At 66.7% G+C, this 57,671-nt stretch carries 49 protein-coding genes and 1 tRNA gene (1 of these 50 running past the window's edge); 17 read left to right on the forward strand and 33 right to left on the reverse strand.

The features are described 5' to 3' along the window. The 3 genes from NCO8_RS09525 to NCO8_RS09535 all read right to left on the reverse strand — a co-directional run. Nucleotides 1-178: the start of a DUF6196 family protein gene (locus tag NCO8_RS09525; protein ID WP_067638224.1), read on the reverse strand. Its footprint begins 257 nt before the window's first position; the window shows 178 of its 435 coding nt (coding positions 1-178); the start codon lies at nt 176-178; its stop codon lies off the left edge, out of view. Between the two features lie 131 nt (nt 179-309). Further along, nucleotides 310-753: a nitroreductase family deazaflavin-dependent oxidoreductase gene (locus tag NCO8_RS09530; protein WP_067638226.1), complete on the reverse strand. Its 444-nt coding sequence runs from the start codon at nt 751-753 to the stop codon at nt 310-312. Nucleotides 754-762: 9 nt separating this feature from the next. Beyond that, the gene (locus NCO8_RS09535; protein WP_067638228.1) at nt 763-1,527 is read right to left on the reverse strand and encodes an SDR family oxidoreductase; all 765 of its coding nucleotides are present in this window, start codon (nt 1,525-1,527) and stop codon (nt 763-765) included. A 101-nt stretch (nt 1,528-1,628) separates the two neighbouring features. On the opposite strand from NCO8_RS09535, the gene NCO8_RS09540 reads away from it, so the two are divergent. Beyond that, nucleotides 1,629-4,820 (forward strand): AfsR/SARP family transcriptional regulator, encoded by a 3,192-nt coding sequence (locus tag NCO8_RS09540; RefSeq protein ID WP_067639912.1) that lies wholly within the window; start codon nt 1,629-1,631, stop codon nt 4,818-4,820. A gap of 349 nt (nt 4,821-5,169) precedes the next feature. Here the strand turns inward: NCO8_RS09540 and NCO8_RS09545 are convergent, their stop codons facing one another. Next, on the reverse strand, nt 5,170-7,638 hold the full coding sequence (locus tag NCO8_RS09545; protein ID WP_210739944.1) for an Orn/Lys/Arg family decarboxylase: 2,469 nt from the start codon (nt 7,636-7,638) through the stop codon (nt 5,170-5,172). 523 nt (nt 7,639-8,161) lie between these two features. After that, nucleotides 8,162-8,533, reverse strand: a complete 372-nt coding sequence (locus NCO8_RS09550; protein ID WP_157104853.1) for a hypothetical protein — start codon at nt 8,531-8,533, stop codon at nt 8,162-8,164. Between the two features lie 1,074 nt (nt 8,534-9,607). Here NCO8_RS09550 and NCO8_RS09555 point away from each other — a divergent pair. After that, entirely contained in the window at nt 9,608-10,738 is a 1,131-nt protein-coding gene (locus NCO8_RS09555) for a hypothetical protein (protein WP_067638232.1), read from the forward strand. Between the two features lie 21 nt (nt 10,739-10,759). On the opposite strand, the gene NCO8_RS09560 is transcribed toward NCO8_RS09555, so the two are convergent. Further along, nucleotides 10,760-10,939, reverse strand: coding sequence for a hypothetical protein (locus NCO8_RS09560; RefSeq protein ID WP_067638234.1), 180 nt, complete (start codon nt 10,937-10,939; stop codon nt 10,760-10,762). A gap of 705 nt (nt 10,940-11,644) precedes the next feature. Here NCO8_RS09560 and NCO8_RS09565 point away from each other — a divergent pair. Continuing rightward, nucleotides 11,645-12,148 carry a DUF6301 family protein gene (locus NCO8_RS09565; protein ID WP_067638236.1) on the forward strand — a complete coding sequence of 168 codons (504 nt, stop codon included), beginning with the start codon at nt 11,645-11,647 and terminating at the stop codon, nt 12,146-12,148. Between the two features lie 1,177 nt (nt 12,149-13,325). On the opposite strand, the gene NCO8_RS31215 is transcribed toward NCO8_RS09565, so the two are convergent. From NCO8_RS31215 to NCO8_RS09590, 6 genes are all read right to left on the reverse strand, one after another. Next, entirely contained in the window at nt 13,326-13,883 is a 558-nt protein-coding gene (locus NCO8_RS31215; RefSeq protein ID WP_157104854.1) for a hypothetical protein, read from the reverse strand. Beyond that, nucleotides 13,838-14,242 carry a phospholipase D-like domain-containing protein gene (locus tag NCO8_RS09575; RefSeq protein WP_067638240.1) on the reverse strand — a complete coding sequence of 135 codons (405 nt, stop codon included), beginning with the start codon at nt 14,240-14,242 and terminating at the stop codon, nt 13,838-13,840. The genes NCO8_RS31215 and NCO8_RS09575 overlap by 46 nt, the downstream gene beginning before the upstream one ends. Nucleotides 14,243-14,464: 222 nt before the next feature. Next, nucleotides 14,465-14,815 carry a hypothetical protein gene (locus NCO8_RS32150; RefSeq protein WP_210739945.1) on the reverse strand — a complete coding sequence of 117 codons (351 nt, stop codon included), beginning with the start codon at nt 14,813-14,815 and terminating at the stop codon, nt 14,465-14,467. Next, a complete protein-coding gene (locus tag NCO8_RS32155) occupies nt 14,797-15,318 on the reverse strand; it encodes a hypothetical protein (protein ID WP_210739946.1) in 522 nt (173 codons plus the stop codon). Before NCO8_RS32155 ends, NCO8_RS32150 begins: the two co-directional genes overlap by 19 nt. After that, on the reverse strand, nt 15,315-15,893 hold the full coding sequence (locus NCO8_RS09585) for a PDDEXK-like endonuclease domain-containing protein (protein WP_167353266.1): 579 nt from the start codon (nt 15,891-15,893) through the stop codon (nt 15,315-15,317). Before NCO8_RS09585 ends, NCO8_RS32155 begins: the two co-directional genes overlap by 4 nt. Before the next feature lie 233 nt (nt 15,894-16,126). Next, nucleotides 16,127-17,953 (reverse strand): lipase family protein, encoded by a 1,827-nt coding sequence (locus NCO8_RS09590; RefSeq protein WP_245655295.1) that lies wholly within the window; start codon nt 17,951-17,953, stop codon nt 16,127-16,129. Between the two features lie 611 nt (nt 17,954-18,564). Here NCO8_RS09590 and NCO8_RS09595 point away from each other — a divergent pair. Further along, nucleotides 18,565-18,759, forward strand: a complete 195-nt coding sequence (locus tag NCO8_RS09595) for a hypothetical protein (protein WP_067638244.1) — start codon at nt 18,565-18,567, stop codon at nt 18,757-18,759. Between the two features lie 47 nt (nt 18,760-18,806). Next, nucleotides 18,807-19,187 (forward strand): antibiotic biosynthesis monooxygenase family protein, encoded by a 381-nt coding sequence (locus tag NCO8_RS09600; protein ID WP_157104855.1) that lies wholly within the window; start codon nt 18,807-18,809, stop codon nt 19,185-19,187. 514 nt (nt 19,188-19,701) lie between these two features. On the opposite strand, the gene NCO8_RS31220 is transcribed toward NCO8_RS09600, so the two are convergent. The 3 genes from NCO8_RS31220 to NCO8_RS09610 form a co-directional block, all read right to left on the reverse strand. Continuing rightward, entirely contained in the window at nt 19,702-19,878 is a 177-nt protein-coding gene (locus NCO8_RS31220; RefSeq protein WP_157104856.1) for a hypothetical protein, read from the reverse strand. Between the two features lie 246 nt (nt 19,879-20,124). Further along, a tRNA-Leu gene (locus tag NCO8_RS09605) sits at nt 20,125-20,209 on the reverse strand. A gap of 197 nt (nt 20,210-20,406) precedes the next feature. Next, nucleotides 20,407-22,050 carry an FAD-binding protein gene (locus NCO8_RS09610; RefSeq protein WP_174550313.1) on the reverse strand — a complete coding sequence of 548 codons (1,644 nt, stop codon included), beginning with the start codon at nt 22,048-22,050 and terminating at the stop codon, nt 20,407-20,409. Nucleotides 22,051-22,208: 158 nt separating this feature from the next. Between NCO8_RS09610 and NCO8_RS09615 the strand changes: the two genes are divergently transcribed. Then, on the forward strand, nt 22,209-22,502 hold the full coding sequence (locus NCO8_RS09615) for a hypothetical protein (protein ID WP_157104857.1): 294 nt from the start codon (nt 22,209-22,211) through the stop codon (nt 22,500-22,502). 392 nt (nt 22,503-22,894) lie between these two features. Here NCO8_RS09615 and NCO8_RS09620 read toward each other — a convergent pair whose 3' ends face one another. The 3 genes from NCO8_RS09620 to NCO8_RS09630 all read right to left on the reverse strand — a co-directional run bounded on the left by NCO8_RS09620 (nt 22,895) and on the right by NCO8_RS09630 (nt 25,015). Beyond that, the gene (locus NCO8_RS09620; RefSeq protein ID WP_067638250.1) at nt 22,895-23,563 is read right to left on the reverse strand and encodes a hypothetical protein; all 669 of its coding nucleotides are present in this window, start codon (nt 23,561-23,563) and stop codon (nt 22,895-22,897) included. Then, the gene (locus NCO8_RS09625; RefSeq protein ID WP_157104858.1) at nt 23,560-24,216 is read right to left on the reverse strand and encodes a sigma-70 RNA polymerase sigma factor region 4 domain-containing protein; all 657 of its coding nucleotides are present in this window, start codon (nt 24,214-24,216) and stop codon (nt 23,560-23,562) included. The genes NCO8_RS09620 and NCO8_RS09625 overlap by 4 nt, the downstream gene beginning before the upstream one ends. Nucleotides 24,217-24,493: 277 nt before the next feature. Next, nucleotides 24,494-25,015 carry an MTB12 C-terminal domain-containing protein gene (locus NCO8_RS09630; protein ID WP_067638253.1) on the reverse strand — a complete coding sequence of 174 codons (522 nt, stop codon included), beginning with the start codon at nt 25,013-25,015 and terminating at the stop codon, nt 24,494-24,496. 62 nt (nt 25,016-25,077) lie between these two features. On the opposite strand from NCO8_RS09630, the gene NCO8_RS09635 reads away from it, so the two are divergent. Further along, nucleotides 25,078-28,425, forward strand: coding sequence for a WD40 repeat domain-containing protein (locus tag NCO8_RS09635; protein ID WP_067638255.1), 3,348 nt, complete (start codon nt 25,078-25,080; stop codon nt 28,423-28,425). Nucleotides 28,426-28,553: 128 nt separating this feature from the next. On the opposite strand, the gene NCO8_RS09640 is transcribed toward NCO8_RS09635, so the two are convergent. Further along, nucleotides 28,554-29,480 carry a LysR family transcriptional regulator gene (locus NCO8_RS09640; RefSeq protein ID WP_245655296.1) on the reverse strand — a complete coding sequence of 309 codons (927 nt, stop codon included), beginning with the start codon at nt 29,478-29,480 and terminating at the stop codon, nt 28,554-28,556. Between the two features lie 116 nt (nt 29,481-29,596). On the opposite strand from NCO8_RS09640, the gene NCO8_RS09645 reads away from it, so the two are divergent. Continuing rightward, nucleotides 29,597-30,970, forward strand: coding sequence for an MFS transporter (locus tag NCO8_RS09645; RefSeq protein ID WP_067638259.1), 1,374 nt, complete (start codon nt 29,597-29,599; stop codon nt 30,968-30,970). Then, nucleotides 30,967-31,713, forward strand: coding sequence for a 3-hydroxybutyrate dehydrogenase (locus tag NCO8_RS09650; RefSeq protein WP_067638261.1), 747 nt, complete (start codon nt 30,967-30,969; stop codon nt 31,711-31,713). Before NCO8_RS09645 ends, NCO8_RS09650 begins: the two co-directional genes overlap by 4 nt. 17 nt (nt 31,714-31,730) lie before the next feature. Here NCO8_RS09650 and NCO8_RS09655 read toward each other — a convergent pair whose 3' ends face one another. The 5 genes from NCO8_RS09655 to cysD are packed head-to-tail and all read right to left on the reverse strand — an operon-like array spanning nt 31,731 to nt 37,623. Next, complete coding sequence (locus tag NCO8_RS09655; protein WP_067638263.1) at nt 31,731-32,864, reverse strand: sulfotransferase family protein; 1,134 nt, start codon at nt 32,862-32,864, stop codon at nt 31,731-31,733. 16 nt (nt 32,865-32,880) lie between these two features. Continuing rightward, a complete protein-coding gene (locus NCO8_RS09660) occupies nt 32,881-33,651 on the reverse strand; it encodes an SDR family oxidoreductase (RefSeq protein ID WP_067638265.1) in 771 nt (256 codons plus the stop codon). Further along, nucleotides 33,648-34,862 (reverse strand): hypothetical protein, encoded by a 1,215-nt coding sequence (locus NCO8_RS09665; protein ID WP_067638267.1) that lies wholly within the window; start codon nt 34,860-34,862, stop codon nt 33,648-33,650. Before NCO8_RS09665 ends, NCO8_RS09660 begins: the two co-directional genes overlap by 4 nt. Continuing rightward, on the reverse strand, nt 34,859-36,718 hold the full coding sequence (gene cysC, locus NCO8_RS09670; RefSeq protein WP_067638268.1) for an adenylyl-sulfate kinase: 1,860 nt from the start codon (nt 36,716-36,718) through the stop codon (nt 34,859-34,861). Before cysC ends, NCO8_RS09665 begins: the two co-directional genes overlap by 4 nt. Further along, the gene (cysD, locus tag NCO8_RS09675) at nt 36,718-37,623 is read right to left on the reverse strand and encodes a sulfate adenylyltransferase subunit CysD (RefSeq protein ID WP_174550314.1); all 906 of its coding nucleotides are present in this window, start codon (nt 37,621-37,623) and stop codon (nt 36,718-36,720) included. Before cysD ends, cysC begins: the two co-directional genes overlap by 1 nt. Before the next feature lie 69 nt (nt 37,624-37,692). Between cysD and NCO8_RS09680 the strand changes: the two genes are divergently transcribed. The 3 genes from NCO8_RS09680 (at nt 37,693) to NCO8_RS09690 (ending at nt 41,173) form a co-directional block, all read left to right on the forward strand. Continuing rightward, the gene (locus tag NCO8_RS09680) at nt 37,693-38,616 is read left to right on the forward strand and encodes an IclR family transcriptional regulator (RefSeq protein ID WP_210739947.1); all 924 of its coding nucleotides are present in this window, start codon (nt 37,693-37,695) and stop codon (nt 38,614-38,616) included. A 761-nt stretch (nt 38,617-39,377) separates the two neighbouring features. Further along, nucleotides 39,378-40,136 carry a DUF8017 domain-containing protein gene (locus tag NCO8_RS09685; RefSeq protein ID WP_067638270.1) on the forward strand — a complete coding sequence of 253 codons (759 nt, stop codon included), beginning with the start codon at nt 39,378-39,380 and terminating at the stop codon, nt 40,134-40,136. Nucleotides 40,137-40,285: 149 nt separating this feature from the next. Beyond that, on the forward strand, nt 40,286-41,173 hold the full coding sequence (locus NCO8_RS09690; RefSeq protein WP_067638272.1) for a DUF5995 family protein: 888 nt from the start codon (nt 40,286-40,288) through the stop codon (nt 41,171-41,173). Between the two features lie 59 nt (nt 41,174-41,232). Here NCO8_RS09690 and NCO8_RS09695 read toward each other — a convergent pair whose 3' ends face one another. Then, entirely contained in the window at nt 41,233-42,957 is a 1,725-nt protein-coding gene (locus NCO8_RS09695; RefSeq protein WP_067638274.1) for a GMC oxidoreductase, read from the reverse strand. Between the two features lie 101 nt (nt 42,958-43,058). Between NCO8_RS09695 and NCO8_RS09700 the strand changes: the two genes are divergently transcribed. From NCO8_RS09700 to NCO8_RS09710, 3 genes are all read left to right on the forward strand, one after another. Continuing rightward, on the forward strand, nt 43,059-43,766 hold the full coding sequence (locus NCO8_RS09700) for a MerR family transcriptional regulator (protein WP_067638276.1): 708 nt from the start codon (nt 43,059-43,061) through the stop codon (nt 43,764-43,766). A 148-nt stretch (nt 43,767-43,914) separates the two neighbouring features. Then, nucleotides 43,915-44,505, forward strand: a complete 591-nt coding sequence (locus NCO8_RS09705) for a hypothetical protein (RefSeq protein WP_067638278.1) — start codon at nt 43,915-43,917, stop codon at nt 44,503-44,505. Between the two features lie 128 nt (nt 44,506-44,633). Continuing rightward, nucleotides 44,634-45,632, forward strand: coding sequence for an AurF N-oxygenase family protein (locus NCO8_RS09710; RefSeq protein ID WP_067638280.1), 999 nt, complete (start codon nt 44,634-44,636; stop codon nt 45,630-45,632). Nucleotides 45,633-45,638: 6 nt separating this feature from the next. Here the strand turns inward: NCO8_RS09710 and NCO8_RS09715 are convergent, their stop codons facing one another. Both NCO8_RS09715 and NCO8_RS09720 read right to left on the reverse strand, forming a co-directional pair. After that, nucleotides 45,639-46,364, reverse strand: coding sequence for a TetR/AcrR family transcriptional regulator (locus tag NCO8_RS09715; RefSeq protein ID WP_067638282.1), 726 nt, complete (start codon nt 46,362-46,364; stop codon nt 45,639-45,641). A gap of 37 nt (nt 46,365-46,401) precedes the next feature. Further along, the gene (locus NCO8_RS09720; protein WP_067638285.1) at nt 46,402-47,721 is read right to left on the reverse strand and encodes a family 1 glycosylhydrolase; all 1,320 of its coding nucleotides are present in this window, start codon (nt 47,719-47,721) and stop codon (nt 46,402-46,404) included. Between the two features lie 280 nt (nt 47,722-48,001). Between NCO8_RS09720 and NCO8_RS09725 the strand changes: the two genes are divergently transcribed. Beyond that, entirely contained in the window at nt 48,002-48,484 is a 483-nt protein-coding gene (locus NCO8_RS09725; protein ID WP_067638286.1) for a nitroreductase family deazaflavin-dependent oxidoreductase, read from the forward strand. Nucleotides 48,485-48,530: 46 nt separating this feature from the next. On the opposite strand, the gene NCO8_RS09730 is transcribed toward NCO8_RS09725, so the two are convergent. The 6 genes from NCO8_RS09730 to NCO8_RS09755 are packed head-to-tail and all read right to left on the reverse strand — an operon-like array spanning nt 48,531 to nt 56,136. After that, nucleotides 48,531-49,973 (reverse strand): NCS1 family nucleobase:cation symporter-1, encoded by a 1,443-nt coding sequence (locus tag NCO8_RS09730; protein ID WP_067638289.1) that lies wholly within the window; start codon nt 49,971-49,973, stop codon nt 48,531-48,533. Between the two features lie 24 nt (nt 49,974-49,997). Further along, a complete protein-coding gene (locus tag NCO8_RS09735; RefSeq protein ID WP_067638291.1) occupies nt 49,998-51,491 on the reverse strand; it encodes a CoA-acylating methylmalonate-semialdehyde dehydrogenase in 1,494 nt (497 codons plus the stop codon). A gap of 16 nt (nt 51,492-51,507) precedes the next feature. After that, nucleotides 51,508-52,824, reverse strand: a complete 1,317-nt coding sequence (locus tag NCO8_RS09740) for an aspartate aminotransferase family protein (protein ID WP_067638293.1) — start codon at nt 52,822-52,824, stop codon at nt 51,508-51,510. Next, nucleotides 52,821-53,846: a TIGR03842 family LLM class F420-dependent oxidoreductase gene (locus NCO8_RS09745; RefSeq protein WP_067638295.1), complete on the reverse strand. Its 1,026-nt coding sequence runs from the start codon at nt 53,844-53,846 to the stop codon at nt 52,821-52,823. The genes NCO8_RS09740 and NCO8_RS09745 overlap by 4 nt, the downstream gene beginning before the upstream one ends. A gap of 9 nt (nt 53,847-53,855) precedes the next feature. Further along, nucleotides 53,856-55,277 (reverse strand): dihydropyrimidinase, encoded by a 1,422-nt coding sequence (hydA, locus tag NCO8_RS09750; RefSeq protein WP_067638297.1) that lies wholly within the window; start codon nt 55,275-55,277, stop codon nt 53,856-53,858. Between the two features lie 16 nt (nt 55,278-55,293). Continuing rightward, nucleotides 55,294-56,136, reverse strand: a complete 843-nt coding sequence (locus NCO8_RS09755; protein WP_174550327.1) for a nitrilase-related carbon-nitrogen hydrolase — start codon at nt 56,134-56,136, stop codon at nt 55,294-55,296. 121 nt (nt 56,137-56,257) lie between these two features. Here NCO8_RS09755 and NCO8_RS09760 point away from each other — a divergent pair, with 121 nt between their 5' ends. Then, nucleotides 56,258-57,619 (forward strand): aminotransferase-like domain-containing protein, encoded by a 1,362-nt coding sequence (locus NCO8_RS09760; RefSeq protein ID WP_157104859.1) that lies wholly within the window; start codon nt 56,258-56,260, stop codon nt 57,617-57,619. Nucleotides 57,620-57,671 lie beyond the last annotated feature (52 nt).

Genomic DNA, 57,671 nt, shown 5'->3' on the forward strand with positions numbered 1-57,671 from the left:
TCCAAACTTGCTGGTCTCGGACGATGGCGAGCGTCTCGCTGGTGAGTACGGGTGGCTGGTCGACCGGAGATTCTTCGAAACACCAGACGCCATTGTGCACGACGAGATCCGCCTGGGCGATCACCCGGCGTAGCCGCTGGTCTGTCTGTTCCGCAGTCTCTCTACTCACACTGACCATCAGTGAAACTCCTTTTATATGAGCCCGGTGATCTTAACCGGGGATGAGCGATCGCATGTTTCGTAGGAATCGTAGACAGCTGAGCTACCGGAGCGGAGCGAACGTCTGTCGTGCCGGCAAGCGTTCGCCGGCTACTGCGATCCACGTTCCAGGACCACCACGGGAATGACCCGGCGGCTACGCGCCTCATAGGAGCGATAGACCGGAGCGAGTGCGGTCATCAGCTTCCAGAGTCGTTCTCGTTCAGCGCCTTCCGCAGTGCGAGCGCGGGCGGTGAACCGCTCGGCGAGGATCTGTACCTCGACGTCCGGGTTCGCTACCAAGTTCAGGTACCACTGGGGGTGGGTGTGGGTGATGCTCGAACCCGAGGCGACCAGAATGTAGCGGTCGCCGTCTTCCCCGTAGAACAGGCCCGTCCGGTGGAGTTTGCCTGATTTTCGGCCGCGGTGGGTGAGGACGAGGTTGGTGACACCGCCTTCTCGATATCCGCTGGCGCCGTTGGTTGCCAGGTAACGCTGGACATGTTCCGCGACCGACGGATCGGGGCTGTCATGCACCGCAGGGTTCGATGTCATATTTCCTCCTCAGGTTAGGACGGGGAGGCCTTGGGCGAAGCCTCCGTCGACAGCCAATTCGACGTTGGTGGTGAAGGTTGCGTCGACCGCCAGGAACAATGCTGCTGTTGCGACCTCCTCGACTGTGCCGGTGCGCTTGAGCGGGGTGGACTCGTGACCTTGCCGGACGAACTCTTCTCGTTCCGCGGCACTCAGGCCCGCTACGCCCATCGTCGGGGTCTCGATGTAGCCGGGTGCCACCGAGTTCACCCGGATCTTGCGCGGTAGCAGCTCGGCCGCGAGCACATGAGCGAAGGCGCGGGTGGCCTCCTTGGATGCGGAGTAGGCACTCAACCCGGGGAAGACGACATCGTTGCCGACCGTGGTGAAGACGATCGAGCTGCCGTCGGTCAGCAGCGGCGCCAGGGCTTGGACGGTGAAGAAGGCGCCTTTGGTGTTGATGGCGAAATGCCGGTCCCAGGCGTCCTCGGTCACTTGGGCGAGTTCGGCGAACTCGGCGATCCCGTGGTTGACGAAGAGGTGGTCGATCCGGCCCAGCCGCTGCTGGACGATCTCGCCCAGCGCGGTGATGTCGGCCATGCTGGCGGCATCGGACCGCACCACATGCACGGCTCGTCCCGCCAGTTCGGTCCGGGCGTCTTCGAGTGTCTTTTCGTTGCGGCCGGTGAGCACGACCTCGGCGCCACCGTCGAGCAGAGCTTTGGCGATTGCCAAGCCCATGCCGTGCGTACCGCCGGTGACGACGGCTTTCTTGCCCGCAAGCTTGTTGCTCATGAACTTCTCCTGTTCGTCTCGGTATGACAGGTTCGACTATGCGCGGCAGCGCTTTCGATACACTCGCAGTCCGCATTCGGTCGGTCAGTACACTCACAGCGGTGCGCTTCGGAGTTCTGGGTCCCCTGACTGTGTGGGGGGCCGGCGGCGAAGTGGTCCCGGTGCCGGAGAAGAAGGTGCGAGCCCTGCTCGCCGGTCTGCTGACGGCCCCGGGGCGGGTGGTCTCGGCCGACCGGCTGATCGAGGGAATCTGGGGCGAGAGCATGCCGGCTCGCCCGGGCAGTGCGTTGCAGACCCTCGCATCCCGGCTGCGCCGGGTGGTGGGCACGGATCTGGTTGCTCACCGTGCGATGGGATACACGTTGCTCGTAGCCGCCGACGCGGTGGACGCCGGGCAGTTCGCATCGCTGGCCGAGCAAGCGCGCCGGGCTGGTGAGCCGGGTCGACGGGCTCAGTTGTTCGCTCAGGCACTGGAGTTGTGGCGTGGGCCCGCGTTCGCGGATTTCGCGGACGACACGCTCGTCCAGCCTTCGGTTACGCGGCTGGAAGAGCAGCGGATGCTAGTGCTCGAAGAGCATGCCGAGGCCCGGCTGCAACTGGGCGACTACGGTCGGCTGGCCACCGAGTTGCAGGAACTGACCGAACTGCACCCCTTCCGCGAACGGTTACGCGCTATACAGATGCGTGCTTTGTATGGCGCTGGACGCGTGGACGAAGCCTTGACCGTCTATCAGGATGTGCGCCGTCATCTCGACGACGAGCTCGGACTCGAACCCGGACAGGAGCTCGTCGAATTACATCAGGAGATGCTGCGCCGGACCCTGCCGATCGAGCCGCCGGCATCCGACCGGCGGGCGCAGGACTCGCCCCGGCGTCGTACCAACCTGCCGGCGCCCATCACCGATCTCATAGGACGGACCGAGTCCGTGCGGCAAGTGCGGGCACTGCTGAGCCGAGAACGCCTGGTCACACTGACCGGGCCGGGTGGGGTCGGTAAAACTCGGCTGGCGTTGGCTGCCGCACGCGAATCGGACGATGTCTTCGACGACGGCGCGTGGCTGGTGGAATTCGGCGCACACCGGGTATCGGACACGGTGCACAAGGCCGTAGACGAATTAGCCGATGCGGTCGCGGCCGTACTGGAGATCCGGGACGACGCACGGCCGCCGACATCGACGCGTTCACCGGTGCGGCAATTGATCGACGCGTTGCACAGCCGAGAGCTGTTGCTGGTATTCGATAATTGCGAACACCTCGTCGATGCCGCGGCCAGGCTGGCGCGGCTGCTGCTGCACGGAGCGCCTCGGCTACACATACTGGCCACCAGCCGGGAACCGCTCGACATCGCAGGCGAGCAGTTATGGCAGGTACCGCCGCTGGAATTGCCCGAACCGGGAGCAACACCGGCAGAAATCATGAACTCCAGCGCAGTTCGCCTGTTCGCGGCGCGGGCCGCCGCCGCGGCACCGGGGTTCACCATGACCGAAGACGACGCACACGTGGTGGCTGCGATCTGTCGCCGAATGGACGGACTACCGCTGGCACTCGAGCTGGCATCGACGCGTATCCGCGCCTTGGGCCTCGCTCAGCTCGCCGATCGCCTCGACGACCGATTCGGGCTGCTTACCAGCCATCGTCGCGGCGCTCCTCCCCGCCAGCAAACACTGCGCGCCATGATCGACTGGAGCTGGGAACTGCTGACCGCTGCCGAACAAGCGGTATTGAGCCGCCTCGGTGTGCACGCCGACGGATGCAGCTTGGAAGCCGCCGAAATACTCTGCGCGGGAGGAGGCGTCGAGTCCGGGCAGGTGCTCGACCTACTCGCGCGCTTGGTCGACCGTTCCCTGGTGGTCGTCAGCGAGGAAGCTGAGGGCACTCGCTACCGGCTGCTGGAATCGATTGCCGCTTACTGTGTCGAACAGTTACAGACCCATGAGGCCGAATACACGCAGCTTCGCCGCGCCCACGCCCAGTACTACCTCGCACTTGCCGAAAGAGCCGACGACGAGTTGCGCGGCCCGCAACAATGTCGCTGGTTACGCATTCTCGACCTCGAATCCGCCAACATGCGCAACGCGTTGAACACCGCCCTCGCCGTCGGCGACACCGCCTTGGCTCGGAGGCTGGCCAAGGCGCTTACCTGGTATTGGTTCCTGCGCGGTCGGCTCATGGAGGCGAGACGCTCGATCACCGCAGCGTTGGAACTCATGTACTCGACTGCCACAGAACACCCCTGGGTCCAACAGCTCGAGGCATGGCGAGCCGCGTTGACGCTACTCTGCGGTGATCGGGCTGATGCCTCGTGGGACAGCCACACGCCACTGCGGCTCTACCGAGCCATCCCGGACCGCCGGGACCGCTCAGGGCCGGGTTGGTTCCTCGGTTACGCCACAACAATGTTCGGCAACATAGATGTCGGAGTGGAACTCATCGACCGGGCACTAGAGGACTGCCGGGAGTTGGGCCAGCGCTGGGAATTCGCCGCAGCGCTCACGGTCCGCGCGGTCCAGCGGCAAGTTCGTGGTGAGCTGGACGAGGCCCGGCGAGACGGCGAGCAGAGTTGTGACCTGTTCGCAGAGGTCGGCGATCGGTGGGGGCAATTGCAAGCTACCGGGACGCTCGGCAGGCTGGCGGAGATCCGGGGCGACTACCGGGAGGGCGAGACCCAGCACCGAGAGGGACTGCGCATCGCGGAGCAGCTGGGCCTCTGGAACGACGCGGCGACGCGATGGGCCGAACTGGGCCGTATAGCACTTCTCAGACAGGAATATCCCCTGGCGGACAACCTTCACCAACGGGCTCTACAACTAGCCCAAGCGCACGGGCACCGGCCCACTCAGGAATCGGCCGAAGTGGGCCTCGCACTCAGCGCGCGACGCCAGGGACGGCTCGACACCGCCGAGCATTACCTGCGCCCATGGCTGGAGTGGAATCGTAACTTCGACGCGGCGAACGGTATTGCGCTGATACTCGCAGAGCTCGGTTTCGTCGCCGAGCAACGAGGTGACGTCCGGTCAGCGCTGGCACTGCACCAAGATGGCCTCGTTGCCGCCCGTAAAACCGGCGACCCTCGTGCGCTGGCCCTCGCCTATGAGGGACTGGCCGGTGCACAGCAACTCGCGGGTAAGTCCGAACTCGCGGCCCGCCTCCTCGGCACCGCCGCCAGAGTCCGCGAATCCGTAGGCGCCCCGTTGCCCCGGGCCGAACGCGGTGACGTGGACCGCATTGCGACGGCGGTTCGTTCGACACTGGGCAGGAACCGCTTCGAGGCGGAGTACGCGCGGGATGTGTAGTGGTGGTGCCGTGTCAGGCGGATATGAGGCGTGCAGGGCTGTCGGAGCGTGACATCAGCATTCACCGGCTTTCCACCGAGCTTGGCAGTCCAGGGCTGCTACCACGCCACCATGATCTCGACCGTGGCCTGAGCCGGGCCGGTTGAGCAGTCCGGTCGAAGCAAGCCCCACGCCGCATCGAGACACCTGGTGATCCCGTCACTCATCCTTGGCAGATCCGGCCTGTAACCATCCAACCGGAGTCCACACCGCGGGGCGTACTGCTATGCGAGGACGACGACACACCCTGGTGCTCCGATCCTGGCCGGGACCTGGTCCTCACACCACTCTCGAGTAGCCGCTGGGTGGGCTATCCGGATCGCCCGGCGGATGGTCCGGTTGCAACCAAACCCAGCAATGTCTGCGCTCGCCCGACAGCATCTGCCGGGCCCGGTGTCGGCAGTCGCATTCGGGCTGGTCGAGCGGCGGCCGGTAGTGGATCGCTGTGCGCTCCGCGCGTGAGTGGATCCTCAGTGCGCCGCTCATCGTAGGCACGTGATCCAGTAGTCGCCATGGAATCCCTGGTGACACCGTGGGTTTCGCTGGGGAATCCGGGGAAGTTGCGGTCGAAGTCCTCCAGTGCGCGCAGGTAGCGCAGGATGGGCGCGTCCTTCTCGCCGGGGTTCTCGCCGGGCATCAGTACCGGGATGCCGGGCGGGGTGGTCACCACCTGGGTGGCCACGGTGCGATTGGCGAGCTCGGCCAGGCGGACGGGCTCGGTGCCGGCGCGCAGCAGTCGCTGGTAGGTCTGCGCGGGGGTGAACTCGGGGCGGGGCGGGTGCGTGAAGGCGTCTTCGAGCAGCGGCATCAACTCGCTGTCGCGCAGCTGCCGATGCATCTGGTCGCACAGGTCGCGCAGGGTGAGGCCGGCGTAGCGCGCGGGGAATTCCCGGGCCAGCGCGGGCAGGACCTCGCCGAGTGCGGCGCCGGAGTCGTAGAGGGATTTGAAGTCGAGCAGTCCATCGATGAGCGTGCCCCACTTGCCTTTGGTGATGCCCATGGAGAAAAGGACCAGGCAGGTGTAGGCGTCGGTCTTCTCGACCACGATGCGCCGGGTCTCGAGATAGGCGGTCAGGATTTTGGCCGGAATGCCGGTATCGCTCTGCACGCCAACGGCATTGGTGCCGGGACAGGTGATGCTGACCTTGATCGGATCGAGCAGGCAGTAGCCCGACTCGAGGCCGGCGAAGCCGTGCCACTCGGCGCCGGGTTCCAGGCTCCAGCAGGCGGGCTCGGTGCGCAGCAGATCCAGTGGGGCGTCCGCGAACGCGTAGCTCTGCCCGGTGCCGGGATCGGTGACCTGCTCCGGCTGCCAGGTGCCGAAGAACCATCCAGGCCGGTCGCCCGCCGACTCGATGCGCCGGCTGATGCGGGCCACCGCCTGACGGAATCGGATGGCCTCGGTGATCGCCTCGTCGGCGAGCCAGGTGCCGCCGGGGCCGTCCATCATGGCCGCCGCCACATCCAGACCGGCGATCATCGGGTACAGCGGCGAGGTGGTGGCGTGCATCATGAAGGTCTCGTTGAATTGCCGGTGATCGACCGGCGAGCGCGGCGAATTCTTCACGTGCACCATCGCGCTCTGCGACAGCGCCGCGAGCAGTTTGTGGGTGGACTGGGTGGTCAGCACGGTCGGGCGGAGCTCGTCGGGAACCGACTCCGCGTCCACCGCCATGCCGTAGCGGCGCGCGTAGAGCGGATGGAAGCGCGCGTAGGCGAACCAGGCCTCGTCCAGGTGTATCCGGGGCACGCTGGCGCCGAGCAACTCGGCCAGGCGCACCGCGTCGTAGCAGAGCCCGTCGTAGGTGGAGTTGGTGACCACCGCGTAGACCGGCGCCGGGTCGGCCGCGTCGACGGACAGCGGATTGCGTTGCAGCAGTTCGGTTATCGCGTCGCGGGTGAGGGCGTGCGGTGGGATCGGGCCCATCAAGCCGTAACCGTTGCGCGTGGGCACTAGATAGGCGGGACGGCCGCCGGTCAGTGTCAGCCCGTGGTAGATCGCCTTGTGGCAGTTGCGGTCGACCAGCACGAGCTCGTCGGTGGCGACGCTGGCGTGGATCGCGATACGGTCGGACGTGGAATCCCCATGCAGGACGAAGTAGGTCAGGTCGGCGCCGAAGATCCGGGCCGCGTTGCGCTCGGCGTCACCGATCGGGCCGGTGTGCTCGAACAGCGAACCCAGCTCGCCGACCGAGATCGACAGATCGGTGCGGAAAAGTCGCTCGCCGTAGTAGTCGAACAGGACCCGCCCGACCGACGACTTCAGGAAGGCCACACCGCCCGCGTGGGCCGGTGTGTGCCAAGAGTATTCGTGGGTGTCGTCGAAGCGGCGCAACTCCCGGAAGAACGGGGGCAGCAACTCGTCCTGGTAGCGGCGCGCGGCGACACCGATGCGACCGGCGATGAAACTCGCGGTGTCCTCCAGCAGCCACACGTAGCCGCACACCACCTCCGAGACCCACAGCGGCAGATCGTCCACCGAGGCCGCGGTGCTCACCAGGAAGACGGGCAGGTTCGCGAATCGTGCCTGCACCGCACGCAACACCACCTCGGCCGGGCGTTCGAGCACGCCGTCGGCGTCGCACATGTCCCAGCTCACCAGTGCCGCCGTCAACTCGGCACGCGTCTGGACCAGGGCGAGCGCGTCCTCGTCGGTACCGGCGCGGACCACCTCGTGTCCGGACTCGGCCAAGTGCGCGCAGATTAGTTCGAGTTGCTCGTCCAGGACCGAACCGGGCAGCACCTCGTTGACCGCGAGCAGAATCGTTGATCCGGACACAGCGGGACTCCTCCGGTAACAGGGACCCGTCCGGCGCGCGACGGGCGGCCCGGGCATCGAATTCGCCTCGGCCCGTACGGTGTTCGATGCCATGGCCGAGTTGGATGTGTAGTTCTGCCGTCCGCGTCGGACGCCGCGGATGCCGGAGGTGCTCCAGCATGGCAGGCCCGGGCCGCTTGTCTGCAGGTTTGTGCCGTGTAAGCGGTGCCGAACTAGGCGGCGAAGGCGCGGCGGCCGCCGTGGCCAGTTCGCCACGCGAGTCTGACCGCCGCACGCACCAAAATGCCGATGTGCGGTCACTTGGTGCCGTCATCGTGGCCGGTTGGAACGAGATCAGTAGGTCGCTTGGGTAGGGCGGTGTCGGTGCGCAGCATGGCGTTGTCGCGCAATCGGATCGGGTCGATCCGGGCCGCCGAGGCTCGGCTTGGGCATCCGACTGGCCCGCGATCCGGGACAGATCGACCGCTCCCTCATTGCTTGCCCTCGCTCATGTTGCATGCCCGCATGTTTCGGTAACGGAGCCTCAGAGGACGATGATTTCCCCCTCGCATCGCACGCCCTCGTTCTCGGTGACCACATCGAACTCGTATTCACCCGCGGCTGCCATGAACTTCACCGAGAATGTCACCGGCGCGATGGTGACCGGTAGCTCCCGCATCCAGAGGAACTTGGGAATCCGAACCCGGGTATCGAGTTCGAATTGGTTGCGCACAGTGATGTCCAGCCGTACCGGCACATCACTCGAGATGACTATCAGGCTCGTGTCACACCGGCCGAAGTCGTAAGCGAGCGAGACGATTTCAGCCGGCTCGCCGTCGAACGGGTCCGCTGCAGCGGGAGGTACGGCCACGAGAAGCGCCAGGGAGAGCATCGATACTGCCAGGAGCGAACGCATGATCAGACCCTACCGTCACGAGAACCATTGTGGCCCTGGATATCTGCGTTCTCGTCCCGACGGAACATGGTGCGGGCGCGCAGCACGTCGGCATCAGGAGTTAGCAGTGCCACGGATATCTGCAACGTCCGGGGGAAGGGAAGGAGGCCGCTGAGGATCCGTCTGGTATTGATTCTGGAAAGTCACCGATCGCATGGTGTGAATGCGACGGTGCGCAGAAAAATGCACACCATGGCTCAGCACCGCGACTGCCCACGATTCAGGGCGCGCGCAGTGCCCTCCCACGCGGCCTCAGTGCCGATGGGCGGGTCTAGGCAGTACGTAACCGCGGTGCTTGCTGCCCGCCTGTCGGTGCGATTCGAGGTTCGACCAGTGGTGAGCCGCCGCTCATGACCTGGTCCCACCAGGACTGCTTCGAGTTTGTGGTTGCCCGGCTATGGATCGAGCTGCCCGCGCGGTGGGCAGCTGAGTGAGACGAATCACACTGGCTCGATGCCGGAAGGTAACCGACGTCGGTCCTCTCGCAACGCCACGTATCCGACGGTCCCCGTAGGTCGAGAAGAAACCTGACCTGGACCGAACAGTGGGACGAGCGGCGATGTTCGCCTACTCACAGCGGCAGCTGCTGCAGATTGCCTACAAAATGCGGATGCTCCAGGTGCGAGGTCGCACCTGGAGCATCGAGTAGATATGTGCAAACACATAGTTGCGTTTAGCACTGGTGTCCGGAGGGGTATTCGACCAGTACGCACAGCAGTTGATTCGGCGGACATCGTTGGTGCTGGTCTGACGGCACGATGGCCTGGAAGCTCTCCCAATCCAGTGGTTCTCTCTGCCTACGGGGGTGACTGGCGGAGGATTTGAATCTGCCCGGCGTGCGTTCCAATTGCCCAGACCACGCCCATTAGTCCCGAATTATGCTCGGTGCCAGGCAGGTTCGCGACACGGCGCTTCTCAACGAGTCTCAACATTGCAGTGAGGTCCTCTTCTTCAGGCACGGACAGTGCCACCGCCCTGGAGCGGCCGTCCGCTCGCGGTTGGACTCGGCCGTCACGATAGGCTCACGCGGACAAGATGTTGGCGTTCCTGGAGGTGTGGTGCGCGGGGGGGAAGTTCGCCAAGGCAGTCTGTTTGGCCGCTGTGGCGGCGATGGTGGCAGGGTGTGGGCAATTGGTCGAAGGCTCGCCGATCCCGGTGAGCACAGATCCAGCCGCGACGGTGCCGCCGCAGTCGGCCATCTTTCCCGGCGACCTCGCCGAGGCCAGCGTGGCACCGGGCACCGCGGACTTGATGGGGCGTGTCCGGTCCTCGCACGCGTGCTTGCTGCATGATCGGGAGTTTGCGCGGCGCTACGGGACCCCTGCCGACGGCTGGTTGATCGAGCGATTCAGCAAATGCGGGGTGATGGTCAACTCCGATGTCGAGCCCGGCGCCGGCTACATCTTCGAGTTGTCGCTTGCCGATGCATATCTCAGCATCGATCGCGACCAGGACACCGCCGAGGAGGTCGGTGGCCATGAGGTGTTCCGGTCACGAACCAGCTACGGTACCCACGACTGCACCTACTACCTTCCGATCGGCAAGACAGGGTTCGCGCACGGCCTGCGCGGTCGGCGTGTCCATTCCCCCGGTCAGCCCAGCGAATGGCCTGCCCGCTGTGAATCCACCAAGGAGTACCTGGGTGCTCTGGCGGATACATTGATCGAGATGCCGCCGCGCGACATCGGCGCATCACCTGGTTCGCGGTCCCTGGTGCAGAAGAATCCGTGCGCGGCCGATGCGTCGATTCGGGATCTGTTTCCCGGCTGGAACGGTGGACAGACCGGGTGGGTCAGCGCATACTCGTGCACGATCGACTTGAGCAAGCCGGGAGACCCCTACAAGATCACCGTCACAGCGACGTTCATGCGTAACAACGAGCAAGCCGCGGTACTACCGGAAGACGGGGTCGTCACCCACGACGGTCTGAGTGGGGTCGAATACCCTTCGACGGGGAATGCCGCACTGCCGTCACCCAACAAATGTGGCTACGCGCTGACCTATGTTCCGGCCGCGGTACCGGGGGCGGCCACGGCGCACGTGGTGAGTGTGTCGGTGGACGCCAACCCGCAAAACCCGCTGGCTGCCAGCTGGCCTGCGGCGCCGTTCGACATGTGCGAGCGTGCTCGGGCGGTCAGCAGTGCGGTCCTGGCCGGTATTGGCTGACAGCCGACCATCCGAAGGTTGCTATCGTGTCGCCTGCCGGAAGTCGCGGCGCTTCTTATCGCTCCGGTGGATTTGCGAAGCACACGCGCCCGAGCGGAATTGGTAGAGCTTAGTGACCATATTTGCGGCGACCGAGGAGGGGAAGTCACTCTCGGCCTGGAGGCGGCGGATCTCGGTCTCGGTACGACGGTTGCTGGTCATGGTCGGCTCCGTGTGCGGGTCGTCCCACGCTCGATCCCGCCGGGTTGCGTTGATGACCTAGCGTTTTCGCTGCTGCTACGCGATTCGGGTGGGGACCTTGTCTTCGCTGCCGTGGCGGGTGTGGGCCGTCGCGGCTCGGAGCGGGCATGCGTAACCGTGCCGGTAGGGAGTCTATTGGGGTAGTGCCGGGCACAGCAGGAGTCAAGGTCGGCTAGTGTGCTCGGGTGCGATAGCGCTCGCCTGATTCCGAGCCGATCCGAGGCCCGCGTGCTACCGGCTTGATCGGACAAGGTCCGCCCACGAAGGTGCGGATCGCGCTGAAAGACCCTGTCGACCTGTCGACCAGTCGTATTTACCTGGTAGGGGCCGCGGGACGCTGCCGGAGAGATGATCATGACTTTCAACGCGCGACGTAGGCAAGGCGCTCGTGCTCGCAAAGCCGCCCTAGCCCTGCCCTACCCGGCTGCCCGCTGCACTGTGCCCAGCGGTAGGGAGGAGTTATCGCTGTGCCCGGGCTGGTGCATCGAGCACCGGTACCACGCTGGCAATGCGGTGGACCCGACCGATCCAGGGTTCGCGGTCCACGACGGGACGTTGATCCCAATGGGCGCGTCTCACCAACTGGCACCGCCTTGCACGGGAGCGGCGGTACGGGAAACTTGCGGTCACCGCTTGCAACCATACAGACCGAAGAAAGGATGCGACATGCAAGTTGATATCGAGCGCGCCACGCGGGCTATTCGCGAAGCTGCAATGTTCGACTGGACTTGGGGTGTAGATGACCTCGATAGCTTCTGCACGCGGGCGGGCTGGGAGTTGGCGGAACTTCGGAAAAAGGGGGCAACTCTGACGACCAATTTGGAGGTCAACCGAACAGACGCAATCGCCTATATTTCGAGTGGGGCATATCCATTTGGCACGGTGACCCAGCTTCAGCTGATCTCGTTTTATCCGGCTGATATCGGAGATTTGGATGCTTCAGAGATCGGCTCACAGGAGATGGGCATCTTTCTGGATCTGCGGGAACGAATCAGTTCCCTGATGGGTCAACCTATCTTCGCACTTACCGGTCCACACCCTGTAGCGCGATGGAACGGCGGCAGGGTTGTCATTCTGCTCAGGGCTTACGTGGGTCAGGTGCATATCGATATTGTTAACCCGGAGAATGCTGTATGGCTCGGCGATCTAGACAGCGACGATAATTTCTAGCGCAGTCCCGATGATCGGATAGTCCCCTGGGGTTGGCTGCCGGCGAAAGTAATGCTCTGACACGTTCGTCGGGAGATGTTTGGGAAACCGCCTTTACATCCGTCAACGTGGTTATGCAGATCGGAACGACTCGCACCGGGAGGAGTGAATCGCCCCGGAGAGTCCGGAGACCTATCGGTGTGACAGCCCAACGGCGTGCTGGGCTGGGTGTTGAGCGTAGGGCGGTTCGACCACTACGCACACCGTCTGATTCAGCGGACGTCGTTGGTGCTGGACTGACGGCGGGATCGTCATGAAGCATTTCTAACTCAGCGGTCTACTGCGCCAACCGCCCGCTCAGGGCAGGGTGGTTGGCGGAGGATTTGAACCTGCGACCACCTGACGCCGGTTCACGTCGACTCGAAGCTACCCGAAAGTGCCCAAAACTACTGGTAGAATAGAATTTTGGCGCGGGCTGCATCCTGGTTGCTTCCCATCGTTTCCCGCTGTTTCCGGCTATTTCTGTGTGATTGATGTGTGTTGGGTCGAGTACTGCGGACGCGGCTTGCTGCGCTTTCGAGAAGTCGTCAAATGCGCCCGTGCTCGGTCGGTGTCGTGACGATGCACCTGCAGGCTGCTCGATGGACGGCTAGGGTGCTGTGACACTGCGGTATGACGGTGGCCGCTGAGGGCGCATGATGAGGCGGTGTGTATGTGGAACCGGATGCTGGTGGGCCTTGTCGGTGATTTCGGCTTCGGAGCGGTCGAAAGTGAATGAAATTTGGCTGGTTGGCCTGCAAACGCGCAGGTCAATTAGTGTGCTCCCCGCGCGAGCGGGGATGAGCCCGCCGCCGGGCGTGGCATGTTCGCACACACCCTGTGCTCCCCGCGCGAGCGGGGCTGAGCCCCCGCAACCCGCGCATCGCTCTCGGGGAACTGTGCTCGCCGCGCGAGCGGAGATGAGCCCGGCGCGCCCAGACAAAAATTTCGCGGACCCGGGTGCGCGCCGCGCGAGCGGTTCAAGGCTTTCGGCGTGATCACTGTTCCACAGGGGGTCACGTGCGCCGCGTAGGTAGTCTGCCTGCCCCAGTCACTAACGCGCGCAACTCCCCACGCTCCACGCTTCCACCGCGCGGCTAGTCAGTCAGCGGTCCGTGGCCTGAGGTAATGCTGGGAATCGATATGGAATGTGCGCTCACTAGAAGAGGTCCAGGATTGCTCGATTGAGCTGTCGGTCGGTTGAGGCCGTATGTTCGTCGAAGCGACCGTTGGGAAGTGCTTTGCGCAGTCTGGAGACTGTTGTGGTTCTGCGGTTCTTGGCTGTTCGGTAAAGGACGTAGGTGTCGCCTCGGCTGACGACGAGCTTGACGACCCGTGCGGGTTGTTCTGTTTGCCGCCGTGGGTTCAGGTCGTCGAGGCTTTCCTCGTGATCGCGAAGATTGATAAGGATTAGCGTGTCACCTGGCTGTAGGTCCACATTGGTGTCGTCTGGGCATCGCCACCACTCGATCAATTCATCTGTTGCGGTTCCGCGCGTCTGCACTAGTGCCGCCTCGATCAGTGGGTCGGAAGGATCTTCATCGGCGTAGGAGTATCCGATCATGAGGCGTTGTTCCGAGAGGACGACCGTCTCGCTTGTTGGCTCGTTTGGTCTCGTCGGCGGTAGCGGTGGTCGGGATCGTTGTTTGGCCTCGTCGAGCCAGTCCTGCGTTACGGGGTCAGCTTCGTCGATCCATTGGAAGATTGCGCTGTGCACGGTCGTGAAGATGTCGGGATCGAGAGTACGGCAGTTCCTTCTTCGAGATCGTTCTGCGCGTGCTGGGAAACGTTCGCTGATCCGATTACGGTGGCGTGGGTCTCGTTGGCGAGTTCGACTGCGATGAGTTTAGCGTGTAGCCAAGGATGGAGATAGATCGCGGCGCCGGCGTCGAACCAGCGCTGTAGCTGGTGTGGATCGACGGTGCCGCGCGCTATGGAGTCGAGTTTCGTGGGTCGTGGGGTGCCGTTGACGACGATGCTGTCGCCGTGGCGGAGCGGCAGAAACTCTGCTGCGTTGTGGCCGACGAACGCGATTGCGGCCGAGGTCCGCTGGGCTTCGGCGAAGACGTCTTTCAAGGCGGTCCAGGTGCCGCGTCCGGCGATCAGCTTGATCGAGGTCGGGGTGGTGACTCGGCGTACGATCGGTCTTCCTCCTTAGCGTTGCGGCACCGTGTCACCGGTGGCGCTAACGGTATGTCCGGACCAGATGGAGTTTCCTGTCTCCATCTGGTCCGTGTGCCTTGACGGCGTCTGGGCCGTCGGCCGAACAGGTGCCTGCGGCGGGATGCGACGCCGGTGTCAGGCTGCTTGCGGGGCGAGTGCGTGTTCGAGGTCGTTGAGCATGGCTTGCAGAGGTGCCCAGCACAGTCCAACGCTGTCGTCGTCGAAGGCTGGGTTGTCGGCGAGTTCTTTGCCGGGGTGGATGTAGTTGCGGAAGTTCCGGACTGTGTGCATGAAGGTTTTGGCATCGAGCTGTATCCAGCCGCAGGCGTGGGCGGTGTCGATGAGGCTCTCCAGATTGGGTTGTGGCTTGTTGACGAACTTGCCGCGTTCATCGACGAATTGGCGATTTCGGCATCGGTCGTCGCGTTCGGTGAGCAGGGTGAGAAGCATGCCTTCGACGAAGCTGCCTATGGCGATGACTGCCATGGTGTAGGCGCCGTTGCGTTGACATATGCGGGCTTCGCCGGCTCGTTTGATGAGTGTTCCGCGGTGGGTTGGTCGCTCATGAGGCGTCGTACGCGTTCGTCGAGATCGTGGGGTTCGGCGTTGTGTGGGCCGGTTCCGTGTGCGCCGAGTTCGGCGATCACAGGTCGACCGCCGGTGTCGATCACAACCAAGCCCTCGGGTTCGAGGACGGTGTTAATCGCGTCGCGAAAGATCTTTGCGGCTACGGCGCCTTCGTCGTGTTCGACGGGGTCGCAAATCCGGCACAGGAGACGTTCGAGGTCCGTGGTCGGGTGTTCGCGTCCGTCGAGTTGTTCGATGAGCCAGGCGATTCGGGGGGTGCCGTCGTATTCGGGTGGGTTGTGCCAGCCGGAGTGCGCGAGAAGTTGTTCCAGGTCACGCCCGGATCTGGTGTAGGGGCCGTCGGGGTCGATGATGATCCGAGCGAGCCTCTCGATCGTTTTGGGGTCCAGTGCGGTCGTCATGGCTTCACCTTCTGTCGTGTGCGCTGTGCGTCTTCGAGTGCTCGCTGCAGGCGGGCGTCGATCCTGCTGCCGCGACGTTTGAATCCGAGGTCGGTGGGTACTTGTTGGGTTCGTTCCTCGGGATCGAGGAGCAGACCGTCCGACATCCGCCACAGGAACATCGCCACTACCTGGTCGTGGGTGTAGTTGTCGATCGTGAAGTCGGGGGTGAGGTTGGGCCGTGGAAGCGTTGGTTCGGTGCTGGTGGTGAACTGCGGAAGGTCCCGCATTGCCGTGACGGGGGGTGGTTCCTTGTCGGCGAGGGTGACGGCGTCTTCCCAGGCGGTGATGATGCGGTGTAGTTCTCGGTCGGGGTCGTTGAACCATGCCGATGCCCAGACCCGGTGGAATCGCCATCCGAGCCGTTCGAGGTGTTCCTGGCGCAGGCGATCTCGATCGCGGGCGCTGGTGGTGCGGTGGTAGCTGTCGCCGTCGGCTTCCACGGCCAGCACCATCCGGCTCGGCTGCTCGGGATGGGCGAGCGCGAAGTCGATGCGGTAACCGGCCACACCCCATTGCGGAACGAGTCCAGCCAAGACCCCTTCGACGTGGCCATTCCGATGCCCCGGATCCGCGCGGCCGCGAGCAGTGAGCCGACGGCTCCGGTGTCCTTCACCACGCTCGATCCATTAACAGCCCGTGCCACCCGTCGGACCCATACTTGTTACGCACGCCGCCACACAAGCGCCACCAGCGGTTTCGTGGGAGACGATGACCGTCAGACGAGATTCGGCGAGAGCTTGAACTCCGGACCTGCCTGAACCTCGGCTCACCCGATGCCGCAGGTCGGCGTCGGGGGAGTGCCGTTCCAGCGGTCGATGGTCCACTCGACGATCTGTGGGGTGAGTGGGGAGTCGGCGGCGACGAGGTTCACGTGGCTGAGGCCGGGGAAGGTGCGGTAGTCGATGGGTTCGCCTGCCGCGCAGCGTGAGTTGACCCAGGCCTGTTGTAGCTCAGGCTTGACGAGGGGGTCGGCGAGGCCTTGGGCGACCAGTACCGGGGCGGGGAAGGGCCCGACGGCAGTTTGGCTTTTCAGCAGGGTGCCGAACTCGCCGTTGAGGAGTTCATCCGGGAAGACCTGGTTGGGTATCTGTGATCCGCGCAGGAGCGCGGGTAGTGCGTCTTTGCCGTTGAAGCACAGGTTTCCGATCTTCTCGACGCCGTTTTTCGAGCCGGGAGTCAGGTGCTCGGTGAGATGGAGTTCGGGGTAGAGGTCGTTCCAGGTGTTCGCGATGTAGGCGGAGACGGTCTTGCCGCCGATCTCGGATTTGTCGGATTTCGCGAGGCCGAACAGGTCGGCGGCGGGGGCGAAGGCGGCGATGCCTTTGACCTGGAATTCGGGGGCGTAGCTCGATGCGATCTGGCCGGTCCACAACGCCGCTTGACCACCTTGTGAATGGCCCCAGATGACCGTCTCGGTCGTTGTCGAGATTTCGTTGAACTGCCGCGCGGCCCGCGAGGCGTCGAGCACGTTGCGCGCCTCGGCCTCGCCGACCAGGTACGGGTGAATGCTCTGGGTGCCGAGTCCGATGTAGTCCGAGGTCACCGCGACCCAGCCGTGCTGGGTCACCATCTCCTCCAGCGCGGTTCCCGCGCCGTCGCCGAACGGTGTGGGCGACAGCGACGGCGCGCATTTCGCCGCGATTCCGGTGGTGCCGTGGGCGACGGTCAACAGGGGTAGCGGGGTGTCCGGCGGGTTCTCGGGGGCGAGGATCGTGCCACTGGATACGGCGGCGCTGCCATCGGGATGTGTTGTCGTATACAGGATTCGCCACCCGCGCGCACCGTCGGGAACGCCGTCCGTGAGTGCCTCGGACCGCAGCAGCCTGCCTGGTTCGGGTGGCACGTTCGCGGGCGCTGTGTAGAAGGGGCCGGGCTCGGGCAGGGGCACACCGGCGAGGATCCGAGCGCTGCCGAAGGCGAGCGCCACCGCGATCACGAGCGCCGAACCGGCAGCGAGCGTGCGGACCCAGCGATGCCGGTTCGAGTCGGGCCGTCGCCGGATAAGTGCGCTGAACAGCAGGTGCAACCCGATGAACACGAACCACGCGGCAACGCCGAACCGGAACAACATGAGGGTGAGAACCGGCCACGAGAAAGTGACCACACCAACGGTGATGCTCGCGATCGCGGTGAGCGCGGCAGTGACGCGCTGGTCGACACCGTCGGCGTCACCCCTGCCCACCGCCTGCCACCCGGTGAGCAACCCGTGCACGATCAGCGCCGCTCCGATAAGAAAGGCGAGACCCGGCGCACCGGCACTCGGCCACACCGCCATCGCCACACCGAGTACGACGAGCACACCACCGAGCACCCGCGAAGAAAGCGCGACACCGCCCGAGGTCGCGTCTCGACCAGCGGCGACGTGCGGGATCAATGCGGTCGCGAGCCCCACTAGAACGAACCCGGCGCCGGTGACGAGGACGACGGTCCGGACTGGCATCGGAGCGAGAAACAGCAGCGCGCCCACCGCGACGGCCGCGATGCCGATCGCGAGGCGCAACGGCAGCGCCGCGGCGATCACTCGGCCACGCAGCGAAGCCGCGCCGTTGTGTGCGCGCCCGGTTACCTCGTTGTGCAACGATTCACCGTTCAAGTCAGCCTCTTTCGCCGCAGCTTCAGCAGGGTCCGCGACACGGTAGTCCGGATCAGCGGGTCGAGCCCATCGAAGACTATCGCCGAGATCACCTGACGACAGGACAACCTGCTCGCCGAGTTGGAATCGCGCCCGGTCACTGGCGGCGACGAGCTGTCGGATGCTTGGGCCGAACGTCTGCGCCGCCGCTACACCGAACTCGAAAAGGAACGCTGGACCAAGGACGCCGAGCTGGAGACGCTGCGTGAACAGTCGCCCGACAGCGACCCGATGAACCGCTCTCCTGGACCACCTGCCCCGACTGACACTTCATCTCACCCGAGCCTAGATGTCCTCCGGGGTGGGTGAGTTACGCGATGCCTATGTCGATGTCGTTACCGACGAACGCAATCCGCGGTGGATGGCCGAGGAACGCCGCGCCTACTTCGATGGGCTGTGCGGGTTGTTCGACCTGGATCTGCCGACCTCACGCCAGAGCGTCGGCCGAGGCCGGAACCAGTATGTGCACGGCCTGCTCCTCAACACTGCGGAGTCGTTGCGGCGCACGGGAACCCCCGTGGGACGGCTACCTCGAGGCGGGAGCGCTGCTGAAAGAGCTGGATCAACTCGGAATGGGTGCAGCGCACCTGGAGTTCGTGTTCGAACTGCGTGCGGCAGTGGACGCCTCGCGGGCCCAGCATCGCGAATTGCTCGACCTGCTCCTGGGCGGTCTACTCGGCGATCGAGCGAACCAGGTGTTCAGCCTCGATGAACTCGAGGCAGCTGGGATCGAGCGCGCTGTCCCGATCCGCTATTTGCCTGACTGAACTTCGTCGTGTCGCCACAGTGGGGCAGGGCGGTGAGGGGACTCGTGATGTCGTGGAGTGCGCTGCCTTTTGTTCATGGCACTGTGCCGCCGTATATCGCCGCGGTCCTCACCACGGCTTTGTCGGACGACCCTGTGGATTTGGCTGGGTACGGGGAGGCGGCGGCACGAATGGCTGACCTCGCTGTGCGGATCGATGGGTATCTGGGGATGGAGTTCGCGCGAGACGAGCACTGTGGAATCACCGTGTCGTACTGGCGCGATCTCGATGCCCCGCGCAACCGGCGGGAGGACATCGAGCACGTGGCAGCTCAACACGTCGGCCGCGAACGGTTTTGCCTGGGATACAGGGCGTGGATATGCCATGTTGAGCGCGAGTACGAATGGGCTCGCCCACCGGAGCTTGTTCCTCCGGTCCACGACGACTGAGATGGTGAATCGGTCCTTTGTGTGTCGGGTGCGCGCAGGATGACATCGTTGCGTGCGACGCGCTGGGTGTGTTCGGGAACATCGGGCGATTCCGTACTCGACAGGCGACCTGAGATCCGTGCGATTTGGCGCGACAGCTCAGACCGTTAACCGTTGCGCCTAGGCTTTTCGATGTTCGCGCCATCATCTCCGGCTTTGGCGCAGCAGGGCGACAACTCGAGCGGCATGAGTCAGGTCAGAAGACCAGGTGGTAGGAATCGCCGACGAGGGTCGCGATCAGCGCCATGGCGAGTGCCAGTCATCGGTCACCGGTCTCTGCCAGGAACTCCTGTGTGATCTCGACTGTGGATCAGCGCTGGTGTCAACCAGCGTGCTGAACGCGAGACCTCCTGACCGCCGCGATCGAAGCTGCGTAGGCGCTCGGGTTGTTCGTTGCGCCGGGGCATGAAGGCAGTAGGAGGTCTCGTCCTCGGTCTATGACATGGGGATTGTCTGCTGTTTTCGCGGGGCTCGGCTATAGCGGCTTGGTTGCGAGGTTGGCGAGCAGATGCAGCAGTGCTCGAGCTGCGCCGGGAGACAGGTCGGGCGGATGTGTCGGGACGATGACTTTGAGCTCGCCAGGTTCGGTGCCGGCGTCTCGGCGGGTGGCGTGTGCCGGTGGAGAGGTCTGGGGCAGGTTCGGTTTCTGCATTGGGTCCACCTTCGGAAGCGGTGTGGCCAGGGTTGCCTGCGATGGACTCGACCGGTGGATGTCGTCCGCGGCAGGGAGGTCCGATGATCCGCTGATGTCGTCGGTTTCTCAAGGATCTCTCAGATTGACCCGTGTTGAACCCCCACGGGTGCCTACCTGCGGTTTTGCGACTTACCGGATTCGGCTGCCCTCAGTGGCACACGGCTATATGTGCAGGTCAGAGAGGTAAATCAATAAAAAGCGTTGTGTCCGGAGGGGGACTTGAACCCCCACGCCCTAATACGGGCACTAGCACCTCAAGCTAGCGCGTCTGCCATTCCGCCACCCGGACTTGCTGGTGTGCCAAAAGATTATCCGACTGATTGTCGTAAACCAAATCGCCTATCTGACCTGCGGTTATGGTGGGGGTTCGGATGATCTTGACGGTGCGGTCAGGCGCCGAATCCTAGAACGCCTCAGGTCTCCCTGTTTCGGAGGCGAACCAGGGAGACCGACCACGGCGCCCAGCGCTCGGGGACGCCCGAAACGTCAGTTCTGGTCGACGCGCTGGACGCTGTGAGTTCCCGCACGGCGACCGGCGAAGACGCAGTCCGCGAGGGAGAGTCCGCTGACGTAGCCGTTGGAGCAGATGCCGACTGCTGCGCGGCCTGCGGCGTAGAGGCCGGGGATGGTGTCGCCGGTTTCGGTGCGGACGGCGCCGGTGTGTTCATCGACGAGGAGGCCGCCGAGGGTGAGCATCGGCATGGGGTAGGTGAGGCGGGCGGCGAAGGAGATGTCGAGTAGGGCGTAGGGGCCGGTGCGGATGGGGCGGCGGATGTCGTCGGGTTTGCCCAGTGGATCGGGGGTGCCCTGCTCGATGGCCTGGTTGTGGGCGTCGACGGTGGCGCGCAGGCCTGCGGGGTCGACGCCCGCGCGGGTGGCGGCTTCTTCGATGGTGCGGCCGGTGGTGCGTCCGAAGCGGAGGAGTCGTTCGGTCTGCATGCGCTGGAACCACACCGACTGGCCGGCGATCTGGGTGCGTGCTTCGGCGGCGAGCTCGGCGTCGACGAGCAGCCAGGCGCGATGGCCGGGGGCGGTGGCGATAGCGGCGCCCAGTGCCGCGCCATAGCGTGATTCGTCGACCATGCGACTGCCTTCGGTGTTCACCGCGATCGCGCCGTAGAAGGCGCTGGGTGGGCCGATGAAACGCCATGCCGACATCGCGTCCATTTTGCCGGTGGCCGCGCCGATCTCCTCGGCCATCGTGATGCCGCTGCCGTCGTCCCCGGCCGACCCCAGCGGCAGACCCTGCGCCCAGGGGTAGTGGGGGCTGTGCCGGGCGACCATCGCCGAGTTGGCGATGAATCCGCCGGTGGTCAGTACGACACCGGAGCGGGCCCGGATCCGCACCGGCACACCGTGTTTGCGCTCGATGCGTGCGATGAGCGCTTGCACGGCCCGGCGCAGGCCCTGGTGGTACACACCCGGTTTCGACGAGATCCGTGCCAGTGCCGCGAAACGGCGTCGCACGGCGGCGGGTGCGCCGTCGAGGGTGACCGCTTCGATGCCGGTCACCCGGCCGTCCTCGACCACGAGCCGGGTCGCCGTGGTTCCGGTTCGGACCCGGACACCGCGTGCGGCGGCCGATCGTGCCAGCGGGCGGAACACGGCCTTGCCCGAGACGCCGGGCCCGTGGGCGCGGTGTCCGCGCTGACGTGGTTTCGCGAGCTCCCGGTAACCACCGGCGTTCTCGCTGCCGGAGTAGTAGAGGTAGTAGTCGTCGGTGGGGTAGGAGGTCTTGTACGGGCACACCGACGCCTCGAACGGCACGCCGTGTTCGGTGAGCCAGTCGATGAGTGCGGGGGACTCCTCGCAGAAGCGGCGTAGCGTCGCGGGACTCACCGCGTCGCCGACCTCGGCCTGCAAGTAGGCGAACATGTTGTCGGCGTCGTCGTCGATTCCGGCGGCGTGCTGCACCCAGGTGCCCGCCCCGGCGTAGATGATTCCGCCGGACAGCTCTGTCGCGCCGCCGCCGAGGTACCGGTCGATCGCGAGGACATCCGCGCCGCGTTCGCGAGCGGCGAGTGCGGTCGTAACCCCTGCGCCGCCGTATCCGACAACGACGACATCGGCTTCATCGTCCCAGGTCAGCACCTGTACCACCTTTCGTGCGGCGGGTTGTCCGGGCCGCATCCGGAAACTATAACGTGTTCTAGAAATGGTCGGACGTCGTTCCGCCGGTGAGGGGTCTTCGCTGGGCGGTGGACGTCATCCTGTGGCGCGACACTCCGTGAAACGGCTTGGCTGTCTTACGATCCCGTTGTCGCTATCCATGGCCATCGGAGGACTTCATGCCCGTGACCATTTCCGCGTCGACCCGCGCTGTGTGGAAGATCGGCGCACAGGGACAGGCGCAAATCCTGTTCGTCGACGACTCCGCGTCTAACGCACCGGCCCGTCGATGGCCCGACACCGCCATGCCGGGCGGTCGTCCTGGGCATCTGGCATTCGACCCGAACGACTATCCGACCCTGGCACACGTCCGCACCCTCGTGCCCGAGTACGGCGCGCTGTGGGATGCCGTGGCCGAGGACTTGGCCGCGATGAACGCCGGTGCCGAGTCCGCCGGAAGGACGGGCAACTAGACCGGCGGAACGGGTGCTCCGGCATGCACCTCACATCGATAGCGGTGGCAGGCGAGGAATCGGGGGGATGTGGTGGCGAACGACGCTGATCGACGGCTGGAAATGGCTGCGGCGGCGGTCTTCACTGCTTCACGCCATCCGTTCACGGCGCGATCGGTTCGTCGCGGCTCCGACGACGAACCGCCTGCGTCACCGCGCGATGCGAAGACTGCGAATAGGCATTTTTGCCGAATGCCACCCGGCAGCGAACCGATCGGGGCGCGTATCGCATCACTGATGACGAGACCAGTCGTCGGCACTGCCCCAGACGCGTCTCGTGTCGTGGGTGAGGAGATCGCTGGGGGGTCTCCTCACCCACGACCTATTCGCCACTCCGGGGCCGTTCGCGGCACTCAGCTCAATCCGGCGACGATCGCCGACCGAACCGGGTCTCCGACCGGCAGCCCCTTGGCGACCCGCCGCCACGCGTTGCGTCCCGCCGTCAACGAGCACCGCACCGCGTCGGTGATCGCCGCCGCATGCGTGTCGCCCAGGGCCGTGCCCGGCACGATGGAGATCTCCAGGTGCTCCGCCAAAGTCAGTGCGCGGGTGACGATCTGACCGGTGAGGGACCCGTCGGCATCCGTATACAGGACGACGAGGACTTCGGTTCGTTCCTCGCCCGCATGCACCGCGACGCGGACCACGTCGCCTGCCGCGGTATCGGGACCGAACGATTGCACCGAGATCCGTGTCTGCTCGGCACCGGCGGGAGTACGTGTGAATTCGATGCCGAGCTCCTGGTCGATCTGTTTCTGGACGACCCGGCTCGATGACGCTCCGTCGCGTGAGGAGGCGGCCAGCGGCCGCACCGTCCACCCGGGCACCCGCATCACGATGCGTCGCGCGGACAAGGAATGGGGTTCCGGTGTCGCGTCGGCTGCTGCCAGCAGGCGTTGCGCGATGCGGGCGCCCGCGGCGGCTGCCTCGGCATCGGGTTCGGAGTCGTCGGCGAGCGCGAGCAGCACCTCGAGGTCGACGGGCAGGTTCAGCCGTGTGGGCCGATGATCTCGCGCCGTCACGATGCCTCCTCGGTGTCCTGGTCGCGGGCGTCGAGCTGGGCACGCAGGGCCTCGCGCAGCATCTTCGTTCCCGCCGCGCGCAGCCGTTTGACCTTCTCCTGGCTGAAATTCAGGTCCTCGGCGACCTCTTTGGTCGTCTGTACGTCGGTGTAGGTGCCGTCGGGGGCGAGTACGAAGGTCGCGCGCAGCACGGCGGCGGTCTCGGGGTGCGGGATCGCGTCGAGTGCGTCCCGGAGGACGACGCGGTCGGCCAGCCGGTCCTCACCGCCGACGAGTGTGTGGTCTTCGACGACGAGCGCGGTGGATTCGTAATCGACGCGCAGGCCCGGGTGACGTTTCTCCGCTGTGCGGCGCCGTCTGTTCTGCAGCACCTGCCACTGGAGTTGCTGCAGGACATGGGTTTTCCAGTGCCGGATACGTTCGGTGGGCAAGGTTGCCGTCAACGCGACCATGGTGTCCTGGGCGACGTCCTCGAAGTCCGAACGCATGTCGGGGTCGACCCGCTCGACGACATACCGCGCCTTGGCCACCGCGTAGGTCGACATGGTGACCAGATCGGCGCCGAAGATGTGTTCCACCACCGCGAGGCGCAGCGGTGCGGGGACCGCGCTCCAGGTGGCGCCGAGCCAGGTGTCCAAGGGGTCAGAAGTCAACCCGTGCTCCCACTTCGTCGGCGACACCGTCGAATGCCGCACTGTCCGAGGAGAATTCGCGCGACGCATGCGGTGCTCTGCCGTCGGCACCGATCGTGTGAGCTGGGCCGGGCAGCTCGATGCCGAACCGGCATGGTGTTGCTCCGCCCGCGCACCGGTCGACGGACCGGGAAACGACCGGACGACACGGGTCACAGCTGGAGCCTCCTGCTGATCGGAAACGGGCTCCTACACAGATGCCGTTGCCCGCGCCACCGGTTCGCACGACGAATGTGAGCTAGGACGGGCAGGTGGGTGAGGACACCATCATCGAGAACGCGATCTGGCAATACCAGGCCTTCTCGATCTTCCACTTCCCGTCCTCGGCGACGAACGGCACGATCAACGGGCTGGTAGCGGTGTTCATCCTCCCGGTGCCATCGGCGAGCATGCCCGGCGCGCCGAGCCTGGTTCCGGTGATGGTGACGGTGACCGTCGCGTTGTTCCGGCCCGGTGCTTCGGCGATGCGGTTGGGCAGGCCCGGATCGTCGGCGATGCCCTGCACGTGATCGAGCTTCTCGGAGTTCGGGACCCGTGGGTCGAGCATGCGTGCGAACAGCTGCTCGACGTCGTCGGCCGACAGCAGTGGTGGCGACGGTGTCGATGTGGGAGTGTTGGCACCGGCCACGGGCATGGCCGAACTGTCCCCGGTGGAGCAACCGGTGCCGAGCAGGGCGGTGATCGCCGCACCGGACAGCGCAGCACCGACAAGGAGTGATCTCGACAAGATGGTTCCCCCGGGAAGGTCGTTGATGCGCATCGGTGTCGAGCTTATCCGTCCGCGGTGAACACGACTCGCCCCGCTGTGGTCGAGGGCCGACGATGACCGGGCAGTCGGAGTTCCAGCGCGACGACGCGCTGTTGTCCGAGCTCACCGGAGCGCCGCAGCGGTGGTTGGCGCTGTGCCGGGAAGCGGTCGCCGAGGGTCCCGAGGCGGCTCGTGGGCTGCTCGACCTGCGCCGCGAAACCGGTGTGCTGGCACGGCATTCGCTGGCGCGGTGGAAGCACCTCGAGGCCGGCGACGACCCGCTGGAAGAGGAATCGGAGAACCCCGATCTGGAGGGTGATCGGGTCACCGCCGATGTGTCGGCGGCCCACGCGGTGGCCGCCCTCGCCCAAGCCCTGACCGGCGCGCGCGACATCGCCGAGGCGTGTGCGGTCTTCCTGCGGCACACCGAACGGGCCGGATTGCATTCGGCCGGTACTCAATTGCTCCCCGCCGGACCGATCACCGGTGGCGACGACCCGTTGGCCGAGGTGGTGCTGCACCTGCTCGGCCAGGGTGGCAGGCCCTCGCGCGGCTACGGCATCGTGACCGCGCTGGAACTGGCCGGTCGGCGACCACCGACCGTGCGGACCACCCGGGTCAGTGTGCTGTTCGTCGACATCGGGGGCGCCGGACGAGTCGGCGTGCTGCGCTTGGAACAGGTGCGCGAAGGCCCGAGCGGGTTGCACCCCGACCCGGCCGCCATGTCGTTCCTGCAGGCGGATCGCGAGTTCACCGACAGTCTCGCGCGGGCGTGGGAGGTGAGCCGGCCTGCCGCGACCGGCGCGTGCGTGCTGTGGTCGGTGACCGGGGCGGGTCGCGCGCCCGAGAACGACATCAACGGTGCGTCGATGGCGGCGGCGATGGCCGTCGCGCTCGACGACCTGGCCCCGCGCCACCAGCTGGCCCGGTGGCTGCGGGTGCGCCGGCTCGACCCGGCCTGCGCGGTGACGGCGGGCCTGTCGGACACGGAACTGACCCCGGTCGGCGGATATGCGGGCAAACTGGCTGCGGCGCAGCGTTCTTCGCTTCGGGTGGTGGTCGCCGCCACCGGCTACGAGGAGGCACGGCGGCAGGCGCCGGAGAACTTCCTCGACCGCATCGCGGCGGCCGCGACGGTCACCGAAGCTGTGTCGCGCACGCGCAGCAGACCGAATCTGGCGCTGTGGCTGGTCTCTGTCGCCGGTGTGCTCGCCGTCCTGCTCGCGGTGCTCTCGGTGACCGGTCTGGCCCGGGTCCGGGCCGAGAATGCCGCTGCCAGAGCCGAGTCGAATTCCCGGCTGTTCGCGGGCGTGGCCCGGGGTGGTGCCGACTTCGACCCCGCGCTGTCGCAGCTCGTCGCCCTCGCGGCGGTGCGTACGAGCGCCACGACGGATGCCCGATCGGCCCTGCTGGAGTTCTCGGCTCTCGGCACGCCGATCCGGATCCTGCCCGGGGTCTCCGGTGACGCGGTCTCGGCCGGTATCGACCCGCCACGGCTGGCCACCAGCATCGGTGGCGACATGATCGCGATCGGCAACGGCGACGGCACCGTGCAGCTCGTGCGGGTCGATGATGCCGGGGTGACCCGAATGCCGCCGTTCGCGGCGGTGGCCGGTCCGGTGCGGGCACTGGCCGTCAGCGCCGACCAGCGTTGGCTTGCTGTGGCCGGTGAACGCTCGGCGGTGTTGTGGAGCATCGCGGAGAATCCGCGGCGGACAACCGAATTCGCGTTGGCGGATCATCTGCCCTCGTCGCTGGCCTTCGGTCCGGGCAACGACCTGTTGGCGATCGGCACCCACGGTGGAACGGTGCTGTCCTGGCGGTTCGGTGCCGATCCCGCGCACCCCGTGCCGCAGCCCGCGCTGACTGTTCCCGGTAACCACGCGTTCGTCGCGGCCGACGACCGGGTCCTCGTCGCCGCCGGTTCCCGGATCACCGACACTGAGTGGACGACGACCGTACGGGGCTGGGACCCAACAGCTCTGGATCCGGCCCGTCCCGCTTTCGAGCTGTCGGTCGAGCGACCGAACGGCGCCGAGATCAGGTCAGTCGATGTCGACGGTGACGTGCTCGCGGTGGGGCTCAACCCCGGCGAGATCGCCAGGTGGCGTCTCGGCGCCGACATCACCCGGCCCGAACCGCTGCGCGCGATGTCGCGAGGTGCCAACGAGTACTTCGACGTGGCGCCGACCGGGGACGACCGCACGGCAGTGGTTGTCGGTGGTGATTCCCGTGCTCGCCTCCTCGATCTCGACACCGGCGCGGTGCTCGCCCGATTCCCCGGCGGATCCGTGGCGCGCGCCGAAGTATTCCGTGGCGGGCGTGCGCTGGTGACCTCCGGATTCGACCGTGCCGTGCACGTTTTCGATCTCGCGGGACAGGCCGCCGAACTCGGGCCGCGGACGCTGTTCAGACTTCCCCAAGACTTATCCGCGCCGCCTCCCGACGTGCTGCCCGACGCATTGCTGCCGCGCTTGCGCGCACTGTCGAGAACCCCCGCGGGCGCACGAGATTCCGTGGACGGCGATCCATCGGGCTTCTTCGACACCGTGGTGCTCAGCCCCGACGGGACACGAGCCGCCATCCTGAACGAACGCGCCATCCAGGTCTGGGACATCACCGATCCGACCCCGAAGCCGTTCGGGCGACCGATCGACAACGGCTTGGTCGACACGCGAGGTGTCGTCTTCGGCCCGGACGGCACCCTGGCCGTCGGGCGGGGTCTGACGTCATCGGTGGAACTGTGGGACCTGACCCGGCCCGGCGGCCCCGAGCTCCGGTCCACACTGCGATTCGGGCACGGCTATCCGACCGCACTCACCGTGAGTCCCGACGGATCGAGGCTGGCCGTCGGCAGTCACCGCACCGGGCACATCACGGTCTACGACCTGAGCGCCGGGCCCGACGCCCGACCCGTGGCGGAACTGTCCGGCCTGCCCACGGCTGGTCAGGACATGTCTCTGGCCGTCACGACAGACAACATTCTCGCCGTCGGCACCCGCGCCGGAGCCTTCGTCTACCGCCTCGGCGAACCAGGCGGGCCCCGACCCCTGCCGATCCCCGTCGCCGCACGTGGCCCCGCCGGTTCGGTCGCCTTCGACCACACCGGTACCCGCCTCGCCGTCGACGATCTCGCCGAGGACCGCATCGCAATCTGGGACTACACCGACCCTGACGCGCCGACCGTCTACGCCGCCCTGCACCACGGCGAAAGACACTGGCAGAAGACAATGCTCGCGTTCGCGGCCGGTGGAACCGTCCTCGTCGAATCCGCCACCGACGGCACCCTGCGCCGTTGGCACACCGACGCCACCACCGAAGCCGCGCGCATCTGCGCCACCGGCACCGCACCCATCACCGCGCAAGAGTGGTCGAACACCCTCCCCGGCCGTACTTTCGTAAACCCCTGCCCCACAGGGTGACAACAGGTTTGCGCGTCAGGGCCTTGGCACTGACCGACCGTGGACAACCTGCTGCGGCGCGGCACCGTCCTGCGCTACATCATCCAGAACATGGGCCGTCAGCCGATCGATCGAAGGGATCGCGACCTTCACCCTTCGGGGATGCCGAGGAGGGTGGCTCGGCATTCGCGGACGGTGGTGCGCAGGGCATCGACCACGGCGGCGACCTCGGGGCGGCGCAGGGTCTCGGGCCGGGTGACCAGCCAATAGGTGAGCTGGACCCGCACTTCGTCGGCCAGGACCCGGACGAGGTCGGGGTGGCGATCGGCCATGAAGCAGGGGAGCAGGCCGATACCGGCGGCCGCGCGGGTGGCCTCCACGTGGACGAAAACGTTGGTGGAGGAGACGGATTGGCGCATGGTCGGCGCGAAGCTGGTTGCCACGTCGAGGTCGTCGACCTGCAGGATCGACTCGATGAAATAGACAAGCGGATAACGGGCGAGGTCGTCGATGGTGGTGGGGGCGCCGTGGGCGTCGAGGTAGTCCCGGGCGGCGTAGAGGCCGAGGCAGTAGTCGCCGAGTTCGATGGCCTCGGCGCGGTGTACCTGGGGTCTGCCGACGACCACCTCGAGATCGAGGCCGGTTCGCTGGGTGGATGCGCGGCGGGTGGCGGCGACGATCTCCACCGCGATGCCGGGGTGGCGGCGCTGTACCCGCGCCGCCGACGGTGCGGCCAGGTAGGCGCTGAACCCGTCGGTCGCCGAGAGCCGCACCACTCCTTCGAGCGTGCGTTCCCCGCCGGAGGAACCGAGTGAACGCACGGCGGCTTCGACCGTCTCGGCAGCTACGAGGGCTTCGCGACCGAGATCGGTGAGCTCCCAACCGCCTGCCACTTTCGTGAGAACCCGTCCGCCCACGGCCGCCTCGAGGGCGGCGATGCGCCGGGAAATGGTGGTGTGGTTGATGCCGAGTTCGGCTGCGGCTGTGACGAACCGTCCCGACCGGCCGACGGCGAGCAGTACGAGCAAATCATCGGCACTCGGCCTGCGCCCGGACGACGCGACGGAACGGCTCATATCTGCATATTCGCAGATTGCCGCTGCGAAACTGGGCATTGCGACCGAAATGCTTCTGCACGAATACTCCTCGCATGGAATGTGAGTCAGCTCACAGCGCGTGAAGGAGTAGTGCGATGAGCGTCAGCAGCACGACCCGGCCCACCGGTGACACACCGGAGGAGACACCATCCGGGCTACGGCGGGTGGTGACCGCCTCGATGGCCGGCACCGTCGTCGAGTGGTACGAATTCTTCCTCTACGGCACCGCCGCCACCCTGGTGTTCAGCAAGGTGTTCTTCGCGAAGGGGACCAGCGACCTGGACGCGATCCTCGCCGCGTTCGTCACCTATGCGGTCGGTTTCGCGGCGCGCCCGCTCGGCGGCATCGTCTTCGGCTATTTCGGTGACCGATACGGGCGCAAGAAGCTGCTGCAGACGAGTCTCGTGCTCGTCGGCGCGGCGACGTTCCTGATGGGCTGTCTGCCCACCTTCGCCCAGATCGGTTACTGGGCGCCGGCACTGCTCGTCACACTGCGTTTCGTCCAGGGCTTCGCGGTCGGTGGTGAATGGGGCGGCGCGGTGCTGCTGGTCGCCGAGCACAGCCCCAGCCGCAGCCGCGCCTTCTGGTCGAGCTGGCCGCAGGCGGGAGTGCCCGCGGGCAATCTGCTCGCCACCATCGTGCTGCTGGTGCTAACCTCGACGCTGTCGGACGCGGCGTTCCTGAGCTGGGGTTGGCGGGTCGCGTTCTGGCTGTCGGCGGTGGTGGTGCTCGTCGGCTACTACGTGCGGACGAAGGTGACCGACGCGCCGATCTTCCTGGCCGCCCAGCAGGCGCTCGAGCACACCAAGGCCACCTCGTTCAGCCCGTTCGAGGTGTTGCGCCGTTACCCGCGTGGGGTTTTCACTGCCATGGGGCTGCGCTTCGGCGAGAACATCATGTACTACCTGGTGGTCACCTTCTCCATCACCTACCTCAAGGTGCAGGTACACGCCGATACGACCACGATCCTGTGGTGGTTGCTCGTCGCCCACGCCGTACACATCGCGGTGATCCCGCTCGCCGGATACCTCGGTGACCGGATCGGGCGTCGGCCGGTGTACCTGGCCGGTGCCGTCGCAGGCGGAACGTGGGGGTTCTTCGCGTTCCCGATGATGGACAGCGGGCACAGCGTGGTGATCCTGTCCGCCATCATCGTCGGCCTCGTCTTCCACGGGTTCATGTACGCCGGTCAGCCCGCCATGATGGCCGAGATGTTCCCCACCCGAATGCGGTATTCCGGTGTGTCGCTGGGATATCAGGTGACCTCGATCGTGGCCGGTTCGCTGGCGCCGATCATCGCGGTGCGCCTGCTCGACTCCTATGGTTCGTCGGTGCCGATCGCGGTCTATCTCGCGGTGGCGGCGACGGTCACGGTGATCGCGGTGCTGTGTGCGCGGGAGACGCGCGGGATCGACCTGGAAACGGTCGATCTGGCCGACACCGACGCACCGAAAAGGCTCGCGGCATGAGTGACCTCACCGGTCGCACCGCGCTGGTCACCGGCGCCGCGAGCGGGATCGGCGCCGCGTGCGCGCGGGTCCTCGCCGCCCGCGGCGCCGAGGTGACCGTCGCCGATCTCGACGGTGACGGCGCGAAAGCCGTCGCCCACGAGATCGGCGGCCACGCCTGGTGTGTCGACCTGCGTGACGTCGACGCACTCGTCGAGCTGCGCCTGGACACCGACATCCTCGTCAACAACGCGGGTATCCAAACCGTCAGCCCCATCGAGGAGTTCGAGCCCGAACGGTTCCGGACCATGCAAACGCTGATGGTGGAGGCGCCGTTCCTGTTGATCCGCGCGGCATTGCCGCACATGTACCGCAACGGGTTCGGCCGCATCGTCAACATCTCCTCGGTGCACGGGCTGCGTGCCTCCCGGTTCAAGGTCGCCTACGTCACGGCCAAGCACGGGCTGGAGGGTCTGTCGAAGGTGACGGCGCTCGAGGGCGGCCCGCACGGCGTCACCTGCAACTGCGTGAACCCCGGATATGTGCGAACACCGTTGGTGGACAAGCAGATCGCCGACCAGGCCCTCGTCCACGGCATCCCCGAACAGCAGGTGGTCGAACAGGTGCTGCTCACCGAGAGCGCGATCAAACGCCTGATCGAGCCCGAGGAGGTGGCCCAGCTGGTGGCGTGGTTGGCCTCGGACGCGGCGGGCATGGTGACCGGGTCGTCGTATGTGATGGACGGCGGGTGGAGCGCCCGCTAGACCCGCCGTCCCCGCGATCAGCCGGAGAAGCGCTCGGCGACCATGTCCTCGGTGAGTCCGTAGTCGGCGAGTGAGTAGTGGTGGGTGGGTTTGCGTGCGCCCGTGCGGCTTTCGGCGTCCAGGGCGAGGACGGCCGCATGGGCCTGCGGGGTGAGCTCGGTGCCGATCGACCGGTAGATCGTCTCGACGGTGCCCACGGGGTCGGAGCGCAGGTCGTCGAAGTCGATATCGATGAAGTGGGCCTCGGGGTGGCGGGCGCGCGCGGCGGTGAACTCGCGCAACCCGCGCGACCACAGGTCGAGTTGCGTGCGGCCGATGACCTCCGGGGTGAAGACGGTCGACCAGCCACGGGTGGCGTGCTCGTTGAGGCTGCAGACCGAGGGGATCACGGTCGCGGGGTCGCGATGGGTCTGGATGACGACCGCGTCGGGGTAGACGGCGAGCAGGGCGTCCAGACAGAACAGGTGACTGGGATTCTTGAGCACCCACCGGCGGGCGTCGTTCATCCCGATGAGCTGCAGGTTGCGCTGGTGCCGGGCATAGGCGGGCGTCCAGTCTTGAGTGGTGAGCCATTGCGAATAGCTCGGCAGGTAGGCCAGACACTCGTAGGAGTGCGACATCACGGACTGGCGGAGCAACTGCCAGCATTCCTCGACGTCGGCGGCGCTCATGTAATGCAGGCCCATGAATTCCGGGTTCTGCACTTGATGCTGACGCAGCCCCGCATCGATCTGCTGATAGGCGGGATTGTCCGCCCAACTCTCCTGTGGCGGGCGGGGCTGCGGGAAGTCCGTCAGCCACATCTCCAGCCCCTGGTTGGCGGGGTCGGCCGCCAGCAGGCGGTGCAGTGCGGTGGTGCCGGTGCGCGGCAACCCGGTGACGAAAATCGGTCGGGTGACCGGTGTTTCGGCGAAACCCGGATTCGCGGCCCACGCGGCCTCGCTCAGCGCACGAGCGACCAAGGTGCCGCGCAGGAAGAACCGCGACATCTTGGACCCGAGCTCGGTGAGCCCGGCCTCGTCGCGATAGGAATCGAGCAGCACCCCGAGGGCTTCGGTGTAATCGTCGGAGCCGAAATCGGTGAGGCCGGTGAGTTTGGTTGCCGAGGCGTGCAGGTCGGCTACGGTGCCGACATCGGTGCGCACAGTCATCGAGGGAAACTCCTGATCAGTTATGGTATTCGCCGCAGTTGACGTCGAGGGTCTGGCCGGTGATCGCGTTCGCCCAGTCCGAGGCGAGGAACACCACGGCGCGGGCGATCTCGGCCGGCTCGGGCAGCCGCTTCAGATCGGAACGGGCAGCGGTCTGTTCGTAGACCTGGTCGACGGTGATGCCGTACTTCTCGGCGATCTGGCCGAAGTACCACTTCAACTGGTCGCTCCAGATGTAGCCGGGCAGCACACTGTTCACCCGGATGCCCTTGCCGCCCAGTTCGGTGGCGAGGGTCTGCGACATCGCCAGCAGCGCGGCCTTGGTGAGCTTGTAGCTGCCGTAGCGGGGTTCGCTGTGGCGCACCACCGCCGAATTGATCATCACCACGGCGCCGTTGGACTCCGACAGGGCGGGCGTGAACGCCTGCGTCATCCGCAGACCGCCGAGCACGGTGAGATCGAGGCTGTCGCGGATCTGGTCGTAGTCGGTGCGTTCGAGCGGCTTCATCGAGGGCACCGAGAAGGCGTTGTTCACCAGTGCGTCGACTCGACCGAATTTCTCGACCGTGCGCGACACGAGGTGCTGCACCGCGGTGTCGTCGGTGATATCGGTAGGCACACAGAGCGTTTCGCCGTCGATCTCGGCGGCCACCTCCTGCAGCCGCGATTCGGTGCGAGCTGCGAGGACCACCTTCGCACCCGCCGCCGCGGCTTCGGTGCAGATCGACCGGCCGAGCCCCGGCCCCACACCGGAGACGACGACAACTTTCCCGTCCAGCAGGCTCATCCCAACATCCTCTCGGCGAAAGCCCGCTGCCGGGCGGCGATCCGGTCACGCCACGCGGCGGCGTCGATCCGGTTGTTGTCGTAGTACGGCAGGTGCGCGGCGACATCGGCGACGTCGACGAGTTCCACACCCGGGCCGTCGGCTTCGGTCATCGGCCGATCGGTGCGCTGCCACCGGAACTGCAGAATGCCCCGCGTGCGGCCGGTGGTCTCGATCCAGTTCGTGATGCCGGGATCGCGGTTGCTCACCACCATGCGGATCATGCCGTCCGGATCCACCTGTGCCTGGGCATGATTGAGGCTCGTCTGATGGTTCACGTAATCCAGTGAGATGTACCAGAGGCTGCCCAGCTGGAACCCCTGATACGGCGCGTCGGATTTCGGCACCGTGATCACCAGGGCCTGATCGTCGGCGAGGTCGAAATGTCCCACCGAGGAGTACTGGGTGCTGAGACCGCCCGGGGTGAGCCGCGGTGCGGTGAGGGTGTTCACCGGCAGGTCGAGATAGAACCACTTGGGGAAGTTGAACCAGGTGTGCACCCGGGTGAGCAGCATGTTCCCGGCGGCCCGGTAGCGCTTGCGCAACCGGGCCAGATCCGGTTCGTCCGGTGCGGTGCCGACGGTGTCGACCCGTTCAATGCGGATGGAGCCCTTGCGTTCGGTCCAGTCGCTGTAGACCTCGCGGACCGCGAGCATCGAGGCGCCCTCGCCGAGCGGGAAATAGTCCTCGCCCGCATCGGCTTTCGCCGGACCGAACCGGATCGAGAAGCTGCCGTCCGGGGCGATCGGGATTCGTCGGTCGTCGAAGGCATCGGCACCACCGGGCACGTCGGTGGCTGTGTAGTCACCCTTGAGCACCTGAAAACTCAGGTCGACGGTGCTGCCACGCACCCCGCTCACCACATACTCGGCCGTCGGCTCGATATTCGCGTGGTAGTAGAGGGTGTCCGGGTTGTCCAGGCCCATCTTGGCGTACGGGCCGGTGGAAGACACGAAGTAGGGGTGCGAGGTGCCGTGGGCCCCCGAGAGGCGGAGGCAGGCGGCGATACCGGCGGCCAGGTAGTCGTAGCCTTCGGCGCGGTCGGCGTCGCTGCGCACGAATTCCGCACCGGCGATCAGCGTTTCGGCCTGCGCGACAGCGGCGAGGAACGGGGCGGTGAGCGAATCAGGCGGTGCGCCCGTGTCGGCGGTGGTGGTACTCGGTTGGTTCAACGGACTGTGATCCCTAGCTCTCGGAGGATATGGGCGGCGATCTCGGCGGGGGAGCCGAGGTCGGGGGTGATGACCAAGTCGGGTTGCGCGGGCCGCTCGTAGGGAGAGCCGATGCCGGTGAAACCGGGCAGCTCGCCCGCACGGGCCTTGGCGTAGAGGCCCTTCGGGTCGCGGCGTTCGCATTCGGCCAGCGGGGTGTCGACGAACACCTCGTGGAATGGCAGCTCCCGGTCGGTGTGCACGGTGCGGGCGTGGTCGCGTTGCGCGGCGAACGGGCTGATGACCGACACGACCGCGACCGTTCCGGAGTCGGCGAACAGGGCGGCGACCTCGGCGACCCGGCGCACGTTCTCGTCCCGATCGGCGGGGGAGAAGCCGAGTCCGGAGTTGAGGCCGTGGCGCAGATTGTCGCCGTCGAGCAGGTAGGCGGGGCGCCCGGCTTCGACGAGCAGGCGTTCGAGTTCCACGGCGACGGTCGACTTCCCCGAACCCGACAGGCCGGTCAGCCAGATCGTCGCCCCGAGGTGTGTGCGCTCGGCACGCGTCACCGCCGAGCGATGCCACGTCACCGGACCGGTGCGTGTGCTCGACACCTCGACCGTTTCGCGACCGGTGACCATCCCTGCCGCGACCGTCTCGTCGGTGCGCGGATCGATGAGGATGAAGCTGCCCGTGCGCCGGTTCTCCCGGTACGGATCCGACAGCAGCGGACGACGGGCACGCAACCGGACCCGGGCGATGTCGTTGAGCGACAACGCCTCCACCTCCGACACGCGGTGCAGGGTATTCACGTCGAGCCGGTAGTCGATGGCCACGACCTCGGCCTGCGCGGTCTGCGCGGCCGTGCGGACGAGCAGGCTGTCGCCGGCGCGCAGCCGGGCGGTCTCGGAGAACCAGCACAGCATGGCGTCGAGTTCGGTGCTCTGGTGCGGGGAGTTGCCCGGGCGGGCGAGCAGGTCACCCCGGCCGATGTCGATGTCGTCCTCGAGGGTCAGCGAGATCGCCATCCCGGTGAACGCCTCCTCGACCTTGGTGCCGCCCGGTCCCCAGATCTCCCGCACATGCGAGGCGTGACCGGCGGGCAGGACCACCACCTCGTCGCCCGGTTTGAAGATGCCGCCCGCCACGGTGCCCGCGTAACTGCGTTGCGCCGATCCCTGCTCGGCGCGGATCACGTACTGGATGGGGAGCCGTGCGTCGATGAGGTTGCGGTCCGAGGCGATGTGCACGTCTTCGAGGTGACGCAGCAGCGGCGGACCCGGATACCAGGCCAGATGCGGTGAGCTGTCGACCACGTTGTCGCCGTGCAGGGCCGAGACGGGTACGAAACTGAGGTCTCCGACGGTCAATTTCGCGGCGAACGCGGAGAATTCCTCCCTGATCTCGGTGAAACGTTCCTCCGACCAGTCGACCAGGTCCATCTTGTTCACGCACACCACCAGATGCGGGACGCCGAGCAAGGTGGCGAGGAAGGCATGACGGCGGGTCTGCTCGCTGACGCCGGTGCGGGCGTCGACCAGAATCAGGGCGAGATCGGCGGTGGACGCGCCGGTCACCATATTGCGCGTGTACTGCACATGACCCGGAGTGTCGGCGATGACGAACTTGCGGCGCGGGGTGGTCACGTAGCGGTAGGCGACATCGATGGTGATGCCCTGCTCGCGTTCGGCCCGCAAACCGTCGGTGAGCAGCGCGAGATCGGTGGTGGCACTGCCCCTTTCGGTGCTGAGGCGCTCGATGTTGGCGAGCTGGTCGTCGAACAGGGACTTCGAGTCGTAGAGCAGGCGACCGATGAGGGTGGACTTCCCGTCGTCCACGCTGCCCGCGGTGGCCAGGCGTAACAGGTTGCGGCGCATCAGAAATAGCCCTCTCGCTTGCGGTCTTCCATCCCGGTCTCGGAGATCCGGTCGTCGGCGCGGGTGGCGCCGCGCTCGGTGAGCCGGGTGGCCGCGATCTCCGCGATCACCTGCGTCGGGGTGGTGGCGGTGCTTTCGACACAGCCGGTACACGTGGCATCGCCGACGGTGCGGAAACGCACAGTGGCCTCGAAGGCGCGCTCGCCGGGTGCCTCGGTGACGAAACGGGTCGCGGACAGCAGCATTCCGTCGCGCTCGATCACCCGCCTGCGGTGCGCGTAGTACAGCGAGGGCAGCTCGACGGCCGCCTGGTCGATGTATTCCCACACGTCGAGCTCGGTCCAGTTCGACAGCGGGAACACCCGGATGTGCTCGCCCGGCTGGTGCCTGCCGTTGTAGAGGTTCCACACCTCGGGACGCTGGGCGCGCGGCTCCCATTCGCCGAAACGGTTGCGGAAGCTGAACACCCGTTCCTTGGCGCGTGCCTTCTCCTCGTCGCGGCGTGCGCCACCGAACACGGCGTCGAAACGGTGCTCGCCGATGGCGCGCAGCAGGGTGGTGGTCTGCAAGGGGTTGCGGGTGCCGCCGGGGCGTTCGACCACGCGGCCCGCATCGATGTCGTCCTGGACCTTCGCGACGAGCAGGCGGGCGCCGGTGCGCTCGGCGGTGCGGTCGCGGAACGCGAGCACCTCGTCGAAATTGTGGCCGGTGTCCACGTGCAGCAGCGGGAACGGCAGTGGCGCGGGCCAGAACGCGCGCCGCGCCAGATGCAGCAGCACCGCCGAATCCTTCCCGCCGGAGAACAGCAGCACCGGTCGTTCGAAGGTGGCCGCCACCTCGCGCAGGATGTGCACCGCTTCGGCCTCCAGGGCCGCCAGGTGCGTCAACTCGTATCCCGTCTGCACTGTCCACCTTCCCGGCGGGCTCACGCCCGGGGTTGCGCTGTCGAATAATCGACGCTATCGTTCGGTATTATGACACCGACGATAAGCCGGGCCGAGAGCACCGGTCAAGAGGTGACGTCGGATCCGGCGTCGGCCGAACCGGATTCGAGCGTTGTCTCGGCCCCGACCCAGCGGGTGGTGAAGGTGCTCGAGCTGCTCTCGCGCCACGCCACCGAGCGGCTCACGCTGGCCCGCATCGTGCGCGAAGCCGGGATCTCCCGCGCCACCGCCCACGCCGTGCTCACCCAGCTCACCGCCGACGGGTGGACCGTGCGCGACGGCGACGGCTGCTACGGCATCGGCCTGCGGCTGCTCACCGTCGCCCGTCGCGCCGAAGCCGCGTTCCCACTGCGCCGCACCGCCGCCCCCGTCCTGCGCGCGCTGTCGGACCAGGTGTCGGCACCGGTCTTCCTCGCCGAACGCGACGGGGCGAACATCGTGGTCACCGAACTCGTCGGCGACCCGTCGGCGACCTGGATCCGGCCCGGCCGTCGGCTGCCGCTCGCCCCACCCGTCTGCCGCGAATTCGTCGCCTGGGCACCGGTATCCGAACAACGCGCCTGGCTCGCCAACGCCGACCCCACACACCGTGAGCGCCTCGCACACGTCCTCACCGAGATCCGCGCCCGCGGCTATTCCGTCGAGCGCCTGGTCGACGATTCGACACCGATGCTGGAAGCCCTTGCGGCCCTGCGTGACACACCGATCACCGCCGCCCTGCGCGCCCAGCTCGGTTCGGTGATCACCGAACTCATCACGATCGACTACCTGCCCGGAGAGCTCGGGCCCGACAACGCCGTCCTCACCGTCGCCGCCCCCATCCGCGACTCCACCGGGACCGTCATCGCCTCGGTAGTAACCTGCCCCGACTCCCGCCTCACCGCCGCCCAGGTCACCGCCCTCGGAGCCGCCACCACCGCCGCGGCCGACCAGATCACGTCGTCCACGCTCTAGTCGCCCGATCGGCCCCTCTCCGCACGTCGGGACGGGCATGCGCCTAGACCAAGACCACCACGCTCTCATGGCGGAATTTCGGCCGATTTCGCGCCATAGGAGCGTGGTGATCAGCCGTCCATGAGTGGGATGGCAGGTACCTGCAGAGGCACGCGCGGCTCTCGTCGGCGGGGTTGCGCCGTTACGCTGAGCGGGACGCCTGCTCGAGGGAGATCGGCGAGGCGGGTGTGAGGAAGGACTGGGACGTGGCAGACAACGTCGATCGCTGGTGGGAGTCGGCGGGGGCGCCGGGTGCGTCCGAGGGGGCACCCGCGGATCCGCCGGACGGTGTGGGTGGGCAGCCGGGTGCGTTCGCGCCGCCGCCGGGCGAGTATCCGGCGTCGTCCGGGTCTACTTCTCAGCCCGCGATTCCGCAACCACCGCACGGGGATCCGACGATCCTCGCTCCACAGGGGCCTGGTCCGTTTCAGCAACCGCACGGCTTGGGGGTGTTCCCTCAATCGAGTGTGCCGCAGGGGTCAGGTGCGTTTCCGCAGCCCGGTACGCCGCAGGGGTCGGAGGCCTTCCCGCAGGCATCCGGACAGCAGGGGTCCGGGGCATTCCAGCAGCCTGTGCTCTACCGGGCAATGCCGGGCCCGCAGCCGGGAATGCTGCCGGGGCCGGAGGGCTACCCTGGGGCGCCACAGGGTTATGGGCAGCCGGGTGGATACGGAATTCCCGACTCGCAGCATGGAATTCCGCAGCAGGGGCTCGGGCCGAGCATGTCTCTGCCGTTTCCGCACCACGGGCAGACCTATGGGTATGCGCCGCAGCCGCCGCGCAAGGGTAATGCCGGTCTGCTGATCGGGATCGGGGCCGTGGTGCTGGTGCTGGCCGTGGTGATCGTGACCGCGGTGGTGATCGGAACCCGTGGCGATGACGAGGCGGCGATCGCCGCGCCGACGACCACCACGCAGACCGCGCCGCCCACCGGCACCAGCACCGCACCGGTGACGCCGGGTTGGAAGGGTGTGCTGCTCGCTGACGAGCGCATCGCTTACGACGTGCCGTCGAGTTGGCAGATCGCCTCGGAGTCGGACTCGGTGGTGATCCTCGGTCTGAGCGGAATGTTCGCGGGTACCGGAAAGGCCTCCGAAGGCGAGAACTACTGTCCCGGTTCGGCCTACCGAGGACTCGCGGGGATCGCCCTCAGTACGGAGAACACACTGCCCGAGGCCGCGACCACCGCGGCCAGGATCGCGGCCGAGGGCGGCTACTCCGATTCGACAGGTGGCAAAATCACCGCCCCCACGTCGCTCACCACCAAGAGCGGCTTGACCGGGCAGTTCGTCGAGAGCTCGGGCTCGTGGACACCGGCGCGACCGGGTTGCACCACGACCACGTACTCCGTGTACACCTTCGCCTTCGAGAAGTCGGCGGGTCTGCCGATGGTCATGGCCATCCTGGTCGACCGAGGCACCACCGGCGAACTGTCCGCCGACGACGCCAAGAAGATGATCGCGAGCATCCGCCTGATCTGACGGCCGCGAACACTTGGGCTGCCGCAGCAGGCCCGCTACTGAACGGGCCTGCTGGTCAGCAGTTTCCGTGGCACCTGCACGCCTCGGCGAACTTGTCGATCCGGGTGCGTCGCACAGCGGATCGGGGCGGGAGATGGTGGAATCGCAGGATGCGTATCGGGAGTGGAATAGTCGCGGCTGTCGCGGTCGGGATCATGGCTCTGCCCGGGTTGGTCGCGGGACCGGCCGGCGCGGTAACCGACACCGCGTGCGGCTCGACCCTCTCGCAGGCCGATATCGGCGAGATCGCCCGGCTCTCGGACACTTCCGAGATAGCGGGCGGCGATACCCTGGCCCGGCTGGAGGACGCCGTCGACAGGCATCACCGGATCACCGAGATCCTCGTCGAGCACCGGGATCTGCGTGGGCTGTTCGCGATCGGCCTCGACGGCGTGGAATCCACCGCGGTGATGCCGATGCAACGAGATCCCGCGGCCTTCCTCGACCGCGAATACGCGCACTCCATCAGTATCGAACTGCTGCGCCGCTTCCTCGACAATCTGCACGCCGAATTCTCCGGCGGCGTCGTCGAACCGCAGTGGGCGCACTATTTCGCCCTCGCCAAGGACTGCGGCGCCTCGCGGGCACGCACGGCGATGGCCGGCTACAACGCGCACCTGACCGTCGACCTGACGTATTCGGTGGCCGCCGTCGGGAGTCGTCCCGAGCACGCACCGGACTATTTCAAGATCGTCGCAGGCATCGCCTCGGTCGGTGAGGTGATCGTCGACCGGACCAAAGCCGTCTACGGTGCCGACCTCGGGCCGCTGTGGCGGTTCTATTTCGTGGGGGAGGGCCTCGATCAGCTGTTCGGCGCGGGTGTGGCCACCGAACAGATGCTGATCGCCGCCGACCTCGGTGCGAACGTGGTGATCTTCAGCAACGGACTCGCGCTTCAGGACCCCGCGCTGGCGCCCACGATCCGGGCCGAGGTCGCCGCGCTGTGGCAGGCCGCCGATCTGGCGTTCGAGGCGCTGGCGCGCATCAACGCCCTCTGAACGAACAAAGCCCCGGACCGGCGGTGCGAAACCGCTTGTCCGGGGCCTTGTTTCGGTTGTCAGCCCGCTGTCTTCTCCGGATTGCGGATCTCGACGATCGGCAAGACCAGCGCGGCGGGCGCACCCGCGGGGACCACCGGCTGCTTCGGCGCGACCGGGTCGATCCGGCGGTAGCCCGCTTCCTGTGCGGGGCGGGTGTCGACCTCACCCTTGTTGGGCCAGTAGGCGGCCGCACGCTCGGCCTGCGCGGTGATCGTCAGCGACGGGTTCACCCCGAGATTGGCCGACACCGCCGCACCGTCGACAACGCTGAGCGTCGGGTAGCCGAACACGCGGTGGTAGGCGTCGATCACGCCGTGCTCCGGATCGGCACCGATCGCCGCACCACCCAGGAAGTGCGCCGTCATCGGCACATTGAACACATCGCCCCAGGTACCACCCGCGACGCCGCCGATCTTGTCCGCCACCCGGCGCGTCACCTCGTTGCCCGCCGGGATCCACGTCGGATTCGGTTGCCCGTGGCCCTGTTTGGACGTGAGCTTGCGACCGAACAGCCCGCGCTTGGTGTAGGTGGTGATGGAGTTGTCCAGGTGCTGCATGACCAGCGAGATGATGGTGCGCTCGCTCCAGTTCCGCACGCTCATGAAGCCGAAGAAGGTGAGCGGGTGAGTGATCACCAGCCACAGGAACCGCAGCCACCTCGGCACGCGCCCGCCGCCGTCGACCATCAGGGTCTGCAGCATGCCCATCGAGTTGGAGCCCTTGCCGTAGCGGACCGGTTCGACATGGGTGTCGGGGGTGGGGTGGATCGAGGACGTGATCGCGACACCCTTGGTGAAGTCCTGGCCGGGCGCGAGCGTCTTGGTCGCCGCGCCGACGATGGACTCGGAGTTGGTGCGGGTGAGCAGGCCGAGCCGGTCGGAGATCTTGGGCAGCGCACCCTCGTCGCGCATCGCGTGCAGCAGCTTCTGGGTGCCGAGCGTGCCCGCGGCGAGCACCACCTGCTTGGCGGTGTAGGTCTTGGGGTCCTTGCGCACCCAGGCGCCGGTGCGCTCGGTGGCGACGTCCCACGTGCCGTCGGGCAGCGGACGCAGCGCCGAAACGGTAGTCATCGGAATGACCTGTGCGCCCGCCTTTTCCGCGAGGTAGAGGTAGTTCTTCACCAGCGTGTTCTTGGCGCCGAACTTGCAGCCCACCATGCAGTCACCGCATTCGATGCAGCCGGTGCGCTCGGGGCCTGCCCCGCCGAAGTACGGATCGGCGACGGTCTTGCCCGGCTCACCGAAGAAGACACCGACCGGCGTCTGGACGAAGGTGTCGCCCACGCCCATGTCCTCGGCGACGGCCTTGAAGATCTCGTCGGCGGGCGTCATGTGCGGGTTCTGCACCACGCCGAGCATCTTCTTGGCCCGCTCGTAGTACGGCGTGAGTTCGGCTCGCCAGTCGGTGATGTCGCGCCACTGCGCGTCCTGGAAGAACGGCTCCGGCGGAACGTAGAGGGTGTTGGCGTAGTTCAGCGAACCACCGCCGACACCGGCGCCGCCGAGGATGAGCACGTCGCGCAGCGGGTGGATGCGCTGGATGCCGTAGCAGCCGAGCTTGGGTGCCCACACGAATTTACGCAGGTCCCAGCTGGTTTTCGGCAGTTCGTCGTCGGCGAAGCGGCGGCCCGCCTCCAGCACGCCGACCTTGTAGCCCTTCTCCACCAGTCGCAGCGCGGTGACACTGCCGCCGAATCCGGAACCGACGATCAAGACGTCGAAGTCGGTGGTTCGCTCGGACATAGAAGAGCTCCTCGATGATGTCGACAGTGACGCCGGTAACGCTAACGCCGACAGCCAGCACTGTCAAAGTCCGCACGGGGCCCGGCCCCTATGCTGGTCGCGTGCCTCGATACACCCGCGCGGAACTCGCCGACGCCAGCGGCGTCGCGGCGCGCACGATCCGCTATTACCACTCGCTCGGCGTCCTGCCCAAGCCCGGGCGCGCAGGCAAGGAAGTGGTGTATTCCGACGAGCATCTGGACCGATTGCGCGACATCGTCGCCATGCAGGGCCGCGGATTGCGGCTCGACGCCATCCGTGAGGTCTTCGACGCCGAACCGACCAGCGGCAACTGGCGCACGCTGTTCGACCCGCGTTCGGCCCAGGCCGCGCAACGCAGCGCGGAGATCGACGACGCCGAACTCGCCGCCCTGCTCGGCGACCGTGGCTCGGACGTGCTGACCGAACTGATCGCCGTCGGTTATCTGGAGCGCCGCGGCGAACGGTGGTACGTGCCGGACCGCCCGATGCTCAAGGGCGCCCTCGTCCTCTACGACGTCGGTATCGACATCCCGCTCAGCGGCGAACTGCGCACCATGATCCGCTCGCGGATGGCCGCGCTTGCCGACGAGGTGGTCCGCGCGGTCCGCGACGCGGCGGGCGGCTACGCCGGCGAGGACCTCGGTGTCGACCTGACCCGCTTCCGCGAACGGCTGCTCGCCATGGCCTGGGAGGTCGGTGGCACCACGCTGGCCGCCGAGGTGAACCGGGCCGCCGAGGAGGCTGCCGAGGCGCGCCGGGAGACGGCGGGCTCACCCCCGGTCGGCTGATCGACATGACTTTCCCCACGTGGCGCCGTCGCTACTCCCGAGGGACCGGTCGGTACGGTAGCGAAGGAGGTGATTCCTGCGGTATGTGGGGTGAGAGATGTGTGAACGGCGGGCCCACCGGTACCGCCGCCGAACGGGGGGTGCCCGAGTGAATTCTCGCGAGGAGATCTTGCGCCGCGTCCGCGACGGGCTGCTCGACCTACCCGACGACGCGCGACGGGTGACGGTTCGTCGCTCATCGGGTCGCCCGGCCGACGCCGACCCGGCCGAACGCGCCGCCGTACTCGCCCGCTTCGTCGAACGGCTGCGCGAGCAGGGCTCGCTGGTGCGCCTGGTCGACACCACGGGTCTGCCCGCCGCCGTGGCCGACGTGCTCTACGGGATGAGCGTGCGCACCGTACTCGCCGCCGTCGAGCCCGGTCCGGCGTGGCTCGACCATTGGGCCGGCGCGCCGGGTCACGCCGTAGTGCACGGGGGCGGCGCGGCGAGCAATGGCGACGCGGTAGTCCGCGACGCTGTCGCCGGCGATGCCTCGACCGGTTCGCTCGCCCTGGAAGTGGACGGCGGTCCCGCCGTGTCGGAAGACATGCCCCAGGTATGCGTAGTCCGCGCGGAGCGGGTGTTCAGCTCCCTGCCCGATGCGCTCGACCGCCTCGATCCCCGTCGCCCACTGATCTGGCGCGGCGGCCCCGCGGACGCGGAACTGGCCCGTCAACTGGTTGTTCTGCTGGTCGAATAGATCATCGATCTCGATTCGGACGCGCCGCGCACGGGGGTTGTGTGAGACCTCGAGTCTCAGTTACTCTGAGTACGACGATGTGACGGTTGACACTGCCGTGCGCATCGACGCGAACCGAGGAGGCACCGATGACGCTGACCGAATCGAGCCGTGGCGGACTCATCAGCGAGGAATACCGCGATGCCCTGGCGACCCTGTCTCAGGGGTCCGTCGACCGGCATTTCGATCCCTACCTCGATATCGACTGGGATTCGCCGGAGCTGGCTCTCGACCCGAACGACCCGCGCTGGGTGTTGTCGTCCGAATACGATCCGCTCGGTGCCACGCGGTGGTACCGCGAGCAGCCGCTGGAGCGGCAGATCGAGATCGGCAAGTGGCGCACCGCGAACGCGATCAGGGTCGGCGCGGCGTTCGAGAGCATCCTGATCCGCGGGATGATGCAGTACATCATGAAGCTGCCGAACGGCTCTCCCGAGTTCCGGTACTGCTTGCACGAGATGACCGAAGAGTGCAACCACATCCAGATGTTCCAGGAACTGGTGAACCGCATCGGTGTGGATGTACCCGGCATGCGGCCCTTGTTCAAGGCACTCTCGCCGTTCATCGGCGTGGCGGGCGGCTACGCGCACACGATCCTGTTCATCGGCATCCTCGGCGGCGAGGAACCGATCGACCACTATCAGAAGGCCATGCTCCGCGCGGGCGCGAACCTGCCGCCGATGGTGGTGCGCACCATGGAGATCCACATCGCCGAGGAAGCGCGGCACATCTCCTTCGCCCACGACTTCCTCGCCGCCCACATCGGGCGGATGGGCAAGTTCAACCGCGGCGTGTGTTCGGTGGCGTTCCCGATCGCGATGCGCTGGCTGGCCGGCGAGATCATGGCTCCGCCCCGTTCGTTCGCCAAGCAGTTCGACATCCCGCGCGAGGTCATCCGTGAGGCCTTCTGGAAGTCGGAGCACTCGCAGCACGTCCTGGCGGGCTACTTCGCCGACGTGCGGAAGCTGGCCGACGACCTGGGCATGATGAACCCCGTCGCCAAGCAGGTATGGAAGGCGCTCGGCATCGACGGGCCGCTGTCGCGCTACCGCAGCGAGCCGGAGCGGAGTGCGCGCAGGGCGGCGTGAGCCGCCTCAATCGCCGTTGGTCATCAGCTGGGTGATGACCGTGGTGAGGGGTTGTTCGGCGTCGAGGGTGAGTCCGTGGCGCCGGGCTACGCCGTCGACCACGTGCCAGGCGTAGGAGGCGACCTCCTCGATCAGCTGCTGTCTGGACAGGACCGGGGCGGGGTCGTTGGCCCAGCGGGTGACCGTCGCCTCGGTCATCGAGACGATCGCGAAGGTCATCGCGTCGGCCGAGCCGTCGTCGGCCACACCCACCACCCCGGCCAGTCCGGTGACCAGCGCGCGGGTCGAGGCGGCGAGTGTCGCGATGAGCGAACTCATCGCGTCGACGTCCGGATCGGCCTCCGACGGCCCGGTGCGCAGGAATTCGTGCAGTCGTGGATGCTCGGTGACCCACGTGACGACGGCATCGACCGTGCGAACCAGGATCTGGTGGATGGAACCGTCGCCGATGTCGAGCGCATCTTCGATATCGCCGACGAACCGGTCGGTGATATCGCTGCGGATGCGCCGGTCGAGTTCGTCGCGGCCCGCGAACTGCCGGTACACAACGGATTTCGCGAGCCCGGCATGTTCGGCGATCTGGACGATCGGCACCTCGACACCCGGCGGCGCCTGCTCGATCAATTCGATCGCCGCCTGCACGATCCGCTCCCGGCGGCTGTCGTTGTGCGGCTGCCACCGGGCTTGTCTGCCGCTCACGGCGCGGGCTGGTCGTGACGTTGCGCTCGACACCGCCTGAGTGTAAAGCACACGATCCGGTATCGAACTGTTACCGAGGGACTGTCACCGGATCGGTGCAACTGGCCACCCCGTTCACCACCGAACAGGGCGCAGGCGCTCGTGTCGGGCGATAGTCGTCGCCGACGCCGCCCGCGGCGGTGATCTCCCGGTAGGCCGCGACAGCGTCGGTGGGCTTGCGGGTGAGTGTGGGATCGGTCAGCACGTCGACGGTGTAGAGGCCGAATCGTGGTGTGTAGGAACCCCATTCGTAGTTGTCGGTGAGGCTCCAGTAGTTGTAGCCGAGCAGTGGGATGCCGTCGGCCACGGCCCGCTGCAGCCAGTACACGGTGTCGCGCAACGAATCGGCGCGGGTGTAGCCGTCGGGGCGTGGCAGCCCGTTCTCGGTGGGCATCCCGTTCTCGACGATGTAGAGCGGGCGGCCGGGGAACTTGCGGGCGTAGTTCTCGAGGACGTAGTAGATACCCTCGGGATGCAACGGCATGGTCCAGAGCTTGCCGGGGTCGGGGATGCGCGGTTCGGCGGGGGAGAAGCTGTAGTAGTAGTCGATCCCGATGTAGTCCAGGCGCGCCGAGATGCGGTCCAGCAGCGGGCCGTTCACCGCGTCGTCGACGGCGGGCAGGTGGGCGACGTTGCTCGTGACCATGGCGCCCGGCTGCACGGAGTGGATGTACTCGTGGATGCCGTTGTGGGCCTGTGCGATTCGATCGACCATGCTCGGTGCGTCGGCGGGGGCGAGCCCGCCATGGCGTAGTTCGTTGGCCAGATACACCATCGGCTCGTTGAACGTCACCCACAGCGGGTCCGTGTGGGCGAAGCGGTCGACGATGCTTCGCGCGTTCGTCAGCCAGTCGGCCACGATGCGCGGATCCCGCCAGCCGCCGCGATCCGCTACCCAGCCGGGATAGACCCAGTGATCGAGGGTGAGCATCGGTCGCATGCCCGCCGCGACGATCGCCCCGACGACCTCGTCGTAGAACCGGAGACCTGCCTCGTCCCAGACGCCGGGTCGAGGCTGCACCCGCGCCCACTCGATGCCGATGCGGTACACGCGCACGCCGAGGTCGGCCGCGAGTGCGATATCCGACCGGAACCGCTGGCGGAAGTCGACCGAGTTCAGGTACGGATGCTCGGTGCTGCCGGACTCCGCGTAGCGGCGCCAGTTGCTGTCCGGTGCGTCGCCTTCGGCCTGGAACCCGGAAGCGGCCACGCCCCAGAGGAAGGCGGGGCTCATCGGTGCCAACTGATCGGGTGCCGGTGGTCGGGCGGTAGTGGGGGAGGCGCTTCCCGCGAGCGCGGCGAAGACAACGGCGATCGTGGCGAGGATCCTGCGGCGGCTGGGGGAGGGCATGGCACTCCTGGCGGCTGGAATGGGAGGGGAGGGGAGTCCAGTGTGCGGCATCGACGAGCGGTAGTCCGGGAATTGCGTCAGCGAGGCGAACGACCATTTATTACATTCGGTTACTCAGATATGCGCATCGTATTATATAAACCCATCACCACCGACCCCTGAACTCACCTCCGATACATGTGCCCACGAATAAACCACCAGCAAGGACGAGGGAGTGAAATGCCTCTCAAGCACACCCTGTGGGTTCGTCAATCCGGTGAGCTCGAGCCAGGATTCGGGGATGGTGTGGAATCCCTTGCCCCGTGTGGCGCGCGTGTTCGGAGCACAAGCCTGGGTGATGCGGGGGGCGAGTGTCGTGTTGCCCGCCGAGCGGTTGCTTCGCCGGTTCTCCGGTGGGCGTTGGGGTGTCCTGGATCTGGCCGGTCTGCCGTCGATCGAGGTGACCGTGGTCGGCCGCAAGTCCGGTGTGCCGCGTACGACCTCGCTGCTGTGTGTGCCCGACGGCGACGGGTTCTTCCTCGTCGGTTCCAACTGGGGCAAGCCCGAGCATCCGGCTTGGTCGGCGAACCTGCGTGCCGCGCGCACGGCGTCGGTGCGGTTCAACGGCAGTGCGGCGTTTCCGGTGTCGGTCACGGAGATCACCGGGGTGGAGCGTAAGCGGGTGTGGGATCAGGTCGTGGAGTTCTGGCCTGGTTACGAGATGGAGTATGAGCTCGCCGGCGGGCGCGAGTTCCGAATCTTCCGGCTCGACCGGATCGTCTGACGACTGCCCCGGCGACGGTCGTTGTCGCCGGGGCACAGCCACGGGTTCAGACCTGCGCGGGTTTGCGGCTCAGGCCGTACATGACGGCCGCACCGAGTGCCGCGCCGACCGGCCACGACAGCGCCGTGACCGAGGCGGAATCGGGAACAAGGGCCACGACGACGCTGACCGCACCGGCGATGAGCAGCGCGACGAGCGCTCGCGGGTTGAAGCCCCGGGTGTAGAAGTAGGTGCCGTCGGTCGCGCCGGAATAGAGCTCGGGCACCTCGGTGCGCTGTTTGCGAACCAGGTAGTAGTCGACGACCAGGATGCCGAACACGGGCCCCATGAGGGCACCGACACCGCCGAGGAAGTAGACGATGAAGTCCTGGTTGGCCCACAGCTTCCAGGGCAGCACGACGATCGACAGAACGGCGGTGATGATGCCGCCGGTGCGGAACGAGATGTACTTCGGTGCGGCGTTGGAGATGTCGTAGGCGGGGGAGACGAAGTTCAGCACCACGTTGATGCCGACGGTCGCGATGGCGAACAGCACGGCCGAGATGATGACGATCGCGTCGTTGTCGATGTGGGCGACGAGTTCCACCGGGTCCGACAGCACTTCCCCGTACACCTTCAGGGTGGCGAGGGAGATGATGATCGAGATGACGACGAACGCGGTCTCGTTGAAGGGGATGCCCCAGGCGTTGCCGCGCCGGATGGCCTTCTGACTGGGCGAGAACCGGGCGAAGTCGGCGTAGTTCACGAGCGGTCCGGCCATGAACGCGACCATCAGGAACGCGACCCCGATGAACGCCGACACCGTCTGTCCGCTCGAGAGTGCTTCACCCGCACGGGCATTGAGGTCGATACTCCAGTCGGCCTCGCTCATGATCCACACGGCGAGGGCGATCATGCCGATCCACACGACCGGTCCGGCGAAGTCGGAGGCCTTGCGCACGATCTCCATGCCGTAGCTGATGATCATGAGCTGCACCGTCCACAGCACCAGGAACGCGATCCAGCCGAGCGCGGACAGCCCGAGGAAGCTGGGTTTCGTCCACGACTCGAGACCTGGCGACACCCGCAGGATCAGCACGATCACGGCGGTGGAGGCGAGATAGGTCTGGATGCCGTACCAGAAGATCGCGACGAGCGCGCGGAGCAGGGCGGGAATGTTGGCGCCGAACACGCCGAAGGTGGCGCGGGCGAAGACCGGGAACGGGACCCCGACCTTCTGACCCGCGACACCGACGAGGTTGCTCCCGAGCCACAGCATCAGCACACCGGCGAACAGGGCGAGCATGGTCTGCCAGCCGGTCATGCCGAGGGCGAGCATGCCGACGGCGAAGCCGTAGCTGGCGATGCTGTGGGCCGAGGTCATCCAGAGACAGAACAGGTCCCAGGTGCGCCAGGTCGCCGTCTCCTTGGTAGTGGGCGCCAAGTCGTCGTTGACCAGCTGCGAGTGTCGTCCCGCGCCTTCGGGCGCGTGGACCTGTGTTTCTGTCATCGCATTATCTCTCTACTACTACTGCTAACTGTGCTGGGGGAACCCGAGGTTGATGCCGCCGTGGCTCGGGTCGAGCCAGCGCGACGTGATCGCCTTCTCCTGGGTGAAGAACGAGAAGCCCTGCGGTCCGTAGGCTTTCGCGTCGCCGAAGATCGACGCTTTGTGGCCGCCGAAGCTGTGGTAGGCGACGGGCACCGGGATGGGGACGTTGATGCCGATCATGCCGACGGTGACGCGGCGCTGGAATTGCCGTGCGGCCCCACCGTCGTTGGTGAAGATCGCGACCCCGTTGCCGTAGGGGGAGCTGTTGATGAGTTCGATGCCCTCCTCGAAGCCGCTCACCCGGACGACGGAGAGGACCGGGCCGAAGATCTCGTCCTGGTACACGGCGGAGCTGGTCGGGACGTTGTCGATGAGGGTCGGGCCGAGCCAGAACCCTTCGGCCGCACCGTCGATGCTGGTTTCGCGGCCGTCGACGACGATGGTGGCGCCGTCGGTGGCGGCCACGTCGAGGTAGCCGGCCACCTTGTCGCGGTGTTCGCGGGTGATGAGCGGTCCCATGTCGCAGCCTCGGCGACCGTCGCCGGTGCGCAGTTCGCCCATGCGTTCGGCGATCTTGGCGACGAGTTCGTCGGCGATGCTGTCGACGGCGAGCAGGGCGCTCACCGCCATGCATCGTTCGCCCGCCGAGCCGAAGCCGGCGTTGACGGCGGCGTCGGCGGCGAGGTCGAGGTCGGCGTCGGGCAGCACGAGCATGTGGTTCTTGGCCCCGCCGAGTGCCTGTACTCGTTTGTCGTTGGCGGCGGCGGTCTGATAGACGTAGCGCGCGATCGGGGTGGAGCCGACGAAGGAGATCGCGGCGACGTCCGGGTGGACGAGTAGGGCGTCGACGGCTTCCTTGTCGCCGTGGACCACATTGAGGACGCCCGCGGGCAGACCCGCTTCGGCGGCGAGTTCGGCGAGCCAGTTCGCGGCCGAGGGGTCCTTCTCGCTGGGCTTGAGGACGACGGTGTTGCCCGCGGCGATGGCGATCGGGAAGAACCAGAGCGGAACCATGGCGGGGAAGTTGAACGGGCTGATGATCCCGACCACCCCGACCGGTTCGCGCACCGAGTATACGTCGACGTCGGTGGAGACGTTCTGGCTGAATTCGCCTTTGAGCAGTTGTGGCATGGCGAGGGCGAATTCGACGACCTCGAGTCCCCGGGCGATCTCGCCGCCCGCGTCGCTGAGGACTTTGCCGTGTTCGGCGGTGAGGATCTGGGCGAGGTCGTCTTTGCGGGCGTTGAGCAGTTCCCGGAAGGTGAGCAGGAACCTGCTGCGGGTGGCGATCGAACTGTCGCGCCACTGGGGCAGGGCGGCGGCCGCCGCGGCGACGGCGGTGCCGACGTCGGTGGCGGTCGCCATGCGCACCTCACGTTGGGGTGTGCCGAGGGCTGGGTCGAAAACCGGTGCGGTGCGGGTGGATTCGCCCGACCAGGCCTTGCCGTCGATCCAGTGCTCGAGAATCTGTGTCATGGTCGTTTCCTTGTCTTCAGAGTCCGGCGAGTACGTCACGAATCGCGGCGACGCCCGCGGTGGCCTCGGCGTCGGTGATGACGCAGGGCGGCACCACGTGCAGGCGGTTGTCGGCGATGAACGGGAGCACGCCGCGTTCGAGCAGACCGGTTTTGAGCTTGCCCATGGTCGCGGCGGGGACGGGGGTTCGGGTGTGCGGGTCGGCGACGAGTTCGAGTGCCCAGAACACGCCTTCGCCGCGTACCTCGCCGATGACGGGGAAGTCGTCGGCGAGGGCTCGTAGTGCGGGGCCGAGGGTTTCGCGGCCGACGCGCTCGGCGTTGGCGACGATGCCCTCGGATGCCATGGCGTCGAGTGCGGCGACGATGGAGGCGGCGGCCAGGGGGTGACCGCTGTAGGTGAGGCCGCCGGGGAACACGGTGTCGTCGAAGGTGTGTGCCACGGGGTCGGAGATGATGACGCCGCCGACCGGGACGTAACCGGAGTTCACGCCCTTGGCGAAGGTGATCAGGTCGGGGACGACATCGTGGCGGGAGAACGCGAACCAGGCGCCGGTGCGCCCGAAGCCTGCCATCACCTCGTCGAGGATCAGCAGGATGCCGTAGCGGTCGGCGATCTCACGCACACCGGCGAGGTAGCCCGGCGGTGGGACGAGCACACCGGCGGTTCCTGGCACGCTTTCGAGCAGGATGGCCGCGATGGAGGCGGGGCCTTCGCACTGGATCACCCTTTCCAGGTGGTGCAGGGCGCGTTCGCATTCCTGTTCGGCTGTCTCGGACCAGAATTCGCTGCGGTACAGGTAGGGGCCGAAGAAGTGGACGTGCCCGCGGGCGAATTCATTGGGTACGCGCCGCCAGTCGCCGGTGGCGACCACGGCGGCACCGGTGTTGCCGTGGTAGGAGCGGTAGGTGGAGAGCACCTTGTCGCGGCCGGTGTGCAGGCGGGCCATCCGGATGGCGTTCTCGATGGCGTCGGCGCCGCCGTTGGTGAAGAACACCTTGTCGAAGCCGTCCGGCGCCAGAGCAGAGATGCGCTGTGCCGCTTGTCCTCTGGCGAGGTTGGCGGTGGCGGGGGAGATGGTGGTGAGCTGGGCGGCCTGCTCGGCGATGGCCCGGGTGACCGCCGGGTGCTGGTGGCCGATATTGACGTTGACGAGTTGGCTGGACAGGTCGAGGTATTCGCGGCCGGCGTGGTCCCACACGGTGCAGCCGCGTCCGCCCGCGATGACGAGTGGTTGCAGTGCGGCCTGGGCGGACCAGGAGTGGAAGACGTGGTCGCGGTCGAGCCGGTAGGCCAGGGCGTCGAGGTCGGTCGCGGTGTCGGCGGCGGTCATGATGCCGCCTTCATCGCGGTGATGTGTTTGGTCATGCTGGGGATGACGGTCTCGCCGTAGACGCGCATGGTCTCCTCCTTGTTGTCGTGTTGGAGATAGCCCGCGAACTGGTCGACACCGAGTTCGGCGAGGCGCTGCAGCTTCTTCAGATGTTCTTCGGCGGTGCCGAGGACACAGAACCGGTCGACGATGTCGTCGGTGACGAAGGCGGCGTGGGTGTTGCCCGCGCGGCCGTGCTGGTTGTAGTCGTAGCCTTCGCGACCGGCGATGTAGTCGGTCAATGCCGGTGGGACGGACCCGGATTCGCCGTAACGGGCGACGATGTCGGCGACGTGGTTGCCGACCATGCCGCCGAACCAGCGGCACTGGTCACGCATGTGGGGCCGGTCGGTACCGATGTACATGGGTGCGGCCACACAGATCTTGACCGCGTCGGGGTCGCGCCCCGCGGCGGCGGCCGCGTCCTTGACGGTGCGGATCATCCATTCGGCGATATCGAGGTCGGCGAGCTGGAGGATGAACCCGTCGGCGACCTCACCGGTGAGCTGGAGGGCTTTGGGCCCGTAGGCGGCGACCCACACGTCGAGGGTCGAGCCCGTGCTCCACGGGAATTGCAGCACCCGTCCGTCGACTTCCACCGGGCGGGAGTTGGCGAGTTCCTTGATGACCCGGATGGATTCACGCAGGGTCGCCAGGGTGGTCGGTTTGCCGCCGCCCACCCGGACCGCGGAGTCGCCGCGGCCGATGCCGCAGATGGTGCGGTTGCCGTAGGCCTCGTTGAGGGTGGCGTAGGTGGAGGCGGTGACCGTCCAGTCGCGGGTGGCGGGGTTGGTGACCATGGGGCCGACGGTGATGCGTTTGGTCTCGTTGAGGATCTGGCTGTAGAGCACGTACGGTTCCTGCCACAGGATGTGGGAGTCGAACGTCCACAGGTGGCTGAAGCCGTGCGCTTCGGCGAGTTTGGCCAGGTGCACCGTGCGCGCCGCAGGCGGGTCGCACTGCAGGACCGCTCCGAATTGCATGGTGGCTCCCTAGATGAGGTATTGGCAGGGGTCGCGGCGGACGAAACGTCCGTCGCCTTTGCGGCCGAGGTAGGTGTTGTCGTCGACGACGACCTTGCCTCGCGAGAGCACGGTGTCGACGTGGCCGTCGATCTCGTAGCCCTCCCAGGCGGAGTGGTCCATGTTCATGTGGTGGGTGGCGTCGACGCCGATGGAGGTATGGCCGTCGGGGTCGTAGATCACCACGTCGGCGTCGGCGCCGGGGGCAAGGACGCCCTTGCGGCCGTATAGCCCGAACATGCGCGCGGGGGTGGTCGCGGTGATCTCCACCCAGCGTTCGAGGCTGATCTTGCCGTCGACCACACCCTGGTACATGAGATCCATGCGGTGTTCGACGGAGCCGATGCCGTTGGGGATCTTGGAGAAGTCGCCGATGCCCATGTCCTTCTGCCCCTTCATGCAGAACGGGCAGTGATCGGTGGACACCATCTGCAGGTCGTTGGTGCGCAACGCCTGCCACGCTTCGTCCTGGTGGTGGTCGTGCTTGGAACGCAGCGGCGTGGAGCACACCCATTTGGCGCCCTCGAAACCCGGCGCGCCCAGCTGGTCCTCCAGCGACAGGTACAGGTACTGCGGGCAGGTCTCACCGAAGACGTTCTGGCCGCGGTCGCGTGCGGCGGCGAGCTGGGCGACGGCCTGCTTGGCCGACACGTGCACCACATACAGCGGCGCGCCGGTGAGTTTGGCGAGCATGATCGCCCGGTGGGTGGCCTCCTCCTCGAGCTCCCAGGCGCGCGCGATGCCGTGGTAGTAGGGGTCGGTCTTGCCCTGGGCGAGCAGCTGGCCGACGAGCACGTCGATCGCGGGCCCGTTCTCGGCGTGCATCATGGTGAGCAGGCCGGTGTCGGCGCCGGTCTGCATGGCGCGCAGGATCTGGGCGTCGTCGCTGTAGAACACGCCGGGGTAGGCCATGAACAGTTTGAAGCTGCTGATGCCTTCGCCGGGCAGTTCGCGCATGGCGCGCAGGGATTCGTCGTTGACGTCGCCGATGATCTGGTGGAACGAGTAGTCGATCGCGCATTCGCCCGCGGCCATGTCGTGCCAGGTCTGCAGGCTGTCCTGGACTCGCTCACCGAATTTCTGGACAGCGAAGTCGATGATGGTGGTCGTCCCGCCCCAGGCGGCGGCGCGGGTGCCGGTTTCGAAGGTGTCGGCGGCGGTGGTGCCGCCGAAGGGCATCGACATGTGGGTGTGGGCGTCGATGCCGCCGGGGATGACGTATTTGCCGGTCGCGTCGATCACGCGATCGACCGTTTCCGTCAGATTCGCACCGAGGACGGTGCTGCCGGGTTCGAGGAGGGCGACGATGCGTTCACCGTCGATGAGCACATCGGCCGCGCCGCGCCCGGTCGCCGAGACGACGGTGCCGCCGGTGATCAATGTTGTTGCCACGGTGATCCTTTCCGGCTCAGGGCGCCACGATCGAGGAGTAGGAGTCGGGGCGGCGGTCGCGGTAGAACTGCCAGTCGCCACGCACCTCCCGCACCACGTCGAGGTCGATCTCGCGGATCACCAGTTCCTCGGTGCCGGTGGATGCGACCTCGCCGACGAAATTGCCGCGCGGGTCGACGAAGTAGGAACTGCCGTAGAAGGTCACCGCGTCGTCGCCGAATTCGTCGCTCTCGGTGCCGATCCGGTTGTTGGCGGCGATGAAGTACTGATTGGCGGCCGCCGCGGCCGGCTGTTCGAGTTCCCAGAGCCGGTTGGACAGGCCGGGTTTGGTGGCCGAGGGGTTGAAGACGAGTTCTGCGCCGGCCAAGCCGAGGGCGCGCCAGCCTTCGGGGAAGTGGCGGTCGTAGCAGATGTAGACGCCGATCTTGCCGACGGCGGTGTCGAACACCGGGTAGCCGAGGTTGCCGGGCCGGAAGTAGAACTTCTCCCAGAAGCTGGGCAGGTGGGGGATGTGGTGCTTGCGGTATTTGCCCAGGTAGGTGCCGTCGGCGTCGATCACGGCGGCGGTGTTGTAGAGGACACCGGGCTGGTCTTCCTCGTACACCGGCAGCACGATCACGATGTTGTGCTCACGCGCCAAGGCGGCGAACCGTTCGGTGGTGGGGCCCGGCACCGATTCGGCGTATTCGTAGTACTTCTTGTCCTGCACATTGCCGAAATACGGCCCGTAGAACAGTTCCTGGAAGCAGATCACCTGAACGCCTTCGGCGGCTGCCTGCTCGACGAACTTCTCATGTTTGGCGAGCATCGATTCTTTGTCGCCGGTCCAGGTGGCCTGTGTGATGGCTGCTTTGATGATCGTCACCGGTCGATCTCCTGCCTAGGATTTGGGTTATGTTATCGTCAGCACTAAACATTTCTTGAATGTTTCACCCAATGCCGGGAAGTGTAAATCTCGAGGGGCCGACGGCGAGGGAAAAGTGGACAAGAAGATCCGGATCGATGATCCGACGCCCGCCGGGATCGCCGGTGCGATCGCCCGGCTCATCACCAGCGGTGAACTGCGCCCGGGTGATCGGCTCCCCACGGTGCGCGAACTGTCCGCGCAGCTGGGAGTGAGTCCGGCGACCGTGAGCCACGGGTGGCGGGCGCTGGCCCAGGCCGGGCTGGTTGTTTCCAAGGGGCGCAGCGGAACCTTCGTCACCGGGGTGCCTCGCGCGGCCCCGACGCGTGCGGGCGGTATGACCGGTGGGGCCGAGTCCGCGCGCCTGGATCTGTCGCTCGGCACGCCCGATCCCGCCCTGCTCCCCGAGGTCGGATCGCTTCTCGCGCAGGTGGCTTCGCGTGCGGAGAGCACCGACTATCACCAGCCACCGGTGGTTCCCGAGCTCGGTCGGCTGCTGCAGGCCGACTGGCCGACGGGGTCGGGTGGGTTGACCGTCGTCGACGGGGCGATGGACGCGGTGGCGCGCAGCCTGGCCGCGGTGGTGCGCTTCGGTGATCGGGTGATCGTCGAGAACCCGACCTTCCCGCATTTCCTCGACTACCTCGACACCATCGGTGTACAGGCCGTCCCGGTGGCGATGGATGAAAACGGTGTGCTGCCGGACGAATTGGCGCGCGCTCTCACGCTCGCGCCCGCCGCCGCCGTCCTGCAGCCACGTGCCCAGAATCCGACCGGTGCGTCCATGACCGCCGAGCGCGCCGAGACGCTCGCCAGGATCCTCGGTCGCAGCGAGCATCGGTGCATGGTCGTCGAGGACGACCATTCTGGTGCGATCGTCGCCGCCCCCGACATCAGCCTCGGCCGCTGGCTACCCGACCAGGTGCTGCACGTGCGGAGTTTCTCCAAATCCCACGGCCCCGACCTGCGCATCGCCGCCCTCTCGGGCCCCGAGGAGGTGATCGACCGCATCGTCGCCACCCGCATGCTCGGCCCAGGCTGGACACCGCGCATCCTGCAACGTCTGCTGTACGAACTCCTGCGTGACGACACCGCGAACAGCACTGTCTCGCAAGCGCGTACGGAGTACGCCAGTCGGCGACGCGCACTCACCGGCGCTTTGAGCCGGCACGGTGTGGCGGTCGCCGACGGGGACGGACTCAATGCCTGGGTGCCGGTGACGGATGAACGCTCGGCGCTGGTTCACCTGGCGGCCAACGGTATTCGGGTGGCTCCGGGCGGTCCTTTCCTGGTGGGTGAGGAGGCGGGTCAGCCGCAGGCGGTGCGTGTGACCGTCGCACCCTTGCGGGACGGCATCGACGATGTGGCACGAATCCTCGCCACTGCTGCCCAGCCACCGCGGCAATCGGAGTACTTCTCGTTGCATACAGGGCGTTGACGAGGCCTGCCCGCCCTTCTAGGTGAGTTGTCCAACTAACTCTGGACAAAAC

The organism is Nocardia coubleae NBRC 108252 (assembly GCF_001612805.1).
GTDB classification, from domain to species: domain Bacteria; phylum Actinomycetota; class Actinomycetes; order Mycobacteriales; family Mycobacteriaceae; genus Nocardia; species Nocardia coubleae.

Bases quoted from the DNA above. Each gene is read 5' to 3' on its own strand.
- NCO8_RS09595 (WP_067638244.1), top strand. From the start codon at position 18,565: ATGGGTGCAGCGCACCTGGAGTTCGTGTTCGAACTGCGTGCGGCAGTG.
- NCO8_RS09635 (WP_067638255.1), top strand. From the start codon at position 25,078: ATGACCGGGCAGTCGGAGTTCCAGCGCGACGACGCGCTGTTGTCCGAG.
- NCO8_RS09685 (WP_067638270.1), top strand. From the start codon at position 39,378: ATGTCTCTGCCGTTTCCGCACCACGGGCAGACCTATGGGTATGCGCCG.
- NCO8_RS09565 (WP_067638236.1), top strand. From the start codon at position 11,645: ATGCAAGTTGATATCGAGCGCGCCACGCGGGCTATTCGCGAAGCTGCA.
- NCO8_RS09690 (WP_067638272.1), top strand. From the start codon at position 40,286: ATGCGTATCGGGAGTGGAATAGTCGCGGCTGTCGCGGTCGGGATCATG.
- NCO8_RS09745 (WP_067638295.1), bottom strand. From the start codon at position 53,846: ATGCAATTCGGAGCGGTCCTGCAGTGCGACCCGCCTGCGGCGCGCACG.
- NCO8_RS09600 (WP_157104855.1), top strand. From the start codon at position 18,807: ATGTCGTGGAGTGCGCTGCCTTTTGTTCATGGCACTGTGCCGCCGTAT.
- NCO8_RS09720 (WP_067638285.1), bottom strand. From the start codon at position 47,721: ATGCCCTCCCCCAGCCGCCGCAGGATCCTCGCCACGATCGCCGTTGTC.
- NCO8_RS09680 (WP_210739947.1), top strand. From the start codon at position 37,693: ATGACACCGACGATAAGCCGGGCCGAGAGCACCGGTCAAGAGGTGACG.
- NCO8_RS09730 (WP_067638289.1), bottom strand. From the start codon at position 49,973: ATGACAGAAACACAGGTCCACGCGCCCGAAGGCGCGGGACGACACTCG.
- NCO8_RS32155 (WP_210739946.1), bottom strand. From the start codon at position 15,318: ATGACGACCGCACTGGACCCCAAAACGATCGAGAGGCTCGCTCGGATC.
- NCO8_RS09740 (WP_067638293.1), bottom strand. From the start codon at position 52,824: ATGACCGCCGCCGACACCGCGACCGACCTCGACGCCCTGGCCTACCGG.
- NCO8_RS09630 (WP_067638253.1), bottom strand. From the start codon at position 25,015: ATGCGCATCAACGACCTTCCCGGGGGAACCATCTTGTCGAGATCACTC.
- NCO8_RS09560 (WP_067638234.1), bottom strand. From the start codon at position 10,939: ATGACCAGCAACCGTCGTACCGAGACCGAGATCCGCCGCCTCCAGGCC.
- NCO8_RS09645 (WP_067638259.1), top strand. From the start codon at position 29,597: ATGAGCGTCAGCAGCACGACCCGGCCCACCGGTGACACACCGGAGGAG.
- NCO8_RS09710 (WP_067638280.1), top strand. From the start codon at position 44,634: ATGACGCTGACCGAATCGAGCCGTGGCGGACTCATCAGCGAGGAATAC.
- NCO8_RS09695 (WP_067638274.1), bottom strand. From the start codon at position 42,957: ATGTCCGAGCGAACCACCGACTTCGACGTCTTGATCGTCGGTTCCGGA.
- NCO8_RS09640 (WP_245655296.1), bottom strand. From the start codon at position 29,480: ATGAGCCGTTCCGTCGCGTCGTCCGGGCGCAGGCCGAGTGCCGATGAT.
- NCO8_RS09660 (WP_067638265.1), bottom strand. From the start codon at position 33,651: ATGAGCCTGCTGGACGGGAAAGTTGTCGTCGTCTCCGGTGTGGGGCCG.
- cysC (WP_067638268.1), bottom strand. From the start codon at position 36,718: ATGCGCCGCAACCTGTTACGCCTGGCCACCGCGGGCAGCGTGGACGAC.
- NCO8_RS09550 (WP_157104853.1), bottom strand. From the start codon at position 8,533: ATGCGTTCGCTCCTGGCAGTATCGATGCTCTCCCTGGCGCTTCTCGTG.
- NCO8_RS32150 (WP_210739945.1), bottom strand. From the start codon at position 14,815: ATGGCAGTCATCGCCATAGGCAGCTTCGTCGAAGGCATGCTTCTCACC.
- NCO8_RS09655 (WP_067638263.1), bottom strand. From the start codon at position 32,864: ATGACTGTGCGCACCGATGTCGGCACCGTAGCCGACCTGCACGCCTCG.
- NCO8_RS09610 (WP_174550313.1), bottom strand. From the start codon at position 22,050: ATGCGGCCCGGACAACCCGCCGCACGAAAGGTGGTACAGGTGCTGACC.
- NCO8_RS09530 (WP_067638226.1), bottom strand. From the start codon at position 753: ATGACATCGAACCCTGCGGTGCATGACAGCCCCGATCCGTCGGTCGCG.
- NCO8_RS31220 (WP_157104856.1), bottom strand. From the start codon at position 19,878: ATGCAGAAACCGAACCTGCCCCAGACCTCTCCACCGGCACACGCCACC.
- NCO8_RS09735 (WP_067638291.1), bottom strand. From the start codon at position 51,491: ATGACACAGATTCTCGAGCACTGGATCGACGGCAAGGCCTGGTCGGGC.
- NCO8_RS09555 (WP_067638232.1), top strand. From the start codon at position 9,608: ATGTTGGCGTTCCTGGAGGTGTGGTGCGCGGGGGGGAAGTTCGCCAAG.
- NCO8_RS09650 (WP_067638261.1), top strand. From the start codon at position 30,967: ATGAGTGACCTCACCGGTCGCACCGCGCTGGTCACCGGCGCCGCGAGC.
- NCO8_RS09535 (WP_067638228.1), bottom strand. From the start codon at position 1,527: ATGAGCAACAAGCTTGCGGGCAAGAAAGCCGTCGTCACCGGCGGTACG.
- NCO8_RS09725 (WP_067638286.1), top strand. From the start codon at position 48,002: ATGGTGTGGAATCCCTTGCCCCGTGTGGCGCGCGTGTTCGGAGCACAA.
- NCO8_RS09615 (WP_157104857.1), top strand. From the start codon at position 22,209: ATGCCCGTGACCATTTCCGCGTCGACCCGCGCTGTGTGGAAGATCGGC.